Raw genomic sequence first — 54493 nt, forward strand, 5'->3', positions numbered from 1 at the left:
GGTGCGCTCGCCCGGCGCCGCCTGGAGCTGGTCGCTCATCTCGGCCTCCAGGACCTGCTGGACCGCCTCGCGCACCAGCGTGCGCATCAGTTCCTCGTCTGTCCCCAAAAGCGCTCGCAGTGACGTGCGATCCGCAGTAGCCTGGCTCTTGTGAGTGGTCATGGTCTCGCCCTCCTTGAGGGGTTCAGGTGGTCGCTAACCAACCCGAATACCATGGCCGCTCACCTCCTGCCAGCTTCTGCACACAACTCAGCACACTACTCCACAGCGTTCCCCCAGACCCCGTCATCCCGGCCGCAGCGTCCCCCCACACGCCGTCATCACGGCCGCAGCAAAGCGGAGCGCCGGGATCTCCCGTCCCTGCCACCGACGCCGTGCAGGCCCCGGAGATCCCGGATAACCGCTACGCGGTTTCCGGGATGACGAACAGGGAGGTGCGCGGTGGAAACATCCTTGTAGGAGCCTGCTTGCAGGCGAAGCCCCTGCCAGAGTCGGGCACGGGCAGGAGCATTCGCCTGCAAGCAGGCTCCCACAGGGGTCAAGGGGTCACATCAGGACATCCGGATTCCCCACCGCTGCACTCCCCCACACTCCGCCATCCCGGCCGTAGCGAAGCGAAGAGCCGGGATCTCCCACCCCCGCCACCGACGCCGCGCCAGCCCCCGGCAGATCCCGGCAGATCCCGGCAGATCCCGGATAACCGCTGCGCGGTCTCCGGGATGACGACAGAGGGGGTGCGCGGTGGAAACATCCTTGTGGGAGCCTGCTTGCAGGCGAAGCTCCTGCCAGAGCCGGACGCGGGCAGGGGCATTCGCCTGCGAGCAGGCTCCTACAGGGGACGGAACAGGGCATCCAGATTCCCGGCCTCATACCCCCACACACCGTCATCCCGGCCGTGCAGGCGTACGGGCAGGCATGAAAAAAGGGGCTGCCTGTGGCAGCCCCTTCGAACGTCGGACCTCTTCGGGCTTACAGGCGGTCGAGCAAGGCCTCGGCGTCGGCCCGTTGCGGGAAGGCGTCGTGCGCGTCCAGCAGTTGCCGCAGGCGGTCGGCGGCGGCGTCGCGTGCGCCCTGTTCGCTTTCCGCCCAGGCCAGGTGGTACTGGATGCCCGGATCCTCCGGAGCCAGCTCGTGCGCGCGACCCAGGATATCCGCGGCCTCGGCCGGCTCGCCCGCGTGGATCAGCACCACGGCCAGCGTGTCCAGCACCGGGGGCGCCTCCGGAGCGAGTTCGGCGGCCCGGCGCGCGTGTCCGAGCGCCTCTTCGGTCTCGCGTTCACGCAGGGTCCAGGCCAGGTTGTTGAGGGCAATCACGTCGTCCGCATCCTGCTCGACGATGCGGCGGTACGAGGCCACCGCGCCCGGCTCGTCGCCGGCCCCCATCTGCTGCGCCGCATAGATGTGCCGGGTCGCCAGGTCCTGCGGGTGCTCGTCGAGCCAGCCTTCCAGCGTGGCCTGGCCGGCCTCGAACTCGCCGGATTCCCGTTGCGCGCGGGCCAGTTCATGGACCCAGTCCCGGCGCTGGCCACCCGGGTCCGCCAGCGCGGCCCGGTAGTGCCGCACGGCGGCCGCGGGATCATCCCGCTGCAGGGCCGCACGTCCCAGCAGGGCCTGGACCTCGCTGCGATCCTCGAAGCGTTCTTCCAGCCGCTGCAGATGCGGCCGGGCGTCCTCCGTGCGCTCCTGGTTGACCAGCCCTCGAGCCAGCAGCACGCGGGCCCGGTAATGTTCCGGCTGGCGTTCCAGCAGCTCGCGCAGCGTGGCCTCGGTGGCGGCCTCGTCACCGGCCTGCGCATGCGCGCGGGCCAGGGCAAGCCGAAGGTTCACATTGTCCGGCGCCTGCCCGACGGCCGCCTCTAGACTGGCGACCGCGGCATCGGGACGATTAAGCGTCTGCTGGACATCGGCCAGCGCATACAGCAGGTCGGGATTGTCCGGATGATGTTCACTCGCGGCCTCGAGCGTCTCCAGTGCCTGCTCGGGGCGGCCGCCCTGGAGCTGGATCTGGGCCAGCGCGAGATGCGGTGGCAGCATCTCGGGCTGTGACTCGATCGCCACCCGAAACCAGCGGGCGGCGCCCTGCTGGTCCCCGTCCTGGAGACTCAGGTTGGCCAGGCGCTGCGCGGAGCGGGCATGCCCGGGGTGGCGATCCTGAATCGCTTCCAGGACCTCCCGTGCCGCGCCACGGTTGCCGGCCTGCAATTCCAGGCTGGCAAGGTTCATCGCCACGGAGATATCGTCCGGGTCCCGTTCGACCCCTTCGCGGAACGCGGCGCGCGCCTCGTCGGTCCGGCCCAGTCCCATCAGGGCGGCGCCCTGGAGACTCAGCGGGCCGGCGGCCTCCGGCTGCAGCTCCTGCAGGCGCTGGGCGCGTTCCAGCGCCTCGTCATAGCGACCCGCCTGCAACAGGTAGAGCACCATGGTGGTATCGACCTGTTGCGCCGTAACCTCGCCGCCACCGGCGGCACGCATCACGTCCAGGCCTTCCTCGGTCTCGCCACCCCGGAGCAGCGCCACCGCCAGGAGTTCCTGCAGGCCCTGAGAGCCGGGGCTCGCGGCCACGGCATCGCGCAAGGCTTCGATCCCGGCTTCGGAGTCGCCGGCCACCAGCAGCAGGCGCCCGCGCAGCTCCGCCATGTCGGCGGGATCGCCGGTGTAGTCGCGGCTGACCCGGTCCACGAACCGCAGCGCATCCTCCACCCGATCCTGTTCCAGATAGATCGCCGTCAGGGTACGGATGCCCTGCAGCGATCCCGGGCTCTCCTGCACATGCCGGTTCAGGTTGTGCTCGGCCTGCTCCAGATTGCCCAGGCTGCGATGCGCCAGGCCAAGCCCCAGTAATGCGGGGCTGTAGGTGCGATTGCCGGCCACGGCCCGTTCGAAACTCGCGCGCGCGTCGCTGTAGCGTTCCTCCTGCATCAGGAGCATCCCGTCCAGGTAATGCACGCCGGGATGCGACGAGCCACCCTGCATCAGGCCGTCGACGTCCGCCCGCGCCCCTTCATAATCGCCGGCATTCAGGCGCACCATCGCGCGCGCCATGTAGTCACGTCCGGAAGCCGGGCGCACCTCGATGGCCCGGGTGAAGGCCTCTTCCGCGCCCTCGGAATCGCCGGTGATACGGCGGTACTCGCCCAGCAGGCTCCAGGCATGCGCCAGCTCGGGGTCCTGATCGAGCGCCTGTTCGAGGGAGGCCATCGCCCGCTCGGCATCACCCTCGGCCATCGCCAGATGGGCATGCGCCAGGGCCTGCAGCGGCGCCTGTTCGGCCGCATCGACCTGTGCCAGCTCGGCCTCCGCGGCGTCGCGCTCGCCCACGGCGGCAAAGGCGACCGCCCGCAGCGCGTGCAGCCGTGGCCGCTCCTCGGCGGCGAGATCCTCCGGCACCGACTGCGCCCGGATCCGCGCGAAGCGGTCGGTCGCGAACCACGCCTCGGCCAGCGGCAGCGCCACCTGCGCCTCCGGGATACCGAGCGACTGCGCCCGTTCCAGCTGGCGGCGGGCCTCCTCCGGGTTGTCCAGCTGCAGATACACCACGCCGAGACTGCGGCGCGTGGCCGGGGCATCGGTGTTCAGTTGCAGGGCGTTGCGATACTCGATGCGGGCGCCCCGGTAGTCCCCCTGTTCCTGCAGGGCCTGGGCACGGTCGAGGTAGTCCTGTTCGCTGGCCGTCCCGATCTGGTCACAGCCCGCCAGGCCCACGCCGGTGGCCAGGACCACCGCCAGTGCCAGCGGCTTCAGGCGTCCCGGCAGTATCCCATTGTGACGGGGCCGGGCCGGGCCGGATGCTTGTTTCGTGTATCGGGTAGTCACCATGGTGTGCCTCATCTGAGCCCGTACTTGTCGAGCAGGCCGTAGAGCGTTGGACGGGTAATGCCGAGGGTATCGGCCGCCTGGGCGATGTTGCCGTTGCAGCGGCCCATCGCCTTGATCACGGACTGGTATTCGGCCCGGTCGCGGGCCTCGCGCAGACGCTCCGGCGGCGCTTCCTGGTCGTGGTCCTCGAGCCCGAGGTCCTCCGCGGTCACCAGGTTGCCGTCGGCCATGATCACGGCGCGCCGGATCAGGTTTTCCATCTCGCGCACATTGCCGGGCCAGGGGTGGCCCTCGATCGCGCGCAGCGCGTCGGCGGTAAAGCCGCGGCGCGGCTTGCCCTGCTCGCGCGCGAAGCGCTCCAGCAGGGCGTGGGCCAGCAGGGTCGCATCCCCCTGGCGTTCGCGCACCGGCGGGATGTCGATACTGATCTCGCTGATGCGATAGAACAGGTCTTCGCGGAAGTCGCCCGCCCGGATCAGGGCCTGGAGGTCCTGATTGGTGGCGCCGATGATGCGGACATCCACCGGGATCTCGTTGCGCCCGCCGAGGCGCTCGACCGTGCGCTCCTGCAGGAAGCGCAGCAGCTTGGCCTGCAGGCTCTGCGGCAGGTCGCCGATCTCGTCCAGGAACAGCGTGCCCTTGTCGGCATGCTCGATCTTGCCGATGGTCTGGCGCGTCGCGCCGGTGAAGGCACCTTTCTCGTAGCCGAACAGCTCGCTCTCCAGGAGGTTCTCCGGGATCGCGGCGCAGTTGATCGCGACGAAGCGCTCCTTCGCGCGGTTGCTGAGGTCGTGGACGGCGCGCGCCAGGACCTCTTTGCCGGTCCCGCTGTCGCCCAGCAGCAGGACGGTCGCGTCGGAGGGCGCCACGCGCTCCACCATGCGGCAGACCTGCAGCATTTGCGGATCCGAGGTGATGATCCCGGACAGCGAAGAGGTGCTGCCGCGGGCCAGCCGGCGGTTCTCCTCCTCGAGTTCGTACAGCCGGGCGGCACGGTCCACGATCAGGCGCAGGAGCTCGGCATCCACGGGCTTGATGTAGAAATCGTAGGCCCCCAGGGCGACGGCCTTCAGCGCGTTCTCGCGATCGTCATTGCCGGTGACCACGATCACCTTGACCCCGGGGTTGAACGCCAGGATCTCCTCCAGCAGCGCGAGGCCCTCGGTGGCGTTGGCCGGGTCGGGGGGCAGGCCGAGGTCCAGGGTGACCAGCTCGGGCTCGTGCCGGCGCATATGCGCCATCGCGCTCGCGCGATCCTGGGCCTGCAGGATCTCGTAGCCGTCCAGGCACCAGCGCAACTGGCTTTGCAGGCCGGCGTCATCCTCGACAATCAGCAGCTTGAGCATCGACTCCATTACTTTGCACCCGGCCCCGGGAGGACGTGATGGTGAACGGCACGAAGACGCCTCATGTGCCGTACCGTGGCAGACGCAGCGTAAAGGCGGTCCCCTCGCCAACGCGGCTGGATACATCGATCCGCCCACCCATCCGGACCACCAGGTCCCGGGCCTCGTACAGGCCAATGCCCATGCCGGCGTTTCCCTTGGTGGTCTGGAAGGGGCGGAAGAGCCGCCGCCGGACGAAGTCCTCGTCCATGCCCGCCCCGTTGTCCTCGATTTCGATGATGGCCCATTGATCCCGGGTTTTCAGGGTCATGGTTATATCGCCGTTATCCGGCGTGGCCTCCTGTGCATTCCGCACCAGGTGCAGCAGCACATTCCGCAGTGCGTCGCGGTTTCCGAGAACTCCGGCGCTGTCCTCCACCGTGACCCGGGGCACCGGCCGGACCTCGCGGCTATCGTGCGCAACCTCCTCCAGCAGGGCGTCCACCTCGATCGCCTGGCGCGGGCTGTCGGCCCCCGGCTGGGCCTTGCGCAACTGGGCCAGGGTGCGCTCCAGGCGCTCGCGGGCATTGCCCACGGTGCGGAAGGCATCCGCCACGAACTCGGGATTGTCGCGGTGGCGCTCGGCGTTGGCGCTGATCAGGGACAACTGGGCCGAGACGTTCTTGAGGTCGTGGACCAGGAACGCCGCCAGCCGGTGGAAGGTCTCGAACTGGCGCGCCTCCAGCAGCGCCTCGTCGGTCTGTACCAGCGCCACGTACACCGCGAGCTGGCGGCCCGCGGTCTTCAGCAGATCGCGCTCCTCCCAGTCGATGCGATGCCGCGCCCGCGGCTGGGCCAGCACGACAAAGCCCTCCAGGCCATCGCTTTTCAGCAGCGGCACCACGGCCCAGTGGCGCGGGTTGTCCACCAGCCAGGCCGGCAGCTCCAGCCCGTGATAGAACGTCGGATCGCGGCGAAACTCGTCGATGTCGATCACCCAGCCGGAGCGCATCAGGAATGCCACCAGGGGATCGTCCGGTTCCAGCGCCGGGTACTCCGGCTCGCCCAGGTTCAGCACGCCGTCGAGGGCAAAGCGGCCGTCGTCGCGATGGACCCAGAGCAGGCCACCGGGGCTCTCGACCAGCTCGCCGATGGCCTGGATCGCCCGCTGCCGGAACGGGGTCTCGTCATCGGTCTGCGCGAGGGTTCCGGTAAAGCGCAGCCATTCCTGGCGGTAGTCGTAGCGGTAGTTGAAGAAGTGCTTGGCCAGCCATACCCGCAGCTGGGCGCGGACGCTGCCGGAGAAGAGCACCACCGCCAGCAGCAGCACCGCCCCGAACAGGAGGGTCACCTGCAGCAGGGCACCCAGGTCGCCCCCGTGGTGGCGCAGGTAGTAGCCCGCGCCGCCGACCGCCAGCAGGTACAGCCCGGCCCCGATCAGCGACGCGGTGTGAAACAGCAGGTGGCGCGAAACCGTGGGCCCCTCGCGCTGCGGCAGGCGCCGGCTCACCGAAATTGCCAGTAGCGGGACCACCAGCGCATTCACGAACCCGCGGGCCTGCCAGGACGGGCTGTCGATGGTCTGGAACAGCACCAGGTCCGCGAACAGGAACAGGTCGAAGGCGAACAGGCCGCCCAGACCCAGGCACAGGAACTTGATCTCCCAGCGGTTCTGCGGCGGCGTGTTGCGGTAGACCTGTTCCACCAGCACCAGCCCGGCGATCGCCATCAGCAGCGTGGCCAGCCCCGGCCAGATCGCGCCCAGCAGCTGCGGCCACAGCATCGGCACCAGGATGAACAGCAGAAAGGCCGCGACGCCACTGGCCCACCAGCGCAGGGCGCGCGGATCGACCCCCGGGCGGCTTCCGCTGCCCGCGAGCAATGCCAGCAGGAGCGCGAACCAGCCGGCATTGCGGGCCACCTCCATCACGCCGCCGGAGATCGCCGCGCTGGTCCCGTAGTGCCAGGCGAGAAAACCGAGGTAGCCCGCCCAGCCCACCGACAGCAACGCGGCCAGGACCACCCACAGGCCCGAGGGCCGGTTGCGCCAGCGCACCAGGGTCACCACCGCCAGCACCAGGAACGCCAGTGCCGCTGTCAGGTAGCCGATCGCGGCCAGGGGAACACTGGTCATTACGGGATCAGCGCGCGCCGCGGCCGAACAGGACGACCTTGACCGTCTCGATCAGGATCAGGACATCCAGGAACAGGGTGTGATTCTTCACGTAGTACAGGTCGTACTGCAGCTTCTGCCGCGCGTCCTCGACCGAGGCCCCGTAGGGGTAGCGCACCTGCGCCCAGCCGGTAATGCCGGGGCGGATCGAGTGGCGCGCCGGGAAATAGGGGATCTGCTCGGTCAGTTGCTCGACGAACACGGGCCGCTCCGGGCGCGGCCCGACGAACGACATGCTGCCCTGAAACACGTTGATCACCTGCGGCAGCTCGTCGATACGCAGCTTGCGGATGATGCGCCCCACACGGGTCACGCGGTCGTCGTCGCGCACCGCCCAGCGCGCCACGCCATCGACTTCGGCGTCTTCGCGCATGCTGCGGAACTTGCAGACCTCGAATGGCACATTCCCCAGCCCCACGCGCGTCTGCCAGTAGAACACCGGGCCGCGGCTTTCCAGCTTGATGGCCAGGGCGGTGACCAGCATCACCGGCAGGGTGGCCAGCAGCAGCGTCGAACTGGCCAGCACGTCGAAGGTCCGCTTGATGGCGTTGCGGGACCAGTGCTGGCGGAACCCCTCGCCGAAGATCAGCCAGCTGGCGTTCAGCGAGTCCAGTTGCACCCGCTGCTGTTCGCGCTCGAAGAAACTGGACACATCGGTGACAGCCACCCCGTTCAGCTTGCACTCGAGCAGCTGCCGGACGGGCAGGTTGCCCCGTCGGTCGCGGATGGCGACCACGATCTCGTGGGCCCGAAACTCGCGCGCCATCTCCAGCAGGCTCGCATCGCAGCCCAGCTGTAACTGGCGCGCCGGATCCTGCGGGCAGTCCTTCTCGCCCTCGGTGGCGATGTAGCCCAGCACCCGGAACGGCAGGTCGTCCGGGGCCTTGTCCGGGTGGACCGTCTCGATCGCGCGGGCCCGGCTGCCGGTACCCAGCACCAGGATGCGGCGCTTGAAGGCGTCGGCGTCGGAGAAATTGCACCAGAGGGTGCGCTCGGCAACCAGCCCGGTCAGCAACAGCAGCACCCCGCCGCCGACCGCCGTTGGCGAAAACAGTGCCGCCGGCACCAGGGCCCCATACAGGAGCAGCAGCCCGCCCACGAACAGCAGCGCCGGCACCAGGCGCAACAGGGAGCGCAGCGTGCTGCGGGTGGCCAGATAGTCCGACTCGTACAGGCCCGCCAGGGTGAGCACCAGCAGGACGACCAGCGTCGCCGCCACCAGCTCCGGGTCCAGCAGGCTGAGGGCCTCCGGCTGGAAGGGCGGCAGGCTCAGCACCAGATACAGGCACAGATACGCCACCAGCAGTTCCGCGGTCGCGAGCATCAGCACGCGGCGGCGTATGTAGTGGCCGAAGATGCGCACGACTAGCCCTCTCGCCGAGGCGCTTGCGCAGCGGGGTTGTGCGTCCTTGTCAGGGGGTCCATGTCTACCGTCCCCGATCCCGCAGCGTGGCGGCGACGGTTCCCCGGCGGCGCCTCAGCGCCGCGCGCCCGGAACCCGCCCGTCGCGCCCCGGGCTCGTCAGAAGCGTCGTTCCGGAATGATCAGCGTGTCGCCGGGCAGCATGTCCACGTTGGCCGAGATGTCGCCGCCGTTCACCAGGTCGTCCAGGCGCACCCGGTACTGCTTGCGCTCGCCGTCCTCGTTGCGCACGATCACCGCGCGATTGCCGGCCGCGAAGTCGGTGATACCGCCCACCGCGATCATCACGTCCATCACGCTCATCTCCTCGCGGTACTGCAGCGCCTGCGGCTCCGCAGCCTGCCCGATCACCCGGATCTGGCGGCTGTAGGGCCCGGCGAAGCCGGTCACCATCACCGTGACGATCGGATCGCGCAGGAACCGGGAGAGCTCCTCCTCCATCGCCCGCGCCAGTTCGGTGGGCGTCTGGCCGCTGGCCTGGACATCCTCGACCAGCGGGGTGGTGATCTGCCCGTCCGGGCGTACGGATACGCCGGTGGAGAGATCCGGATTGCCACGCACAGACACCTGCAGGGAGTCCCCGGGACCGATGATGTACTGCTCGATCACCGTGCGCTCGATGGAGGTCGGGGCATCCGGAAAATCGGTCGTGGCGCAGCCACCCAGGATCAGGGCCGGCAGCAGGAAGGCGAACCCGAACTTCGGCCCGACCTTTGAAGCATGGATCAGGGACATCGCGACTCCCCCTTGGACATTTCTGGCGGTTGTTTGGAGGCTTCACCCGACCGGGAACCGGGCCCGCACCGCACCCCGAAGGCCGCGATACCTGGCTACGCTTACCGGGAATACCGGATTCCACAAGCAACTTGATGTTAGGCCCCGGTTGTGAACAGAGTCCACGTAAGGCCTTCATTCCCGGCGGCTCCTGACTAACGTTCGCGTTACGGCGCCGCCGGGCCGTCCTGCTACCGCCAACAAGGATGCCCCGTGGATTTTCTGTCGCTGCGTTTTCTGGCCGACTGGCTGCTGCTCCCGCCCAGCGGGCCACTGCTGCTGGCCCTGGCGGGCCTGCTGCTGATGCGCACCCTCGCGGGCAAGGCGCTGCTGATCACCGGGCTCCTGCTGACCTACGCCTTCAGCCTCCCGCCCGTCAGCCACGCCCTGATGGCCCCGTTGCAGGCGCCGTGGTCACCCCCCGACGCGGCGGCGCTGGAACGCGCCGAGGCGATCGTCGTGCTGGGCGCCGGCTACCGCAGCGGTGCCGTCGAGTTCTCCGGCGAGACGGTGAACGACCTGGCCCTGGTGCGCCTGCGCTATGCCGCGGCCCTGCACCGGCGCACCGGCCTGCCGGTGGTCGCCACCGGCGGCGGCCCGGACGATCGGGAACCGGAGGCCCGCTGGATGGCCGAGGTGCTGGAGGAGTTCGGGGTATCGCCGGTGTGGCAGGAACCTCAGGCGCGCGACACGCAGGGCAATGCCCGCCACTCGGCCGCGCTGCTGCAGGAACACGGCCTGCAACGCGTGCTGCTGGTCACCCATGCCCACCACCTGCCGCGCGCCACGGCCGCGTTCGAACGCGCCGGGCTGGAGCCCATCCCGGCGCCAACCGGGGCGTTCGTCGCGCATGACACGCGGCTGTCGTTAGGCGCCTTCAAACCCCAGGCTAACGCCATGCGCACGAGCTGGCTCGCCATGCACGAGTACCTCGGTATTCTGTGGTATCGCTGGCAATACGGCCGTCACCCGGCACCACCCGACCCCTGACGCGCCCCGCCAGCCCCAACCCACAGCGACCGGGGGCGATGGATGAAACTGCTGGTAACGGGCGGGGCCGGCTATATCGGCAGCCATGTCCTGCAGCACCTGCGCAGGGCGGGGCACACGGTCACCGTGTACGACAACCTCAGCACCGGCCACGCCTGGGCTGTGGGGGATGCCGAGCTGGTGGTCGGCGACCTGGCCGATACCGAAGGCCTGCGCGACACCCTCGCGCGCGGCTTCGACGGCGTGCTCCACTTCGCCGCGCATATCGTCGTGCCCGAGTCGGTCGCCGATCCGCTCAAGTACTACGGCAACAACACCCGCAACACCCTCAACCTGCTACAGGCCTGTGCCGACACCGGCGTGCGCCATTTCGTGTTTTCCTCCACCGCCGCGGTCTACGGCATCCCCGACACCGTCTCGGTTGCGGAAGACGCACCGCTGCAGCCGATCAACCCCTACGGCGCCTCCAAGATGATGTCCGAGCGCATGCTGATGGACCTGGGCGCCGCCTCGGACCTGCGCTACGTCAGCCTGCGCTACTTCAACGTGGCCGGCGCCGCCCCCGACGGCCACCTGGGGCAGGCCACGCCCGACGCCACCCACCTGATCAAGGTCGCCTGCCAGGCCGCCACCGGCCAGCGCGACGGCATCACCGTATTCGGCACCGACTACGACACCCGCGACGGCACCTGCGAACGCGACTACATCCACGTGGAAGACCTGGCCGCCGCCCACCTCCGCGCCCTGGAACACCTCGACGGCGGCGGCGACTCTCAGGTGCTCAACTGCGGCTACGGCCACGCCTACAGCGTGCTCGAGGTGATCGACGCCGTGAAACGCGCCAGCGGCGTGGACTTCCCCGTCACCCTGGGCCCGCGCCGCGAAGGCGACCCGCCCGCCCTGATGGCCGACGCCCGCCGCATCCGCCAGACCCTCGCCTGGGAACCGCAATACGCCGACCTCGACCAGATCGTCCGCCACGCCCTCGCCTGGGAACAGAAGACCGCGCTGCAGACCGCCTGACCCGCGTTTCCCCAGCCGCGTTACAAGACCGTGCGGCGTGCGAGGTGCAGGAGCCGGGTGGGCAGTTCGTACTCCAGCTCCCAGACAATGCTCATCGGTTTGCTGCCTTCGTGGCGCTGGTAACGCACCGGGCCGCAGAAGGTGAATGGCTCACTGAGACCCGTCGCATCACGCTTGGCCCGCCGAATGAACAGCATGGGGGTGTAGCCACGCGCCTCGTGGTGGATGTAACGCTGCCCGGTCTCCGAGGTGGGTGAGGTGCCGGACTGTGACTGCCAGTGGAACCGCCGCTCGTTGAGGGCGTAGTCCTCGTACATGGTGGTGGGGGAGAACTCCTGCTCGGATTTCTCCAGGGTGACGAACAACGCATCGACCCGCCGCTCCGGTACGTGCCGCACACCCTCCTGCTGGGTGATCGGCTTCTCCAGGCTGCCAAGTCCCAGCGCCAGAAGGATCTGCTCGCGGGTGTAGGACGCGTGCAGTTCCAGCGGCCCCGTCTGCTCTGGGAAGGTGATGCCGCTGGCGGGGACGATACACTCGTGTCGCCAGGCGGCGACTTCCTGGATGTCCCGGTACAGGGGGCGCTGTTCGCGGACGAAGGCATCCACGGCGGATAGGTCCCCGTCCCCCGGCCGCGTCTTGCCCCATAGCGTGCTGTGGACGAGGGCCAGCCGGAGCCGATCCTGTTCGGCAAGCTGCTCCACGTTCGCGGCCGGCCGCGCCAGATGGGTCTGCAGGGTTTCCAACAACTGGTGATCGTCACACCGCGCCAAGCGCTGCAGCCCGCGTTTGAGGCCACTGGCATAGGGCGCTAGCGCTTCGGTCGATTCGCCTCCGCATTCCGCGCGCAGCCGGGAGGGCAGGTCCTTGCGCAGCAGGTCTTCCGCATCATCCATATGCAGGCAGTCGAGCATCTTGGGCAGGCTGGCGGAGTCGATGTCCTCCCGGAAACAGTCCTTCAGCTCGCGCACGATCTGCGGTCGCTGGCGGTTGATCTGCGCACGGATGTTGTCGAGAACGTGCTGGGTGGCCAAGCGGTCGAGGTGGATCAGGCAGCCGCTGGGTAACCAGGGGAAGCCTTCCTGAATCTGGTGATCCACCCGCTTCTCCGGCCGCGCGCTCAGGGCCCGGAACCGCGCGGCATAACGAAAACGCCGGTGCTGCGGTGCGACGAAATCGAGCACGGTCAGGTGCGGCTTACCTTCGTGCAAGCGCAGGCCGCGGCCCATCTGCTGTAGGTAGACCGTCAGGCTCTCGGTCGGGCGCAGCAGCAAAACGGTGTCCACCTCCGGCAGGTCGACGCCTTCGTTGTAGAGGTCCACCGTAAAGATGAAGCGGATGCGCCCCTCGCGCAGGTCGCGCTGTACCGACTGCCGCTCGTGATCCGAGCTCTCGCCAGTCAGCACCGCGCTGGGCACCTGCTTGGCCGAGAAATGCTCGGCCATGAATCGGGCATGGTCGCAGCTGATGCAGAAACCCAAGCCCCTGACCGAGCTGAGATCCGTGGCGTGTTCATGGGCCTGCTGCAGGACCCAATCGGCTCGCGCCCGGTTGCCGGTGAACACCCCTTCCAGTTCTTCGGCGTCATAGCCCCCGCGCTTCCAGCTCACCCGGCTCAGATCCACGGACTCATGGTCGGCCACACCGAAGTAATGGAACGGGACCAGCAGGCGCCGCTCAATCGCATCCGGCAAGCGGATCTCATGGGTGTAGCGTTGGCCGAAGTGCTTGCGGATATCGTCGGCATCCGTGCGCTCTGGCGTCGCGGTCAGGCCCAGCAGGCACTTGGGCCGCACATGCTCGAGGATGCGCTGGTAGCTGCCGGCAGTACTGTGGTGCGCCTCATCCAGCACCACGTAATCGAAATGCGCCGAGTCTAGGCGATCGAGGTCCCGTGAATTCCAACTCGCCACCGTGCAGAACAGATGGCGGTCCTGACTCGGACGCGCCCCGCCCACCAGCACATCGCCAAACTCGCGGTCCTGCAACACTTGCCGAAAGCTCGCCATCGCCTGGCGCAGGATCTCCTCGCGGTGGGCGATGAACAGCAGCGACGGGCGCCCCTTGTCCGCCTGCTCGCGCGCAAAGCGCCGATAGTCGAAGGCGGCGATCATGGTCTTGCCGGTCCCGGTGGCCGCGATCACTAGATGGCGGTCGATCCCCGAACGGCGTTCGCGCTGGATGTCCTCCAGGATCTCCTGCTGAAAGGCATACGGCCGCAGGTCGAAGAACGCGGTGGCGTCTTTCGGCGCCCCAGGCCCCGAGCTGGATTCCGACTCCAGTGCCTGTTGCAGGCGGGGAAGTTCATCCTTGGTGAGCGGTTCGAACTCCGCCGGGTCTGCCCAATGCGCCTCGAACGAGGTCTGGATCTGGCGCCACATGTGCGGCAGCTCGTATTCACTGACCTTGGCCGTCCACTCCAGGCCCTCATCCATCGCCACCCGCGAGACATTCGCCGAGCCGATGTAGGCACTGCCAAACCCCGTGTTCCGATGGAACAGGTAGGCCTTCGCGTGCAGGCGCGTGCGGTGCGTGTCGTAGGAGACCCGAATCTCGGTGTTCGGCAGGCCCAGCAGAAACTCGATCGCCTTGAGATCCGTAGCCCCGAGGTACGAGGTCGTCGTGATCCGTAGCCTGGGAGAGCCATCCGCCGTCGGGGTCTCGGTAAAGCGCTTCAGCGTCTCGCGCAAGGCGCGAATCCCACTCCACTTGATGAAGGACACCAGCCAGTCGGCCCGCTCCGCACTGGCCAGCTCCTTCTCGATCTGCGTGACCAGGCTGGGCGTACGATCCGAACCGGTGAGCAGGCTGGACAGGGCCAGCGGAACATCCGGCCGTGGCGTCTCCTGCTGCCCAACCTGATCAGCCGACGGGGAACGCACCTCCAGCAACTGCCGGAACGGCGGCTGCGGAAGGTCCTCCTCGATCCCGGATAGCGGATGCCCCGCTGCCCCCAGCGCATCTGCCAGCCCCTGCACGGCCCGCGTCCAGTCCTCGTGTCCCTTTTCCCGCAGCTCACCCGCGCGCTCCGCGAGCCGCTGGGCCAGCTCGGCGACCAGGCTCAACGCCAGATCGTCGCCCTCCAAGCCCGGGCTCCAACGGGCGTGCTCCTCCAGCCCCAAGGCCTTCAGCGCTTGCCGTACCCGCGGCGTATCCAGCCGTTCATGCAGACCGACCCATTGGCCACTGGACAGGGATTTGGCAGCGCTATCTCGGCTCATTCGGAACGTGCGGCAATAAAGGCTTCGAGCAATGGGATGTCCGCAGGCGCAAGCTCGAGCCTTTGAGCCTCCAATGGCGACACCCAGCACCACCGATCGTGCACGGTCAGCACTGGGCTCTCGTCTTCCGTCCAGGCTCGCAGCGCCACCAACTCAAGGCGCCCATTACCCGGAATCGGCGTGCGCCCGATCTCTTCCCCCACCCGGAGCCCCATCGCCAGCTCTTCACGGAACTCGCGGCACAACGCCGCCTCCAGGCTCTCGCCCGGCTCCGCCTTGCCACCGGGGAATTCCCAATACCCGCCCAGAGCCTGATCGGCCCCACGGCGCGCCAGAAAGATCCGCCCCTGTGCGTCCTCCAGAATGCCGCAGACCACCACCGCCTGATTCGCTTCTATGAGCGTTTCCAACACGGCTCTCCATTTCGCCTGGTCGGATCGTACCAGGGAACGCCGCCACGGCTCCCGCCGGAAGCTCGTTTCTCGGGCCACGCGTGGTACCTACTTCCGTCACGCGACACTGCGATAACGGTGATATATCGATTCTGTATAGCAAGGCGCTCTGTCCCGCCCGCGCCGCCGCTCTCCACATCTCGACCCGAATCAGTCCAGCCGGCAAGCCTTCAACGTCGGCCCCTCCGTCTCCCCTATGTTGGGCCAGCGATCCGATCTAAGCCTTTGCAAAATCGACGAAAAGTGCTCGTCCCGCAGGGTTCGGCGCCCTGCTGCTCGACGCGACGCACACTACCATGATAAAAGTATGGTTTACCTGTGGTGGTGTGCCACCGAGAGGAGAACGCCGGGATGATATGCAGAATCTGTATATCACCGATATGACAGATTCTGTCTAATCTACTGTTGGGCGCGTCAGACGAGGGTGCATCAGTGGGGAGTGTTGAGATGCCTGCTACCATGGATTGCGGCGTGATAATCAGAGATAAGAAAGAACTTATTGCACTGCTACGGGAGAACAAGAAGTCCCACTACACATACATCCTCCGATTTCCAGACGGAACTCCGTTCTATGTTGGCATAGGTCAAGGTGCGCGGATGTTCGCTCACGTGGAAGAAGCGCAAGATCCGAGCCGAGAAAGCCTGAAAGCCGAGACGATTCGATCCATTTGGAGGGGAGGTGGCGAGGTGCTGCACACAGTGGATCGGCTGTACGACCGGGAGCCATGGGACCGGGAGGCCGAGTTGATCCTTTCGTTAGGGCAGCAGAAGCATGGTACCGGGCCGTTGACCAATGCTCAGGACTACGCACCCTCCCATAGCGTCGATGGAGTCGAGGTGCGTAAGTACCGCGATGTGCAGGGAGACGACGCCAACCGGATTCCAGATAATTTCAAGCTTGTGGATGTAAGTTTGATGGCAGGCCCGCGCGAACCTCGCACGCGCACGTCCGTCTTCGGAAAAATCTACACGGTACTGGAAGAGAACCCTGGAGTGACGGGCCGAGAGCTTGTACATCTCCTTCAGCGGGTCGATTTCTCCGCTAACAAAAGTGCCTACACCCAATCTGGCGCCGTATGTGCTGCGTGGGTGTGCGGGTACATCGAGGGAGGATTCTTTCGAAGTGACCGGCAGCACATACAGCGCTGGATAGGCGGCGATGACTAGAGACAACGTCGATAAGCTCAGGGCCGCGGTGCTAGCTGAACCAGAGCTACTGGATAAGCCGGGCAAGGTCCTTTATAGCACTGGCAGTACACTGCGTCCCCACGACATCTACTTCCTGGGTACGAAACCGGGCGGCACACTCCCTAGTACTATTCGTCAGTCGCTGGAAGATTTGGACAACGGCCGCAACGAGTACCTCGACTACTCGTGGGAGGGGCGTCCGCCGGGGCAACAGAAACTGCAAAAGCAGGTGCGGCGTTTCCTCGAAGGGCTTGGGTTCGACGTGCGGTCCGTGCCAGCAAGCAATATCGTCCTTACGCGAGAGCGTTCTATAGGTACGCATCCTGACCTAGATGGTGATGCAGCTCGGTGCTGGCCGATCCACAAGACCATTATCAGCCTCGTGCGCCCGCGGGCGATTGTTGCGTTCGGAAGTGGAGAGCGGCAGTCTCCGTTCGCGTACCTGCGGGATTTCCTAAAGCCTGAGAACGTTGAGACCATCGATGCCCAGCAGGGGACGTTCTCGTGTCATCGCTTTCAAGCAGAACTTGATGGCCGCCCACTCAGCGTCGTGGCAGTACCTCACCTAACCCGGTATTCCCCTTATACGAAGCCGGAGATCATGAGATGGGTCAGTGATTGGATTGAGCGAGCTGATTAGTGGCGACACTCGTCGGCGAATCGAGGTGGCCCAAGAGCCCAACAAGGCGCTGCAGCCGACGGCTTCGCCGCGGCTGAGCTTGGGCGTTGTGCATAAAAAGGAAAGATATATGGGTGTACTAGGAAATCAGCCAGAAAGAAGCAATTACCGAATCACTTCAGAAGAGCTTGGGCATTTTCTAGAAGATGCAGCGGCGCTTGCAAAAAAGCACAAGGTCACTGTTGAAGCAGTTATCAGCGCAAAGCATGCTCTTGAGCTAGAGCGACAAAACAATATTGCCGTTCAAGGTGGTGATTACACAGATGAGCAGGCGGGCGGCATCGGTGACATTCTTTCGAGAATTGCCTCCGCGTTAGAAGAACGAGCATAACCAGTCGCTCCAGCCGACGTCAGGCCGCGTAGCGGCCTTCCTCGCGAGCCACCGGGGTCAGACCTTGCCTTTTGCCCCGCGATAGGCGTGCCTGAAGTATTCCAGCATGCTGTTGATGAGCGGCCGCACAGCCCCTTCCCCAACGCCACCGGGGTAACCTTTGACCGCTGCAAGGACGGGGTCTAGCGTCCAGGGTAAGGGGCAGGGAACGGCCCGGCGGAATCCGTTGCAACCTCGCGGAATCGCGAAGGAGGCACACCATGCGCAGCGTAGACAACATGCCGGTGCTCGACTGGCAGGATGGCAAGAACGCCATGCGGGCGAAGTTCCAGGTGATGCACGAGGAGCCGGTGGTGCTGAAGATGCCGGCCGACATGGACTGGTCGGTGAACGAGGGCGAGTTCGGCTGCACGCTGGACGAGAACGGCGTGCCACACGACTGCGAAGGCGGCAGTCTTCTGCATCGGCTTGCGGAGCTCAATGACATGCCCGCGCTGGAAGATATCGCGAAGGCCTGTGCCTACTCCAGCTCGCGCGTGGATATCGACGCTTCGGGCTCCCGCATCATCGTGCACGACTGATCGGGCCTGGGCCTCCGGGCCTGCCGGCGGCGACCCTGCAATGTGGAGCGGTGGGCGATGTCGGTGATCCACCACGAGATGGAGATCGACGCTGCTCCGGAGGCGGTGTTCGATCTGATGGCCCGGGTGGAGGCGTTCGCCGCCTACAGCGAGGCTATCGAGTCCATCACCTGCGTCGGGCCCGAGCGCTACCGCTGGTGTGTGCGGGTGGCCGGGGTTCCGCTAACCTTCGACGTGGAAGTGCTGGTCGCCGTCCCGCCGCGCCTGCTCGGCTGGCGCGCGCTGGCCGGGTTGTCCTGCGAGGGCTGCTACCGGCTGACGCCGAGCGCGCGCGGTACGCATCTGGAACTGGCCGTGCGCTGCGGCGACGAGAATCCCCTGACCGATGGCCTGCTCGGCCTGGCGGCCCACCCGCTGCTGGATGCGCTGGGGGCGGAGGTGGTGCGCAACGCATGGCCGCGCCTCCACGGGGCGTGATCCCTACGCCTGCGCGTGGAACTCGCGGTATTCATCGAGGAAGGCGAGGCGGGTAGTTTCGGTGACGCGATCGATGAACAGGGTACCGTCGAGGTGGCCCGAGGCAGCAGGCTCGCGCCCCGCGCGGTGAACACGGGGTCCACCAGCGTCAGGCGAGTGGCTGTCAGGTAACCGGTATTTCACTCGGCGACGCGATAGCACAACCTGCACAGTTGGTTGTACATGTGGGCCGGCCGGCCTATACTTGTACAAGTCAAGGTACAGGAGGCGCCATGAAGATTGTTTCATTCACCGAGGCTCGCAACGGTCTCAAGGCCGTACTGGATGGGGTGGTCAACGATGCCGACACCACGGTGATTACGCGCCGTGATTCGGAGGATGCAGTGGTCATGTCACTTGATCACTACAACAGCCTGATGGAAACGGTGCATCTTTTGCGTTCCCCTGCCAATGCAGAGCACCTCAACAGGTCCATTACGCAATACAAGGCAGGAAAGGCGACCGAGCGTGCGTTGGTAGGTGGGGATGAGTAGTCGGTTGCTTTGCTGGACCGACGAAGCATGGACTGACTACCTCTACTGGCAACGTCAGGACAAGAAGACCCTGAAGCGGATCAACAAGTTGATAGAAGACGTGAGGCGGTCTCCATTTGAAGGCATTGGCAAGCCGGAAGCCCTCAAGGAGAACCTGGCGGGTTTCTGGTCGCGTCGGATTGATGACACCAATCGACTTGTGTATGCGGTGGAGGATTCGTCTATCACGATCATCTCCTGCCGATATCACTATTAAGTGCGAGGTCGACTACCGACGCATCCTGTATCGGCGATCGACGGTACCGTCCTAGTAGCCGGAGGAAGTCGGGCCCATTCGGATGGCCAGCAGGGGCGGGCTTACGTGGGCTTTGACGAGGGTGCCGCGTGGAACTCGCGGTATTCGTCGAGGAAGGCGAGGCGGGTGGTGTCGGTGACGCGATCGATGAACAGGGTACCGTCGAGGTGGTCGAGCTCGTGCTGGAACACGGTGGCAAGGAAGCCTTCCGGTTCCAGGTGGCGGGGCGTGCCGTCGGGCTCGTGGTAGTCCACGGCGATGTGGCGCGGCCGGGCGACTTCGCCGCGCAGGCCCGGTACCGAGAGGCAGCCTTCCCAGTAGCACTGAGGGGTTGCGTCCAGCACGGTGACCACCGGATTCACGAGGACCAGGCGGCCGGTCGGCACGGCACCGGGGTAGCGGGTATTGCCCGGCTGGATCTCGATCACGGCTACGCGTAGCGGCACGCCGATCTGGGCGGCAGCCAGGCCGAGGCCTTCGCTGGCGTGCATGGTATCGACGAGGTCGTCCACCAGGGCGTGCAGCCCAGGGCTGTCAAAGTCCGAGTCGGGTACCGGGTCGCAGACGCGACGCAGGTCGGGATGCCCCATGCGCAGAATACGGCGAATGCTCATGGAAACGATGGTGCCACGGCGCCGCATCTTCCGCTGCTGCGGGAGATGCGCGATGGAATCGCGTGTTAGCTGGCAGGCGTCCAGCCATGCCCGGCATGCCAGGTTTCCCGAAACACCGCACGTTGTTTGACCGCGCGCAGCGGACGCGACAGGAACGCTCGCAGATCCGTTACTACATCGGAAAGCGGGAGGTGTGCCAGGGTGTTTTTCTTCAGAAATGCGTGCCACTGGATCTGCTTCGATCGGTCCTGTGCGAAGTCGTCGCTAAGGCCGAACGGGGTACCTTCCGGCAGCGGTGTCATGCGGCGTTCGAATGTCGCGTGAATGGCCTGGTACAGAATTTCGCCTTCGAAATCGGCATAACGCGACAAGACCCAGAGATCGAAGTAATCCTTCATACGACTGTTGGCGATGCCGAGCGACACCAGTGCCTCCAGCTTTTCGGCGACAACGGTCGCGCGGGGATAGGCGCGAAGCCGGGGGGCAGGCATGGCCGGCAATATCACCGGGAACTCGACGGCGTCGGGGCCTGGTGTCACGGCATCGCCAAAACCCACGTCGATCTGCGTGTGGCAGCGCGCACCGTCCAGCAGCCCTATCAACGTGATCCGCACACCGGAGTAGCTGGCCTCCTTGCGAATCGCCTCCGCCCGTACCGAGTCGGCCTGAAAATGGATTCCATCGTCCTGCTCCACCGAACAGACATCCCGAAACACAGCCTCAAGATGTGGCAGCTCGGCTGACCCAAAGCCCAGGAGGTCGGCATCACGCGTCGGTCGGTGCGGGATGTCGAACCACAGATCGAACAGCAAGGCGCCCTTGAGAAGGAACTGGTCTGCATGGGAGGAGGTGCTCAGGCGATACAGGAACCGTTCAAGGGCATAGCGGGTTAGGGAAACCCTGATCCATGTACACGCTCGCGTTGGTGTCCCAGGTTTTCCGAGACAAGGCGCGGTGCGCAGCCGGTAGTGGCTCTACCCGCAAGCGGCGTAATGCAGGATCGGGGAACCTGGGGTGCCAACCCCGAGGGGCTCGGCCGCTTTTGCGCGGGAACGGCGTTGCGGCTCCCTTGTGCAGAATGACTGCACGGCAGTCGCCGCGCCTTGTTCGCACGCAAAAGCGACTCGAGCGCGAGCGTGTACATGGACCAGGGTTTCCCTGGTACGAGGTTGTAGTCCTGCTTGTGGTTTCGGGCGTTTTCGAGCAGTCGGGCACGCACCGAGGCAGCGGGGTTTTTGGGACTCACGTCAGGCTCTCCAGATAAGGGCGCATGACATTGCCGACCCGGCACAGCCTGGCAAACTGCCAGAGTTCGTCCATGCGCACCCGCTTCTCACTCCAGGCCTCGCGCAGGGCCTCCAGAGCGACATCCAGGCCAATCTTGTTGCGGTACTTGAAACAGTCCGCGACCGTCCTGGCAATACCGGTAACGCGTACCGGAACCCCTTCGATCAAGTGTTCCTCGACGCCTTCGGCAAGAAGAGGATCGGAAAAGCGGACAATACGCAGGGCCGGGTAGTCGATCCGGGGAGCGCGGGCCTTGTTGGGGATGGCAAGCCAGACCTCGAATGGCGACTGGGTGGTGAGATTATGGAAACGCAATGCCGAGAGCAGGCACACCACCGCTCGCGGATGCTTGCGCGCGGTCTCGGCCAGCGCGGTGTGTTCCGAGACAGGACGGTCCGGCAGCGCATAGAGGCCGCGCGCAACCCGCGCGAGCATGCCCTGACGGACGAGACGCGTCAGCGCAACTCTTGGCAGGCCCAGTGGTTCCAGGTCGCGCGACCGGATCAGTCCGCGTTTGCGCGCGAGATCGAGGATGGCTTCTGCGCTATTGCCCATGCCGGCATGCTGTTCCGTTATGCCGGTAGAAGTCAATCACTACCGACAAAAAGAAACACCCTGATTGTCCACGACCGCGAGCGACGGATACGGTGCGGCGTCGCAGATACGACGCAGATCACGGTATCCACGGGCAGGATACGGCGGACGCTCATGGGAAGGATGGTGCCACGAAGCCGAGGCTGACGTTGGTACGGGGATACCTGCCGGAGAGGAACGCTGAAACAGGACGTTGCCCAGATGGGGTTATCGGCTGTGCGATGAGGAAGACACCCATCTTTCTGGCTGCCGCCTAGCCGTACTCGGCGCCCGCGTCAGGAGTCCGACCTTGATATACCATATTCAGTATGCATACTCTATTTGGTATGTGGGAGATCTTTGAACACAAGAGGGTAGAAAAGAGCCTGGCGGCCGCCCCTCCAGAAGTTCAGAAGCGGTACGAGAAGTGGAAGGACATCGTCACCATCTCCGGTCCGCAGGGGTTGCGGCATATTCGGGGCTTCAACGACGAAGCCTTGTCCGGCAAGTGGAAAGGCTTCCGATCGTCTCGACTGAATATCCAGTACCGCGTCATTTACCGGGTGGAGAAAGACAAGGTGCTCGTTGAAGTCGAGAAGGTAACTCCCACGATTACGGGAGGGCGTGACATGAGTGATTATCGCAACGCAAACAAGAGGGTCGAGGTTTCGGTTGGCGAATCGGTCCGGATCCTGCGTGAGCTTCAGGAAATGAGCCAGAACGATCTGGCGAATGCCTCCGGGATCCCCCAGTCGACCATTTCGGCCATCGAGAATGACCGTGTACGTCTCGGTGTTGATCGCGCCAAGGTCCTGGCAAGGGCATTGCGCTGCCACCCCGCCGTACTCGTATTCCCGGGCTGGGATGTCGAGCATGAATCGGCCGCATAGCCATCAAGCCATTCGGGAACACGCAAAGTCAGCAGGGCACCAGGTCGCAGACGCGACGCAGCTCGGGCGGCCCATACGCAGACACGGCCAACGCTTATTGATGGGGAGGATGGTGCTACGGGAAAGATAATGGTGGCCGGGGACGGAATCGAACCGCCGACACGGGGATTTTCAATCCCCTGCTCTACCAACTGAGCTACCCGGCCATACTGCGGGGGGATTCGTCCTGCGGACGAAGGGCGGTATTAAAGCGGCCCGGCGCCGCCACGTCAAGCATGCCGGGCCGGTCGCCGCGGAAAAGCCCGGATATCAGGAGGCGTTCGGGTCGACGAAGCCTTCCGGCTTCTCGGAGCCTTCGCCGAACAGGAACTTTTCCATTTCCTCTTCCAGGAACTTGCGCGCCTTGGGATCGACCGGGGTCAGGCGGTATTCGTTGATCAGCATGGTCTGGTGGCTTAGCCAGGCCTGCCAGGCCTCCTTGGACACGTTCAGGTAGATCTTCTTGCCCATCTCGCCGGGATAGGGCGGGAAGTCCAGGCCTTCGGCCTCTTGCCCGAGTTTTACGCAGTTAACGGTTCGTGCCATTGCCGGGATCCTTATCGTCGTGCAGATAACGCTGGATGGGGGCCGGGATGCCGACCGCCCGTGATGTGCCGGGTTTATACCAAATCACCCTGTCGCCTTCCATGATCCCACACGCGCCAGCCGGGAGGTCGAAGAGGCGGATGCGCAGATCCAGGCGGTAGTGGCTGAAGCTGTGCTGCAGACCGTGATCGGTGGCGGCCGGCGCGGCGCCGGGCCACTGGGCCAGCACCCAGTCCTCCAGGGCCTCGGGGGTTTCGGCCTCGGGCAGGCTGTAGAGCCCGCCCCAGATGCCGTCCTGCCCGCGCTGCACCAGGGCGATGCCCTCTGGCGCGCGCAGGCAGGCGGCCCAGCGGGTGCGGGTGGGCAGGTCGCGGCGTGGCCGGGGCGAGGGCAGCGTAGCGGTCAGGCCCTGCTGCGCGGCACCACAGTCCTGATGGACGGGGCAGGCGTCGCAGTCGGGCCGGCTGCGGGTACAGAGCAGGGCGCCCAGGTCCATGATGGCCTGGGTGTAGTCGGCACAGCGCGTAGTCGGGGTGCGCGCCTCGGCCTCGGCCCACAGCTCGCGCTGGACGGCCGGGCTGCCGGGCCAGCCGTGGATCGCCGCGTGGCGCGCGAGCACGCGCTTGGCATTGCCGTCCAGGATGGCCTCGGGGGCATCATGCGCCTGGGCGATGATCGCGGCGGCGGTCGAGCGGCCGATCCCGGGCAATGCCTCCAGACCCTCGCGGCGAGCGGGGAAGACACCCCCGTGCTCCTCGACCACCACCTGCGCGGCCCGGTGCAGGTTGCGCGCGCGGGCGTAGTAGCCAAGCCCCGACCACTGGTGCAGCACGGCATCCTGCGGCGCCGCCGCGAGGCTCTGCACGTCGGGGAAGCGCTCCATGAAACGGAGGAAGTAGGGGACGACGGTCTCCACCCGGGTCTGCTGCAGCATGATCTCGGAGACCCACACCCGATACGGCGTGCGCGGGTGCTGCCACGGCAGATCCTGGCGGCCGTGGCAGTCGAACCAGGCCAGCAGTCGCTCGGCGAAGGCGTTCATGGATGGGCCGGGCATGGCGGCGCCCGCCCGGGAGGCGGGCACCGGCGGTGATCAGCGGCTGCGGAAGCGGTCCAGGAGCCGGTCGGACTCCCGTTCGATGCGCTCGCGGGCGCGCTCTTCTTCCTCGTCCAGGCGTTCGCGGACGCGTTCCTCTTCCTCGCGCACCCGCTCGCGGGCCTCATCCTCGTAGCGACCACGCAGGGCGTCCTCCAGGTCGAGACGGAAGCTCGGGTCGGTGAAGGTCCCGCTGATGCGGATGGGCAGGGTCACGCCGCGCAGGTCATCCAGTTCACGCCCGCCCTGGCCTTCCAGCGTGCCCACCACTGTCGTGTTCACGCGGTAGTCGAGGCTGTCGTCGTTCAGGTCGGCCTGGCCTTCGCCGCGCACCCGCAGCAGGGGCGAGCTGGCGGCGAGGTCGTCATTGCGGACCACGCCGTCGCGGATGGTGAAGCTGCCGGCGAGTTCGCTGAAGTCGGTCTGGTTGGGCTCGTCCTCTTCCAGCTGTTCGCCGCGCAGGCGCGCCTCGGCGCGGCGGATGATCTGGGCCACGTTGATACCGCGCACCGCACCGTCCTCGAAGCGCATGTTGCCGGAGCCGTTCAGGGCCCCTTTCAGCTCGCTCAGCAGCTCGCCACGGGTGCGGATGTCCAGCTCCAGGTTGCCGGTACCCATCAACCGCGCGTCGTCGCCCTGAAAGTCCTCCAGCAGGGCGCCAATATCCAGGCCCTGCAGGTCGGCGGCCAGTTCGTAGCGCGGGGCGTCGTGACGGGCGTCCAGGCGCAGGCGGCTGGTCAGCTCGCCGTCGTAGGCGGCGGCGTTCAGCGGCTCGATGTTCCAGTCGCCCGCCTCGCCCCGGATCTGCAGTTCGATGTTGCGCAGGACCATGCCCATCACGTCCAGGCGGTCCAGCGCAGCGCGGCCGTCCACGTCGACGCTGCGCAGCGCCTCCAGCGGCAGCTCGATGGCGAGGTCCTCGTCGGCATCGCGTTCGCCGTTGCCGTTGTCGGTACGCGCCTCTTCCACCTCCGGCGGCAGGTAGCGGTCGAGGTTCAGGCGTTCGCCGGAGACATCGAAGGTGATCTTCGGGCGCTCACCGCGGCCATCCCAGCCGGCGGATCCGCTCAGCATGGTGTCGTCCACGGTCACCAGGAACGGGGACATCTCCAGGGCCTGGAAGCTGCCGCTGGCCGAGAAATCGAACGCGACGCGCGCCAGCGCGTCGGGGTCGTTGGTCTGCGGCGCCTCCAGGCCCAGGTCGGTCAGCACGTCCTTCAGGTTGACGGTGTTGGTACGCATCTCGGTGCGCACCTGCGGCACTTCGCCATCCAGATCGGACAGCTCGGCGAACCCGGTCAGACGCAGATCGGAAACCCCCAGCGTCAGGCGTTCGAAGCGCAGGGTCATGGCGTCGGCCATCTCCAGCCCCACGTCGCTCTCCAGCGTCATGCCGACGGCGCGCGGCAGGCCACCGCCATCCAGGCCCAGGGTCGCGTTCAGACGGCGCACGGAATAGCGCTCATTGAGCAGGTCGACGTTCATCAACCCGCCCAGATCAAGGGCTAGCTCCACCGGTTCGGCCAGGTCGCCGCCCTCGGCACGCACGACCGCCTCCAGATCAAGGCGCGTCTCGATACCCGGGCGGAAGCGCCCGACCTGCAGCTCGAACGGCTCCAGGGTCGCCTGCATGCCGGACTCGCGGTCATCCCAGTGCACGCGGGCGTTGGTCAGGGAGATCCCGGCCACGTCGATGCGCTGCAGGGCCAGACGGGTCTCGGTCTCGGTGCGCTCGTCGTCATCCGCGCCCACGGCCTCGTCGCGGGCGGCGCCGGCGTGATCCAGCAGGTCGTCCCAGTTGTTGCGGCCCTGTTCGTCGCGCGCCAGGTTCAGGCGCACGCCGTCGGCCTCCACGCGCTGGACCTCCAGCTCGCGGCGCAGCAGCGGCATCACCGCGACCGCGACATCCACCACGTCGACCTCGGCGAACGGCTCGTCGCCGAAGCCCTCGGCGTTGCCGAAGCGCACCTCTTCCAGGCGCAGCCCGAGGCTGGGGAACAGGGTCAGACCGATCGGCCCGGACAGGGTCAGTTCACGGCCGGTGGCCTCCTGCACCTCGGCCTCGATGCGCTCCTTGTAGTCATTGGCATCGAAGGTGACCAGCAGGTATGCGGCCACGATGATGGCCAGCAGGATCAGGATGGCAATCAGGCCCAGCAGGCGCTTGATCCATTTCATTCGGAATCTCCTTTCGGTTCGGCCCGCCAGGTGCCACTGCGGCCCCCGCGTTTCTCCAGCAGGCGAACACCATCAATTTGCATGCCGCGATCCACGGCCTTGCACATGTCATAGACCGTCAGCAGCGCGGTGGACACGGCGGTCAGCGCCTCCATCTCCACGCCGGTCTGCGCGTGCACCTCGCAGGTGGCCTGTACGCGCACGGCGGTATCTTCCGTCTCCAGCTCCAGGGCCACCCGGGTCAGGCCGATCGGGTGGCACAGCGGGATCAGGTCGCCGGTCTTCTTGGCCCCCATGATGCCAGCCACCCGGGCAATGCCGAGGACGTCCCCTTTCGCATGGCGGCCTTCGCGGATGCGCTGCAGGGTATCCGGCTGCATGTGGATGCGCCCCTCGGCGATCGCCACGCGGTGGGTGACGGACTTTTCGCCGACATCGACCATGTGCGCATGACCTTCGGCATCGAAGTGAGTGAATTCGTTCATGATGGCTATAATGCTTGACTCGCAGCCATGTTTACAGGGGCCGGAATGACCGTACACGTTCACTATTTCGCGCGTCTGCGCGAGGAGCTGGGCCGCCCGAACGAAGAGGCGGAACTCCCCGCCGGCGGCATGACCGTTGGCGGGCTGTGGCAGCACCTCCACCAGGAGGCCCCGCCGGAGCGCCTGATGGCCGCGGTCAATCAGGAACAGGCCAGCCTGGAGACGCCGGTACGCGACGGGGACGAGGTCGCCTATTTTCCGCCGGTAACCGGGGGCTAGGGTGGCGGTCGAGATCCACACCGACGACTTCGACCCCTGGGAGATCGTCCGGCAGGCCGAGACGGCCATCCCCGCGAACGCGCGTGGCGCCGCCAGCGTGTTCGTCGGCCGCATGCGCGATTTCAACGAGGACGAGGACGTGACCGGGCTGTTCCTGGAGCACTACCCGGGGATGACCGAGCGCGAGCTGGAACGCATCGTCGCCGAAGCCGAGGCGCGCTGGCCGCTGCTGGGCTGCCATGTGGCCCACCGCGTGGGCGACGTGCGCCCCGGCGACGCCCTGGTGCTGGTGGCGACCTGGTCGGCCCACCGCGTGGCCGCCCGCGACGCCTGCAGCGACATCCTGGAACGCCTGAAGCACGAGGCCCCGTTCTGGAAGCGCGAGACCCTCACCGACGGCACCCAGCGCTGGGTGGAGAAAAACACCCCGGGCTTCTGAACGCCCCCCTGTAGGAGCCTGCTTGCAGGCGAAGCCCCTGCCCGTGTCCGACTCTGGCAGGGGCTTCGCCTGCAAGCAGGCTCCTACAGGGGGCGGGCCAGGGCCTCGGGATTCCCGCCCGCAACGTCCCTACATCCTCGTCAACCCGGCCGCAGCGAAGCGGAGAACCGGGGTGACGAGACATGGGGGTTGCGCGATGGAAGCATTCTTGTGGGAGCGGGCTTGCCCGCGAAGCCCCCGCCCGCGTCCGGCTTTGGCAGGAGCATTCGCGGGCAAGCCCGCTCCCACAAAAGCCCTCGCCGGTAGTGATCACACCTACCTCAGGGTGAGGTAGAGGGTCTGGTTGCCGCGGCGCAGCTGCAGTTCCAGGGTCTGGTGGGCGGCCAGTTGCTGCGGCAGGTCGGCCAGGCGCTCGATGCGCTGGCGGTTGATCGCCAGCAGCACGTCGCCGGGGCGCAGCCCGGCACGCGCCCCGGCGGTGCCGGGCTCCACCGCGATGACCGCCACGCGGCTGCGACCGTCGTTTCCTGTGGTCTCGGACAGGCGTACGCCGTCGAGCCGCGGGTGGATGGCCGCCCCCTCGATGCGCCGCTCTTCCGGGCGATCCAGTCGCGCGACGATCTGCTGTTCCGTCCCGTCGCGCAGGATGTCCAGATCCACCTCGGACCCGGCGCGCAGCAGGCCCAGGCGGTTGCGCAGGTCGCTCGCGCTGCGCACCGTCTGGCCGTCCACCCGCAGGACGATGTCGCCGTGGGCCAGGCCGGCGCGCTCGGCGGCCGAGCCGCGCACCACGCGGGTGATCACGGCGCCCTGCGAGAGGTCCAGACCGAAGGCCTGGGCCAGCGCCGGGGTGAGGTCCTGCATCTCCACGCCCAGCGCGCCGCGCTCGACCCGACCTTCGGCCAGCAGGTGCTCCTGGATCTGGCTGGCCATGTTGGCGGGGATCGCGAAGCCGATGCCGATGTTGCCGCCGCCCCGCGCGAGGATGGCGGTGTTGATGCCGACCAGTTCGCCGCGCAGGTTGACCAGCGCCCCGCCGGAGTTGCCCGGGTTGATTGAGGCATCGGTCTGGATGAAGTCCTCGAAGCCGGCGCCACCCAGGCCGCTGCGGCCCAGGGCGCTGACGATGCCGCTGGTTACGGTCTGACCGAGGCCGAAGGGGTTCCCGATGGCGACCACGAAGTCGCCCACGCGCAGGGCGTCGGAGTCGGCCAGCGGGATCGCCTGCAGGTCCTCCGCGTCGATGCGGATCACGGCGACATCGGTGGCCGGGTCGGTGCCTACCACCTCGGCCTCGTACTGGCGGCCATCAAAGAGCGTGACCAGGATGGTGTCGGCGCGGGCGATCACGTGGCTGTTGGTCAGGATGGTGCCGGCCCCGGCATCCACGATGACCCCGGAGCCCAGGCCCTGGCGCTCGCGTTCACGCGAACGCTCGGGGACATCGAAGAAACGGCGGAAGAAAGGATCGTCGAACAGCGGGCTGACCGACTCCACCACGCGGGCGCGGGTGGCGATATTGACCACGCCGGGGATGGTCCGCTCGAGCATCGGTGCCAGCGATGGCAGCGGCTGGCCGTCCACCGCGGCCGGTAGCTGGGCGGTGGCCGGTGCGGCCCCGAACAGGGTCAGGGCCAGGATCAGGAGGGGAACAAGCCGACGCATGGGCGCTCCTCGAACGGGGTTCCGGTTATCAGGGCGCCAGGTTGGCGCGCGGGGCGAAGGACGACTTCTCGGCCATCTTGCGGTACCAGTCGCCGGCCTCTTCCTCCGGCGGCACCTGCACCATCAGCTTCAGGTAGAGATCCCCCGGCGGCTTGCCCGGCAGGCCCTTGCCCTTCAGGCGCATCTGCTTGCCCGACTGCGAGCCGGCCGGAACCTTCAGATTGACCCAGCCATGCGGCGTGGGGACCTCGATGGTCGCGCCCAGCGCGGCCTCCCAGGGCGTGATCGGGATCTCGCGGTAGAGATTGCGGCCGTCCAGGGTGTAGCGGCTGTCCGGCTTGACCCGGATCTCCAGCAGCAGGTCGCCGGCGCCGCCACTGCCGACCCCCGGGTCGCCCTGGCCGCGCACGCGCAGGCGCGAGCCGTCCCGGGCCCCGGCGGGGATGCGCACGCGCTGGACCCGGCCCTCGGCATCGTTGACCGACACCTCGGTGCCCTTGAGCGCCTGGTCCAGAGTGATCTCCACCCGGCCCTCGCGGTCGGCCCCGCGCATGTTGAAGCCGGCCCCGCCCGAACGGCGGCGACCACCGCCCATGCCGCCGCCACCAAAGATGGAGTCGAAGAAGTCCGAGAAGCCGCCGAAGTCGGCCGCGGCTCCGGCGCCCCCGCGGGCCCCGCCGTGCTGGGTCCAGCCGTCCCAGCCGGGCGGCGGGCGGAAGTCCTGACCCTGGCGCCAGTTGGAACCGAGCTGGTCGTAGGCCTTGCGCTTTTCCGGATCGCCCAGGGCCTCGTAGGCCTCGTTGACCTCCTTGATGCGGGTCTCGGCGTCCGGGTCCTTGCTGACATCCGGATGGTACTTGCGCGCCAGCTTGCGGTAGGCCTTCTTGATCTCGTCCTGGCTGGCGTCGCGGCTCACACCGAGGATCTTGTAGTAGTCCTTGTATTCCATTGCGTTCCTCGAACGATTGCGTCCTCGGGTGACACCCGGATCCCGCCTGCGGTCATGGCGATCATGATAGCCGGGATGCGGCTGTCACCCAGGGAGACACGAAACCGCGCCTCCTCGGGGCCTAAAAAACCGGGCGCCACCACGGGAACCCCCGGGGCAGCGCCCATGTTGCGCCCGGTCAGGGATATCCTGCCGGGCCGGTGGGGCCGGATCAGCTCTCGATCTGGATCCGGCGCGGCTGCACGCGGGCCTGCTTCGGAATGCGCACCTCCAGCACGCCGTTCTCGCTGCGCGCGGAGATGTTCTCGGCGTCGGCTGTATCCGGCAGCGAGAAGCGGCGGAAGAAGGTGCCACGCACGCGTTCGATGCGCTTGTAGCCGTTCTTCTCCTCTTCGCTGTCGTGCTTGCGCTCGCCGCGCAGGGTCAGCACGCCGTTCTCCATGTGTAGCTCGATATCCTTCGGGTCCACCCCGGGGATATCGGCATGCAGCACGTAGGCATCGGTCTCTTCGCGGATATCCACCGCGGGGGCCCAGTCGGAGGTCGCGGCGGAGTCCTCGGTGCCGGGCATGTCCGGCATGCGACCGAGTTCGCGCGACAGTTGGCCGAGCAGGCTGAACGGTTCGTAACGGGTCATGGTCATGGCGTTCCCTCCTTGTGCGGGTGTCATCTGACTCACCCATAGACGTAGGGACACATCCCGCGTTTTCAAGGGCCTGGGGGCAAACCCGTTACGCGAGACGGCGAAACTCGCGCAGCTTGTAATCGTCGTCGGTGACCAGCTCGAACACGCCGTGCACCCCGCGCTGATCCAGGTGGCTGCGCAGCAGCCGGGCGGGGAATTGCACGCTCTCGCCGCTGTCGGCCTGGGCGAAGACCACTGCGGCGCGACCCGTGTAGTAGTCCTCCATTTCCTGGCGCGAGATGGCCAGACGCAGGCGAAACCGGCGCATGGGCTATTCCAGGTTCTGCACCTGCTCGCGCAGCTGCTCGATCAGGACCTTCATCTCCACGGTGGCGCGGGTGATCTCCAGGTCATGCGACTTCGACGAGATGGTGTTGGCCTCGCGGTTGAACTCCTGCATCAGGAAGTCGAGCCGCCGCCCGCTGGGGCCGCCCTGATCCAGGACCTCGTGCACGGCCGCCACATGGCCGTCGATGCGGTCCAGCTCCTCGGCAATGTCCATGCGCTGGGCCAGCAGGGCGACTTCCTGCTCCAGACGCTTCGGATCCAGATTCAGGTCCAGCTCGTGAATCCGGGCGAGGATGCGGCCGCGTTGCTCGTCCAGCATCGGCTGGCGCCGCGCGCGAATCGCCCGGGCGTGCTCGGCGAGTGCGTCCAGGCGCGAGCGCATGCCGTCGGCCAGGGCCGCGCCCTCGGTCGTGCGCATCGTGACCAGGGCCTCCAGCGCGTCGTCGAAGCCCGCCAGCAGGGGCTGCGCGAGGCTCTCGCCGACATCGGTGTTGCCCTGGAGCACACCCGGCCAGCGCAGGACGTCCAGCGGCGAGACAGGCGCCGGGTTCGGCATCATGCGCTCGATGGAGGCGCAGGCCCCGATCAGCGCCCGGACGCGCTCGTGATCGAAGGCCTCCGGGGCGTTGTCGGCCTGGCCTCGGTCGCGCAGGACCGCATCCACCTTGCCGCGCGCCAGGCGGGCCTTCAGGCGGCTGCGCACCTCGGCCTCCAGCGAACGCAGGTGATCGGGAAGATGGATACGCAGCTCGAGATAGCGGTGGTTGACGCTCTTCAGCTCCCAGTCGAACACGCCCGCGTCCAGGCTCATCGCGTGCCGGGAAAATCCGGTCATACTAGTGATCATGCGTCCCTCCATGGTGATCCCTGCTGCGTGTGGCGGTGGCGGCCCGTATACTGCGCCCCACTCAAATCTAGCAAGGATCACAGCATGCGACCCAGTGGCCGAACAGCCGACGCAATGCGCCCCGTGCGTTTTACCCGCCATTTCACCCGCCACGCGGAGGGTTCCGTACTGGTGGAGTTCGGGGACACCCGGGTGCTGTGCAACGCCACGGTGGAGTCGCGCGTGCCGCCGTGGCTGAAGAACAAGGGCCGCGGCTGGGTCACCGCCGAATACAGCATGCTGCCACGCTCGACCCATGACCGCATGGTGCGCGAGGCCGCGCGCGGCAAGCTGGGTGGCCGCACCATGGAGATCCAGCGCCTGATCGGCCGCTCGCTGCGCGCGGTGGTGGACCTGGAGGCCATGGGCGAGCGCCAGATCATCGTCGACTGCGACGTGATCCAGGCCGATGGTGGTACCCGCACCGCCTCCATCAGCGGGGCCTACGTCGCCCTGTACGACGCCATCCGCAAGGCGCGTGAACAGGGGCTGATCCGCAAGGATCCGCTGCACGGCCAGGTCGCCGCGATCTCGGTGGGCATCTGCGGCGGTGAACCGGTACTCGACCTCGACTACGATGAGGACTCGCAGGCCGAGACCGACCTGAACCTGGTGATGAACGAGGCCGGGGGCGTGATCGAGATCCAGGGCACAGCCGAGGGCCACGCCTTCCGCCGCGACGAGCTGGACCAGATGCTGGACCTGGGCGAGAAGGGCATCCAGGAGATCTGCGAGGCCCAGCGCGCCGTGCTGGCCGAGGGCTGATCATGGGCGAGCCGCGCCGTGTCGTCCTGGCCACCGGCAACCCCGGCAAGCTGCGCGAGATCCGCGCCCTGCTGGAACCGCTGGGGCTGGCGGTCGAGGCACAGTCCGAGCACGCCGTGCCCGAGGCCGACGAGACCGGCCTGACGTTCGTGGAGAACGCGATCCTCAAGGCGCGTAACGCCGCCCGCCACACCGGGCTTCCGGCGATTGCCGACGACTCCGGGCTGGAGGTCGATGCCCTGCACGGCCAGCCGGGGATCTACTCCGCGCGCTATGCCGGCCCCGATGGCGACGACGCGGCCAATAACGCCAAGCTGCTGGAGGCACTGGCCGGCGTACCGCCGGAACAGCGCGGCGCACGGTTCCGCGCGGTCGTGGTGTACCTGGAGCATGCCGAGGATCCGGCGCCGATCATCGCCCAGGGGGTGTGGCCCGGGCGCATCGCGGAACAGGCCAGCGGCGCCGAGGGCTTTGGCTACGACCCCCTGTTCTTCGTGCCCCAGGAGGGCTGCACCTCGGCCGAGCTGCCCCCGGAGACCAAGAACCGCCTGAGCCATCGCGGTCAGGCCCTGCAAGAACTCGGGGGCGCCCTGCGCGAGCGCATGGGCAACCCGCCGGCCTGACAACCCACGCCGTCCGGCACCGGGGCCACCCGGAGAGATCGCCACGGCGCTGCGCGCCTCGTGATGACGGGGACTTCCCGTCGTTGCGAGGCTCCACAGGGGCCGTGGCAACCTCCCGACGACACCCCGGCGCATGTTCGGACCCGCGTCGGGGCCAGGCCGGGGAGATCGCCACGCGCCTGCGGCGCTCGCGATGACTGTGCTTCCTGTCCCCGTCATCGCGAGGCGCGCAGCGCTGTGGCGGTCGGCAGGGGACCACCGGCGCGCAAGGCCGCAATGGCGGGACTGGGTCCTTTCGACGCCACCCGCCCCCTCGCCTATGCTTCGCACATGACTGCCGCGTTGAACCATCCGCCGCCCCTGGCGCTGTACGTGCACCTGCCCTGGTGCGTGCGCAAGTGCCCGTACTGCGACTTCAACTCGCACGAGCCGCGCGGCGAGCCGCCCTTCGATGACTACGTGGGCGCGCTGCTGCGCGACCTGGAAGGCCAGCTACCGGATATCTGGGGCCGGCGGCTGGAGAGCGTCTTCATTGGCGGCGGCACCCCCAGCCTGTTCCCGCCGGAGGCGCTGGATGCTCTGCTTTCCGGCCTGCGCGCCCGGCTGCCGCTGCGACCGGACTGCGAGGTGACGCTGGAGGCCAACCCCGGGACCGCCGACCGCGCCTACTTCCGCGGCTACCGCGAGGCGGGGGTCAACCGGCTGTCGCTGGGCATCCAGAGCTTCGACGACGCGATGCTCGCGCGCCTGGGGCGCATTCACGGTGCGGCGGAGGCCCTGAGCGCGGTGGAGCATGCCCGTGCCGCCGGCTTCGAGGCGATCAACCTGGACCTGATGTTCGGTCTGCCGGGGCAGTCGGTCGCGGCCGGGATCGCGGATCTGCAGGCGGCGATCGAGCAGGACCCGGGACATATCTCCTGGTATCAGCTGACCCTGGAACCGAACACCCTGTTCGCGGCACGCCCACCCGAGCTGCCGGAGGATGCGACGATCGAGGAATTGTTTGCCCGTGGCCAGTCCCATCTGGCGGCGGCTGGCTATACTCGATACGAGGTATCCGCCTATGCACGTCCGGGGCAGGAATGTCGGCACAACCGCAACTACTGGACCTTCGGCGATTATCTCGGCATCGGGGCCGGGGCCCACGGCAAGCTGTCGCAGGTCCATCAGGGCGCGATCCTGCGCCGCATGAAGCCGCGCCAGCCCGAGGCCTGGCTGGCCGAGCCGCAGGCGCACAAGGATCAGGCCGTGGACACGGCGGAGCGGCCTTTCGAGTTCCTGCTGAACGCGCTGCGGCTGGTGGAGGGCGTGCCGGCCGCGAGCTTCGAGGCGCGCTGCGGCCTGCCACTGGCGATGCTGGAACCCGCACTTTCGGAACTGCGCGCGGACGGGCTGCTGGTCGCGGATCCGGAACGGCTGCAGGCCACGGAACGGGGCCTGGCGTTTCTCAACAACGTGCTGGAACGTTTTCTTCCGGAAGGGACACCGCAGGACTCGGTTGCCACGCCGATCGCCTGGCCCGCGCGCCGGGAGGAGGGTCGATGATGCGTCCCGTCGAGTTTGTCGGTTTTGCCTGCCCCTGGTGCGGCGAGCCCGGCGAGACCACGGTGGACATGGTCAGCAACGACCGCGAGTGGATCGAGGACTGCGCGGTGTGCTGTGCCCCGATCGTGTTCCGCCGCGAGGATGCCGGCGACGAGGAGATCCCGCGCATCGAGGCCCGACGGGAGGGCGAGTGAGCGAAGCGCCGCCCTATACCCCGATTGCCTGCGAGCGCTACTCCGAGCTGGAGCTGGCGATCGTGCGCGGGCAGTTTCTGCGCACGCACTGGCGGCGCGGCGAGATGGACCGGATCGCGATCGTGCGCCCGCTGGACCTGCGCACCCGGCGCGGTGCCGAATACCTGATCCTGCGCGACACCGCGGGCCGCCGGCAGTGGTGGCGCCTGGACCGCCTGATCAGCTTCGAACCCGTCTCGGGCTGAACACCAAAAGGCAACCTACAGGAAGGCATAAAGACGGGAAGAACGGATCAAAATGGGCCTGTAACAGCCTCCGACGATGGGCCGACCCATGAGGCCTCGGCCCTGCCCGGATACCCCTGAAACCTTCTGTTCTTCGAACCTTCCTGTAAACCGCCCTTGCCTTTCGAGGCAGAGGCGGCCACGGCGGGGCGCAGCGTGGGAAACACTGATTAATGTGCCCGCTCGCGTTGGCACCCCAGGTTTTCCGAGACAAGGCGCGGTGCGTAGCCGGTAGTGGTTCTACCGGCAAGGGCCGCAACGCAGGATCGGGGAACCTGGGGTGCCAACCCCACAAATCATTGAAAGCAGGGGCTCGGCCGCCCGTTGTTATCAAAAACGGGCGCGCGCACGGCGTTGCGGCTCCCTTGTGCAGAGTGACTGCACGGCAGTCACCGCGCCTTGTTCGCACGCACAAGCGACTCGAGCGCGAGCGGGCACATTAATCAGTGTTTCCCTAGCTGCGCTTCATCTGGTCGAAGAATTCGGAATTGGTCTTGGACGACTGCATGCGGCCGAGCAGGAATTCCATGGCCTCGATGTCGTCCATGCCGTGCAGGAACTTGCGCAGGATCCAGAGCTTTTGCAGCTCGTCCGGGGCGGTCAGCAGTTCCTCGCGGCGGGTGCCGGAGCGGTTCACGTTGATCGCCGGGTAGATGCGCTTCTCGGCGATGCGGCGTTCCAGGTGCACCTCCATGTTGCCGGTGCCCTTGAACTCCTCGTAGATCACTTCGTCCATCTTGGAGCCGGTATCCACCAGCGCGGTGGCGAGGATGGTCAGGCTGCCGCCCTCTTCCACGTTGCGCGCGGCGCCGAAGAAGCGCTTCGGGCGATGCAGGGCGTTGGCGTCCACGCCGCCGGTCAGCACCTTGCCGGAGCTCGGCGCCACGGTGTTGTAGGCGCGCGCCAGGCGGGTGATGGAGTCCAGCAGGATGACGACGTCGCGCTTGTGCTCGACCAGCCGCTTGGCCTTCTCGATCACCATCTCGGCGACCTGCACATGGCGCTGGGCCGGCTCATCGAAGGTGGAGGAGACGACCTCGCCCTGGACCATGCGGTCCATCTCGGTGACCTCCTCCGGGCGCTCGTCGATCAGCAGCACGATCAGGTAGCACTCGGGGTAGTTCGCGGCGATGCTCTGCGCGATGTTCTGCAGCATCAGCGTCTTGCCCGCCTTGGGCGGGGAGACGATCAGGCCGCGCTGGCCCTTGCCGAACGGCGCGACGATGTCGATCACGCGGGCGGTGATGTCCTCGGTGGAACCGTTGCCGCGCTCCATGCGCATGCGCTCGTTGGCATGCAGCGGGGTGAGGTTCTCGAACAGCACCTTGTGCTTGGCGTTCTCCGGCGGCTCGAAGTTGATCTCCGAGACCTTCAGCAGCGCGAAGTAGCGCTCGTTGTCCTTGGGCGGGCGGATCTTGCCGGAGATGGTGTCCCCGGTGCGCAGGCCGAAGCGGCGGATCTGGCTGGGCGAGACGTAGACGTCGTCCGGGCCGGCCTGGTAGGAGCTGTCGGCGCTGCGGAGGAACCCGAAGCCGTCCGACAGGATCTCGAGGACGCCGTCGCCGTAGATGGCCTCGCCGCTCTTGGCGTGGGCCTTGAGCAGGGCAAAGATGATCTCCTGCTTGCGCGCGCGGGACATGTTCTCGATGCCCTTTTCTTCGGCGAAGGCCACGAGATCGGCAGCGGACATCCGCTTCAATTCGGTCAGATTCATGCGTGGGGTGCTGTATTCAACGTGGATGATCGGCGACCGGGGGTGGCCGCACGGATTGACTGGAAGGAGGCAGGGAATGGCCTGGCGGCCACTCGAACTCGTTCGATGGTAAGCGAGGCGGCGGCGCGGGGCAAGCCCGGCAAAGCCACGCGCCTGCTGGGCCTGGCGGCGGACCGCCAGGCGCGGATATTACAGGTGCTGGTCCAGGAACGCGGTCAGCTGCGACTTGGACAGGGCACCGACCTTGGTGGCCTCGACATCGCCGCCCTTGAACAGCATGAGCGTCGGGATCCCGCGGATGCCAAACTTCGGCGGCGTGGACGGGTTCTCGTCGATGTTCAGCTTGGCGACCTTGACCTTGCCGGCGTATTCTTCGGCGATTTCGTCCAGAATGGGCGCGATCATCTTGCAGGGACCGCACCACTCGGCCCAGTAGTCCACCAGGACGGGCTGGTCGGCCTTCAGGACGTCCTCGTCGAAACCGGCGTCCGATGTGTAAACAATTTTGTCGCTCACTCCGAGCCCTCATGACTTGGGTTGGGGGAACAGCCCGCACCGCCGGCTGCTCGGCCTTACTATCGACGATCAGCGCCGGACAGTTCAAGTAACAGGCAGCACCCGAGGAACCCGATGACCGAAACCGCCCAGGACACGCCCCGCTTCGACCAGCTCGATCTGCCCGAACCCGTCCAGGCGGGCATCCGCGCCACCGGTTTCGAGACCTGCACCCCGATCCAGGCGCAGACATTGCCGATCGCCCTGGCCGGGCGCGACGTCGCCGGCCAGGCGCAGACCGGGACCGGCAAGACCGCGGCCTTCCTGATCGCGACCTTCAACCGGCTGCTGCGCCAGGCGCCCTCGCCGAACCGCCGCCCCACGGACGTGCGCGCCCTGATCCTGGCGCCGACCCGCGAACTGGCCATCCAGATCCACAAGGATGCCGAGTCGCTGGGCGCGGAGACGGGGCTGAAGCTGGCCCTGGCCTACGGCGGCACCGGCTATGACACGCAGCGCGAGCAGCTCGAGGCCGGGGCGGACATCCTGATCGGGACACCGGGGCGCATCATCGACTACTTCAAGCAGAAGGTCTTCGGCCTCAAGTACACCGAAGTGGTGGTGCTGGACGAGGCCGACCGCATGTTCGATCTCGGCTTTATCAAGGATGTGCGCTTCCTGATGCGCCGCTGCGCACCCCCCGGCGAGCGCCTGTCCATGCTGTTCTCGGCCACGCTGTCCTACCGCGTGATGGAGCTGGCCTTCGAGCACATGAACAACCCGGAGAAGGTCCAGGTCGAGGCCGAGACCCTGACCGCGGACCGCGTGCGCCAGGTGATCTACTACCCGGCCAACGACGAGAAGATCCCGCTGCTGCTGGGGCTCGCGCGTGACCTGGAGCCCGAGCGCGCGATCGTGTTCGTGAACACCAAGCATGGCGCCGAGAAGGTCTGCGACTGGCTGAACGCGAACGAGCAGAAGGCAGCCCTGCTGTCGGGGGACGTGCCGCAGCGCAAGCGCCAGACCCTGCTGGAACAGTTCGCCTCCGGGGAGTACCGCTTTCTGGTGGCCACCGATGTCGCCGCGCGCGGGCTGCACATCCCCGCGGTCAGTCACGTCTTCAACTTTGACCTGCCGCAGTCCGGCGAGGATTACGTGCACCGCATCGGGCGCACGGCCCGCGCCGGCGCCGAGGGCGACGCGATCAGCTTCGGCTGCGAGGACTCGGCCTTCTACCTGCCGGACATCGAGAGCTATCTGGGCGAGCGCATCCCCACCGCGAGCGTCGACCCCGAGCGGCTGTTCCAGGATGCCGTGAAACCGAAGCCGCGTCCGCGCAAGCCGCGCGACGATCGGCGCGGAGGTGGCCGGGGTGGCCCGCGCTCCGGCGGCGGTCGCCCGCAGCGCGGCGGCCGAAACTGACGCAGACGCGCCGCACCGGGCGCAGGGGAAAATGGTGCCGGCGAGAGGAGTCGAACCTCCGACCTATCGATTACGAATCGATTGCTCTACCAACTGAGCTACACCGGCGAAGCGCGACATGATAGCGGGGGCCGGGATCGACCACAATCCGGCGGGGCCGGACGACCGGATTCAGGAGCGCCGGCTGCCCACACGAATGACGACATCCACACCCTGCAGTTCCTTGCCTTCCGGCAGCGGGGGCAGGTCGGAGATGTCGATCCGCGCCGGGTCCACGTCTTCCAGTTCCCCGGTATCGGTATGGAACAGGTGGTGGTGCGGATTCAGGTTGGAGTCGTAGAACAGCTTCGCGGGGTCGATCAGGACCTCGCGTACCAGGCCCTTCTCGGCGAACAGGTTCAGGGTGTTGTAGACCGTGGCCTTGGAGACCCGCGAGGAATGCCGCACCAACTGCGCGAGGATCTGCTCGGCGCTGAGGTGCTGATGGCGGGCGAACATCACGCGGGCAATCTCGACGCGCTGCTCGGTCGGGGAAATCGCATGTTCGCGCAGGAGCTCGCGCGCCGCTTCGACCGACAGCAGATCCGGATTGTGGGAGTCGATGTTCATGATTCCGAAGATATAACAGGGCTCTGGAGCAAGTCCATATCCCGCCCCTGAGACAGGTCAAGGCGATCGATACGGCCGGGAAGCCTGATAGAATACGAAAAGATGGAGCGGGTGATGGGAATCGAACCCACATTAAGAGCTTGGGAAGCTCCCGTTCTACCATTGAACTACACCCGCTTGAGCCGGCGATTGTAGGCCTTGTCGGCCTCCGGCTCAACGGCCCTGAACGCCGGACGAAGAACCATGCAGATCCAGCTGAACGGCGAACCCTTCGAGCTCCCCGACGATCGCGAGGCCACGCTGGCCACGCTGATCGAGGCACGCGGCCTCGGTGGCCGGCGCCTGGCAGTGGAGGTCAACGAGGAGCTGGTGCCGCGCAGCGAACACGCCGCGCACCCGCTGTATCCCGGCGATCGCGTGGAGATCGTGCAGGCGATTGGGGGCGGATGAGTCCGAGCCCCCGTCCGTAACTACTTTCAACGAAGGAATTACCATGACCGAACCGGCCGCCGCGTCTGCCGACGATCTCTTCCGCGTGGGCTCGCGCGAGTTCACCTCCCGCCTGCTGGTGGGCACCGGCAAGTATCGCGACCTGGACCAGACCCGCGATGCCATCGAGGCCAGCGGCGCGGAGATCGTGACCGTCGCCATCCGCCGCACCAACATCGGCCAGAATCCGGACGAACCCAACCTGCTGGACGTGATCTCGCCGGAGCGCTACACGCTGCTACCGAACACGGCCGGCTGCTTTACCGCCGAGGACGCGGTCCGCACCTGCCGCCTGGCACGCGAGCTGCTGGACGGGCACAACCTGGTGAAACTGGAGGTGCTGGGCGACGAGAAGACCCTGTACCCGGACGTCTTCGAGACCGTAAAGGCCGCCGAGACCCTGGTCGCCGAGGGCTTCGACGTCATGGTCTACACCACCGACGACCCGCTGCTGGCGAAGCGCCTGGAAGAGATCGGCTGCCTGGCGATCATGCCGCTGGCCGCGCCGATCGGCTCCGGACTGGGCATCCAGAACCGCTACAACATCCGCGAGATCGTCGAAAACGCCACGGTCCCCGTGCTGGTGGATGCCGGCGTCGGTACCGCATCGGATGCCGCCATCGCGATGGAGCTGGGCTGTGACGGCGTCCTGATGAACACCGCCATCGCCGCCGCCGACAACCCGGTGATGATGGCCTCGGCCATGCGCCACGCGATCATCGGCGGGCGCCAGGCCTTCCTTGCCGGGCGCATGGCGCCACGCCGCTACGCCTCGGCCTCCTCGCCGCAGACCGGCCTGTTCTTCAGCTGAACATGGTCGAAACGATCGATTCCGCTTCCGCCGACAGGCCGTTCTACCGGCGCATACGCAGTTTCGTGCGCCGCGAGGGCCGGCTGACGCCGGGCCAGCAGCGCGCGCTGGACGAACTGCTGCCGCGCTTCGGCCTGCAGCTCCCGGAGCCCGCCGCGCCGCTGGATCTGGCAGAGGTGTTCGGGCGCACGGCACCGGTCACGCTGGAGATCGGCTTCGGCGACGGCGAGAGCCTGGCCGAGCAGGCGGAACAGCAGCCGGAACGTGACTTCATCGGCACCGAGGTGCACCGGCCCGGGGTCGGGCATCTGCTGCGCGAGGTGGAACAGCGCGGGCTGACCAATGTGCGCGTCAGCGACGCCGATGCGGTGGAACTGCTGGAGCACTATCTGGCGCCGGGCAGCCTGGACTGCGTACAGGTGTTCTTCCCCGACCCCTGGCACAAGAAGCGCCACCACAAGCGGCGCCTGATCCAGCCGGCCTTCGTGCGCCATCTGGCGACGCGTATCCGGCCGGGCGGGCGGCTGCACCTGGCCACCGACTGGGCCGAGTACGCCGAGCACATGATCGCGGTGATGCAGGAATGCGCGCCGTGGTTCGCGCCAGACGGCCCGGTTCCGGCCCCGGGTCGGCCACCGGAACGCCCGGTGACGAAGTTCGAGCGCCGCGGGGTCGGCCGCGGCCATCAGGTCGCCGATCTGCTCTACCGGCGGACGAACGAACCCGCCTGAGGCCTCAGGGAAACACTGATTTCAGGGTTTCCCTGAGGCGTTCTTGACCACCAGCACCGGGCACTCGGCCCCGCCGATCACGCGCTCGGAGACACTACCCATCAGCAGGCGCTTGAGGCCGGTGCGGCCATGGCTGCCGAGCACGATCAGGTCGCGCTGGTCGCGCCGGGCGATCTCCACCAGCGCGAGCTCCGGCCGGCCTTCCTCGGTGGTGGCATCCGCCTTCCGGCCCTGCTCGCGCGCCTCGCCCTGCAGGCGCTGAACCGCCTCCACGCCCTCCTGGCGGCGCTCGTCGCTCTGGCCCGGTACCGCCACCGTGGCGATCGTCAGGGGCAGGTCGCAGTAACCCGCCAGCTCGATCGCGGCCCGTACCGCCTGGTCGCCCAGGTCGGAGCCGTCGGTCCCGACCAGCAGCCCGCGGTGCGGGGCCTCGGCACCGCGCGGGACGACCATCACGTTGCAGGGCGCCAGACCGATTACCTTGCGCGTGGCGTCGCCCACCATCAGGCGTGACAGATCGCCCCGGTCACGCCGGCCGATCACGATCAGGCCGGCCTTGTACTCCTCGGCAATGGCGACGATCTCCTGATGCCGGTCGACCCCGTGGCGCAGGATCATCGAGGCGTCGATGCCCGCCTCGCGGGCGCGCTTCTCCAGCGCATCCAGATCGGCCTGGCCGGCCACGCTCGCCTCGTGGCTGCGCGGCGGCGACAGGGCGTCGTGCTGGGTGTCCGTGGGAATGATGCGGGCGACCACCAGGCGCGCGCCGCAGCGCTGCGCCAGGTCCAGCGCCACATTCTCGGCGGCTACGCTGAATTCGGAACCATCCGTCGCCAGGACAATGGTCTCGAAACGGCACAGCGGGGCATCGGATTCGGACATGCGGGGTCTCCACCTGGACTTTTTGCTCAGCATAACCGACATGCCGGCAAACGCCAGCACGGCGAGTGCCATGGCGCAGCCATCCACGGCGCGTTTTTTGCGTCCGTGCCCGCGGGATGAAATAATCCCGCGCTTTCAAGGGAAAGGCGGAACCCGTTTCCTCCGACCCGCCTCGGCGCCCGCGCCCGGCGCGCGTCCCCTTCGGCTTCCGGCCACGCGCCGTCCGGCGCGGGTCTTCAGGACACGACTGGAACATGGAAAACCTTACGCTGACCACCGAGATGATCGTGGTGCTCGCGCTGCTCGCGTTCACGATCTTCCTGTTTGTATCCGAAATCATCCGGGTGGACCTCGCGGCCATTTCGGTGATGGTGCTGCTGGGCCTGCTGACGCTGGTGCCGGGCCTCGGGATGCTGGTCGGCCAGGAGGAACTGTTCAGCGGCTTTGCCTCCAACGCGGTGATCTCGATCATCGCGGTGATGATCATCGGCGCCGGCCTGGACAAGACCGGCGTCATGCACAAGGTCGCGGCGTTCATCATGCGGGTGGGCGGCACCACGGAGAAGAGCATCATCCCGACGGTCTCCGGCACGGTCGGCGTGATCTCCAGCTTCATGCAGAACATCGGCGCCGCCGCGCTGTTCATGCCGGTGATGAGCCGCATCTCCAACCGCCTGAACATCCCGCTGTCGCGCCTCCTGATGCCGATGGGCTTCGCGGCGATCGTGGGCGGCACCATCACCCTGGTCGGCTCCAGCCCGCTGATCCTGCTGAACGACCTGCTGCCCTCCGACATGGAACCGTTCCAGCTGTTCGACGTGACCCCGATCGGCCTGGCCCTGCTGGCCACGGCGATCATCTATTTCGTGCTGCTGGGGCGTTTCGTCCTGCCCTCGGTCAAGACCAAGTCGGCGCAGCGCGAGAACGCGCAGGACTACTTCCAGCGCGTGTACGGCCTGTCCTACGAGATCCACGAGCTGTTCGTCCCGGAGAACGACCCGATGGTCGGGCGCACGGTGGCCGAGATCGAACGCGAGACCGGCATCGCGATCGTCGGGACCTACGTCCGCGACGAGCTGCGCATGGCGCCGTGGACCGGCTACGAGATCCAGGCCAACTCGCATCTGGCGGTGCTGGCCAGCCCCGCGCGGATGGAAAAGCTGTGCGAGGGCACGCGCAAGCGCCCCTCGACGAATCTGGACGTGTTCGCCAACGCCCTGGACAGCGGCCGTTCCGGGGTCGCCGAGGTGGCGATCGCGCCGGGCTCGAACCTGGCGGGCAAGACCGTGACCGAGCTGGCCATGCGCCAGACCTACGGGCTGTCGGTGATGCGCATCCAGCGCGGCAACGAGACCTATGGCGAGGGCCTGCGCGACATCCCGCTGGAACCGGGCGACATCCTGGTGGTGCACTGCACCTGGGAATCCCTGGCGCGCCTGGAACAGGATCGCGACTTCGTGGTGATCACCTCGGACTACCCGCACGAGGAACTGCGCCCCTCCAAGGTGCCGCATGCCCTGTTCTTCCTGGCGTTGACCGTGGGCCTGATCGTGTTCACCGACCTGATGCTGTCGGTGGCCCTGCTGACCGGCGCGCTGGGCATGATCCTGACCGGCGTGATCAGCCTCGACAGTGCCTATCGCGCGGTAAGCTGGAAGACGGTGTTCCTGCTCGCCTCGCTGATCCCGCTGGGGATGGCGGTGGAGAACACCGGTACCGCGGCATGGATCGCGCAGAACACGCTCGACATGCTGGGGACCGTGCCGCCCTGGGTGCTGCAGGCGACGATCTTCGCGCTGGCCACGTTCTTCACTCTGGTCATGTCCAACGTCGGCGCGACCGTGCTGCTGGTGCCGCTGGCGATCAACTTCGCGATCGCCGCGCAGGCCGCGGGCATGGACGCCGACCCGCGCGTGTTCGCGCTGACCGTCGCGATCGCGACCTCGAATTCCTTCCTGATCCCGACCCACCAGGTGAACGCCCTGATCATGGGCCCCGGCGGCTACCGGGTGAAGGACTATATGAAGGCCGGCGGCATCATGACCATCCTGTTCGCCGTGGTCGCCATGTTCATGCTCAATCTGATTTTCTAGGCTTTCTTTCAACGACCTTTGTGCAACCCGTTTGCAAGGAGAAATCCCATGTCCCAGAAGCATCCCGTGATTGCGGTGACCGGTTCCTCGGGTGCCGGCACCTCCACCGTAAAGCGCTCCTTCGAGTCGATCTTCCGTCGCGAGCAGATCAACCCGGTCGTGATCGAGGGCGACAGCTTCCATCGCTATGACCGCAAGGCGATGAAGGAGGCCATGCAGAAGGCTGCGGACGAGGGCAATCACCACTTCTCGCACTTCGGCCCGGAGGCCAACCTGTTCGATCGCATCGAGGGCCTGTTCAAGACCTACGGCGAGACCGGCCAGGGCGAGAAGCGCTACTACCTGCATTCCGACGAGGAAGCCGCGCAGCACAACGAGCGCCTCGGCACCAACCTGGGCCCGGGCGAGTTCACCCCCTGGGAAGAGATCCAGCCGGGCACCGACCTGATGTTCTACGAGGGCCTGCACGGCCTGGTGGTCGACGGTGACGTGAACGCCGCGCAGCACGTGGATCTGGGCATCGGCGTAGTGCCGATCGTGAACCTCGAGTGGATCCAGAAGATCTTCCGCGACAACGCCGAGCGCGGCTATTCCGCCGAGGCCATCGTGGACACGATCCTGCGGCGCATGCCGGATTACGTGAACTACATCACCCCGCAGTTCGGCTACACCGACATCAACTTCCAGCGCGTGCCGACCGTGGACACCTCCAACCCGTTCATCGCCCGTGCGGTCCCGACCCCGGACGAGTCCATGGTCGTGATCAGCTTCAAGGACCCGACGAAGTTCGGCATCGACTTCCCCTACCTGCTGAACATGATCCCGGACTCCTTCATGTCCAACCCCAAGACCCTGGTGGTCCCGGGCGGCAAGATGAGCTTCGCGATGGAGGTCATCCTCGGCCCGATCATCCACGACATGCTGTCGCGTCGCGGCTGATTTGCCGGGAGGCGCCCGCCCGGCGTCTCCCCGGCTCCCGGGAAGTTCCCCAGCCCCGCTCCGGCGGGGCTTTTTTCGTTTCGGGCCCGCCATTCCGCTAGGATTCAGGCTTTAACGGACAGGACGGAGTAGGCGTGTTCGGACTCTTCGGGCCGCGGCCGGCCCAGCAGATGGAGCGCTTTCGCGGCCGCTACACCGGTCGCTCGCTGATCGTTCACCAGGGCTTCACCGGCGACTGGCTGGAGGAGCTCCTGAAGCAGCCGGGCGGCGGCGGGCACTTCCGCATCGACAGCCGCCCGCTGCCACGGCGGCGGCCGAGCCCCGTGGAGTGGCTGGTGCAGACCCATATCCTGCCACTGGAGCTGCCGCAGCCCCTGTTTCTCGATGTGCGCGAGGACGCCATCCTCGTGCGCCACCTGCAGCGCGGGGAACACGCGGTGCATCCCTCGGAGATCGCCTGGTTCCTGGAAGAACTGGACACCCGCCACCACGCCCGTCTGGTCTTCACCGAAGACGGCGGCCTGAACGCGCACCCCGGCCTGCCGGTCGACGACAACGAGGCCCTCAGCATGCTGGAGCAACTCGGTTTATGACCAATGCCTTTCGCAGTGCCACCGCCCGCGGCGAGGAACCCCGGGCCCTGGCCGACGCCCTGATCGCCGAGCTGGGCGAACAGCCGCCGCGCACCGGGGATCAGGTGCGGGTCGGTTTCATCTACCTGTCCGACGCGCTCAGCCGCCACGCCCGCACCCTGCTGAAACACCTGCGCGAGGGGCTGGGGGTGGATCACTTCGTCGGCGGCATGGCCATGGCCGTGATCGGCCCGCACGACGAGCTCTACGAACAGACCGGCGCGACCCTGATGATCGGCGCGTTTCCGGCCGCCAGCGTCCGCGTGATCTATCACCCGGTGCGCGGCTTCGACGAGCTCGTGAAGGAACTCGACGGGTTCCTCGACCCGCAGACCCCGGGCCGGCTGATCCTCAACGCCGACCCGCGCATGGAAGGGCTGGAGGGCATCCTGACCGAGATCGGCGAGCGCACCGCCTGGTTCGCGACCGGCGGCGTCAACTCCGGGGACGACGGCGTGGTGCAGATCGCCGACGGCGTCGCCGCCTCCGGCATCACCGGGCTGGCGCTGCGCGACGATGTCCCGATCGCCGCGCGCCACAGCCAGGGCTGCACGCCTCTCCCGGGCCAGCACGAGCTGACCGAGACCTGGCGCAATATCATCGTGCGCCTGGACGGCCAGCAGGCCCTGCCGGCGTTCAAGGGCATCATCGGCGATGTGCTGTCGCGCGACCTGGAGCGGGCACTGGGCTACATCCTGGTAGGCTTCCCGATCCCGGGGTCGGACACCGGCGACTACCGCGTGCGTAACATCATCGGGATCGACCTGGACCAGCAGGTGCTGGCCGTCGGCGAGATGCTCGAGCCGGGCTCGCAGATCCTGTTCGTGCGCCGCGACGGCCAGGCGGCCATCGAGGACCTCGAGCGCATGCTGGAGCAGATCCGCGCCCAGGCGCCCAACGGGATTCGCGGCGCGATCTATGTCTCCTGCGTGGGGCGCGGGCGCCACCAGTTCGCCCAGGAAGGCACGGAACTGGGCATCGTGCAGAAACACCTGGGCGACGTGCCCCTGGTCGGCTTCTTCGCCAACGGCGAGATCTTCGCCAACCGCCTGTACGGCTATACCGGGGTCCTGACCCTGTTCACCTGAACCGCCAAGGGGACCGCATGCAATACCGCAAACTGGGACGCACCGATATCGAGGTCAGCCTGATCGGCCTGGGCACGATGACCTGGGGCGAGCAGAACACCGAGGCCGAGGCCCACGAACAGCTGGACTACGCACTCGACCAGGGCGTGAACCTGATCGATGCCGCCGAGATGTACCCGGTCCCGCCGCGCGCGGAGACCCAGGGCCTGACCGAGACCTATATCGGCAGCTGGCTGGCGAAGCGCGGCAACCGCGACCGCGTGGTGCTGGCCAGCAAGGTCGCCGGCCCCGGCATGATCGACTACCTGCGCGGCGGCCCGCAGCTGAACCGCGAACACATCGAGCAGGCCCTGAACGACAGCCTTCAGCGCCTGCAGACCGACTACCTGGACCTGTACCAGGTCCACTGGCCGGCGCGCGCCACCAACTTCTTCGGCCAGCTCGGCTACGTCCACAAACCGGACGCAAGCGCAACCCCGATCGAGGAGACCGCGGCGGCGCTGAAGGCACTGGTTGAGAGCGGCCGCGTGCGCACCATCGGCATCTCCAACGAGACCCCGTGGGGGTTCATGGAGTGGATCCGCGCCCATGACCGCGGCCTGTCCGAGCGCATCGTCTCCATCCAGAACCCCTACAATCTGCTCAACCGCAGCTTCGAGGCGGGGCTGGCGGAGATGGCCATCCGCGAGGATGCCGGCCTGCTGGCCTATTCGCCGCTGGCCTTCGGCATGCTCTCCGGCAAGTACCTCGACGGGGCGAAGCCCGCGGGGGCGCGCCTGACGCTGTTCGAGCGCTTCCAGCGCTACAGCAACGAATCCGGCCTGGCCGCCACCGCAGAGTACGCGCGTCTGGCGCGCGAACACGGCCTGACCCCGTCGCAGCTGGCGCTGGCCTTCGTCAACCAGCAGCCCTTCGTGACCAGCAACCTGATCGGGGCGACCACCATGGAGCAGCTGCGCGAGAACATCGCGACGGTGGACATCACCCTGTCTGACGCCGTGCTGGAGGCCATCGAGGCCATCCACGCCCGCTATACCTACCCCTGTCCGTAGGCCACCCCCCATGAACCTGATCGATACGCATGTCCACCTGGACCTGGACGCGTTCGATCCGGATCGCCCGGCCGTGCTGGACCGCGCCCGCGCCGCCGGGGTTCAGGAGCTGGTCCTGCCCGGCGTTACGCGGGCACGCTGGCCGGACCTGGAGGCCCTGTACCGCCAGCACGCGGGCCTGCATGTCGCCTACGGCCTGCACCCGATCTTCCTGCAGGACCATGCGGACGCGGACCTCGACGCGCTGGAGGCCTGGCTGGACACGCACCCCGAGACCATTGCGGTCGGCGAGATCGGGCTGGACGGCTATCAGGAGGGTCTCGACTGGGACCGCCAGTGGCGGTTCTACACGCGGCAACTGGCCATCGCCCGCGAACGCGACCTGCCGGTGATCATCCACAGCCGGCGCGCGCTGGACGCGGTGCTGAAGGGCCTGCGCCAGCAACCAGGCCTGACCGGCATCCTGCATGCGTTCATCGGAAGCCCGCAGCAGGCCCGCCAGGCGGCCGACCTGGGCTTCTGCCTGGGCATCGGCGGCCCGGTGACCTTCGAGCGGGCGAAGAAGCTGCACCGTGTGGTGCGCGACGCGGCGCTGGAGGCCCTGGTGGTGGAGACCGATGCGCCCGATCAGCCCCTGGCCGGACATCAGGGTGAGCGCAACGAACCGGCGATGACGGCCGAGGTCAATCGCCGGCTCGCGGCCCTGCGGGACATGGATCCCGAAGAGATGGCTATAATCACGTCACAAAACGCACGCCGGGTCCTCCGGCTTCCGACCGGTCCCGACGCATGAGTCCCGCCGCCCCCCACAATCCCTACACCGAACGGACCGACCTGCTGCTGGGGCACGAGGTTGCGGCCGGCCTGCGGGACCGGCATGTGTTCATCGCCGGTCTCGGCGGGGTCGGCAGCTACGCCGCCGAGGCCATCGCCCGCGCCGGCGTCGGTCGCATGACCCTGGCGGATCACGACGTGGTGGGCGCCTCCAACCTGAATCGCCAGCTGGTCGCGCTGCGCTCCACCGTGGACCGACCCAAGACCGAGATCATGGCGAACCGCATCCACGACATCGATCCCGACATCGAGCTCACGATCCGCCACGACTTCCTCCAGCCCGATACCGTCGGCGACCTGGTCCCGGAGGATGCCGACTTCGTGCTCGACGCGATCGACTCCATCGTCTGCAAGGCCGCGCTGGTCGCGACGGCCCAGGCGCGCGGGCAGGGCGTGATCTCGAGCATGGGGGCCGGCGGGCGCATCGACCCCACCGCCGTGCGCGTGGGGCCGCTGGCGGGGACGCGCGTGTGCCCGCTCGCGCGCCAGATGCGCAAGCGCCTGCGGCGCCTGGGCGCGCATCTCGACTACCCCGTGGTGTTCTCCATCGAACAGCCGCGCAAGGGCACCGAACACCGCCCGGTGGGGGACGGCGGCCGGCCGCGTTCGGTCAACGGCACGATCTCCTACCTGCCCGCGATCTTCGGCCTGACCGCCGCCGGCCACGTAATCCAGAGCCTGATCGCCCGCGCCTGACCGCCATACACGGCTCGCTCCGTGACCCCTGCAGCCACAGGTTCCGTCCTGCCCTGTGGGAGCTCAGCCCCCTGAGCGATACGGCGCGGCCCGACCTCATCGGCCAGAGGGCTGGCCTCCTACAGGCCAAGACAACCCAACCCCTACGAAGATGCTATTCGTCGAATACCGCCTCGATGCGGGCCTGGATGTGCTGGTCGGCGTCCGGGCCGTACTGCGTGGTGGCGGGGTCGAAGCGATCGCAGAAGGCGTAGGCAAACTTCAGGTCCTTCACGCCCAGGGCGCCGAACAGGCGCGCCTCGAAGGAATGGTCCTCCGGATTCTGGGTCAGCGTGGGCCAGCCATCCGCCCCGGGTGCCAGCGCCGGGCCAAAGAACACGACTCCCGGCAGGTTCTTCAGGCGCAGGGCACAGGTGCCCTCGGTCACCCCGGCCATCGGCAGGAAATCGATGGTGCGCGAAAGGCGCTGCTTGCGGTTGAAGGCGATATCGACCTCGCCGCCGGCCGCGCGGATCGCCGGGGCCTCCGCCTCGAACGCCAGGGTCTCGAGGCCAGCCGCCCGCCAGGCCTCCAGGTCTTGTGCCCCATGGCGGCTGGGCAGGAACAGGTAGGCGGGCCTGGTGATGGCCCGGATCGCCGCCAGCAGGGGTTCCGAATACGCCGGCGCGTTGACCAGGATCCCGCCCAGTTCGAGGTCGTCGATCAGCCAGACCGCCGGCGAACCATCCCCGATGCGGTAAATGGTCCGGTCACGCAGTTCGACCAGCGGCGCGCTGATCACGGGTTCATTCGCCATGTGCGGGCTCCGATGACGGACGGGCGGGACGCGGCTCGATCCCGGCCATGGTGGTCTCGATCCATTCTTCGGCCTCGGCCAGCACCTCCACCGGCTTGCGCCCGGCGGTCTCGATCGGCGGGCCGATCACCACCTCGATGGTGCCGGGGTAGCGGCGGATGCCCTTCTTCGGCCAGAAGCTGCCACTGTTGAGCGCCACCGGCAGCACCGGGTAGCCGGTACGCGCGGCCAGCATCGCGCCGCCCTGACGGTAGCGCCCGTGTTCGCCCGGGGCCACGCGCGTGCCCTCGGGGAACACGATCACCCAGCGGCCCTCGTCGAGGCGCTGCCGGCCTTCGGTGACCAGATTCTCCAGCGCCTGGCGCCCGCCTTCGCGGTCGATTGGCACCGGATCGATCATCGCCAGCGTCCAGCCGAAGACCGGGATGCGCATCAGCTCGCGCTTGAGCACCCAGGTCTGCATCGGGAAGATCGCGACGAAGGCGACGGTCTCCCAGGCCGACTGATGCTTGGACAGCACCACATGCGGACGCGACGCATCGATGTGTTCGGCGCCGCGCACCCGGTAGTCCACGCCACAGGTCACCCGCAGCCACCAGACATTGAAGCGCCCCCACTGCGTCAGCACCCGGTAGCGGATGCGGCGCGAGAACGGCCAGATCAGCGGTGGCACCAGCACGCCGAAGACCAGCATCGAGCTGATGAACCCGAGCTGGAACAGCAGACCGCGGATCAGGGGCAGCATGCGGCGGCGCTATCCCGTGGCCAGGCGGCCGATGTCGGCCACGGTCTCGAACGCGCGGCGCAGTTCACGCAGCAGGGCCAGGCGGTTGCGCCGCTCGGCGGCATCTTCGGCCATCACCATCACCTGGTCGAAAAAGGTATCGACGCGATCGCGCAGGCCCGCCAGCTCGCCCAGGGCGTGCAGGTAGTCACCATCGGCCACCGCCTGCTCGACGCCGGGACGCACCGCCTGCAGGCCCTGGTAAAGCTGACGCTCCTCGTCCAGCGCCAGGGCCTCCGGGTCGAGGTCGGCCTCGGCCTCCTCGCCGGCCTTGCGCAACAGGTTGTGGATGCGCTTGTTCGCCGCAGCCAGGGCCTCGGCCTCCGGGCGCTCGCGGAACAAGCTGACCGCGCGCACGCGGCGGACGAAGTCCAGCGGGGTATCGGGCGCGACCGCGGCCACTGCCTCGATGGTCTCGTGCGCCTGGCCCTGCTCCAGCAGGTAGCCGCGCAGGCGCTCCAGGATGTACTCGCGGACCGGCTCCACCGCCTGGTCGGCCTCCGGCACCCGTTCGCGGATCGGCTCGGCCGCGGCCTGCAGCAGCGGGGTCAGGGCCAGCGGCAGTTCGCGCTCGACCAGGATGCGCACCAGTCCCAGCGCGGCGCGGCGCAGGGCGAACGGGTCCTTGGTACCGGTGGGCTGCTTGCCGATCGCGAAGATCCCGACCAGCGTGTCCAGGCGGTCCGCCAGCGCCAGGGCCTGGGCCAGCGGGACATCCGGCAGCTCGGAGCCGGACTGGCGCGGCCAGTAGTGCTGTTCGATTGCAGCCGCGACAGACTCATCCTCGCGGTCGTGCAGGGCGTAGTAGCGGCCCATCGTGCCCTGCAGTTCGGTGAACTCGAAGACCATCTGGGTCACCAGATCACACTTGGCCAGGCGCGCGGCGCGCGCGGCCAGCCCGGCATCCAGCCCCATCAGGCCGGCCAGGCGCTGCATCAGGGCCTCCAGCCGCACGGACTTGTCGCGCAGCGTGCCCAGGCGCTTCTCGAACACCACGGAGTCCAGCGCATCCAGCCGTTCCTCCAGACGCTTCTTGCGGTCCTGCTGCCAGAAGAACTCGGCATCGGCGAAGCGCGGGCGCAGCACGCGCTCGTTACCGTCGCGCACCGCGTGCGGGTCGCGCGACTCGATATTGCTGATCACGATGAAGTGCGGCTGCATGCGCCCGGCCTCGTCGACCACCGGGAAGTATTTCTGGTTGTCCTGCATGGTGGAGATCAACGCCTCCTGCGGGACATCCAGGAAACGCGGGTCGAAGCCGCCGGTCAGGGCCACCGGCCACTCTACCAGTGCGGTCACCTCGTCCAGCAAGTCGGCATCCACCAGTGCGCGCCCGCCCAGGGCCTTGGCCTGTTCGTGCACCTGGGCCAGGATGTTCTCGCGCCGCGCCTCGAACGACGGCTCGACAAAGCCGGGGCTGCGCAGCCGCTCGGCGTAGTCGTTGCCGCGCTTCAGCTCCAGCGCGCCGGGCTGGTGGAAGCGGTGACCATGCGTGGCCCGCCCGGCGGTCTGTTCCAGCACCGTCATCTCCAGCACCTCGGTCCCGTGCAGGACCACCAGCCAGTGCGCGGGGCGCACGAACTCGGTGCGGCTGCTGCCCCAGCGCATGCGCTTGGGCGTGGGCAGGGCTTCGAGCGCGGCCTCCAGCATCTCCGGCAGCAGCTCGCCGAGGGCGCGCCCCGGCTGCATCTGGCGGAAGACCAGGTACTCGCCCTTGTCGGTGGTCTCGCGCTCCAGGCGCTCGACCTCCACGCCACAGGAGCGGGCAAAGCCCAGCACCGCCTTGGTCGGCTCGCCGGCGTCATCGAAGGCGGCGGCCACAGCCGGGCCGCGACGCTCCTGCAACTGGTCCGGCTGCTGCCCCGGGACGTCCGGGAACAGCACCGCCAGCCGGCGCGGGGTGGCGAAGGTCTCGGGCACGCCCGGCTCCAGCCCGGCCTCGCTCAGCCGGTTGGCCAGACCCTCGGCCAGGGCATCACGCAGGCGCGGCAGGGCGGCGGGGGGCAACTCTTCGGTGCCCAGTTCGATCAGGAGTTCGCGGGCTTCAGCCATGTCGGGTCCGTGTCGGGTCCATCACGACCGCGCGCAAGGGCGCGCGATCCGGGAAATAGGGTTCAGGCGGCGTCGGGCTTGTTGGTGTCGTCATCGGCGCACAGCGGGAAGCCCAGGGCCTCGCGCGACTCGTAATACTTCTGCGCGACGTTTCGCGACAGCTCGCGTACGCGCAGGATGTAGCGCTGGCGCTCGGTGACCGAGATCGCGCCGCGGGCATCCAGCAGGTTGAAACTGTGCGAGGCGCGCAGCATCTGTTCGTAGGCCGGCAGCGGCAGGCCCAGCTCGATCATGCGGTCGCTCTCGTTCGCATGCTGATCGAAGGCGGCGAACAGGGAGTCGCGGTCGGCATGCTCGAAGTTGTAGGTGGACTGCTCCACCTCGTTCTGGTGGTAGACGTCACCGTAGGTCACCGGGCGGCCGTCCGGGCCGACGGTCCAGACCAGGTCGAACACACTCTCCACCCCCTGCAGGTACATCGCCAGGCGCTCCAGCCCGTAGGTGATCTCGCCGGAGACCGGGTGGCAGTCCAGCCCGCCCACCTGCTGGAAGTAGGTGAACTGGGTGACCTCCATGCCGTTCAGCCAGACCTCCCAGCCCAGGCCCCAGGCGCCGAGGGTCGGGGATTCCCAGTTGTCCTCGACGAAGCGGATGTCGTGGGTCAGCGGATCGAAACCCAGCGCCTCCAGCGAACCGAGATAGAGGTCCTGGATGTCCGGCGGCGACGGCTTCAGCAGCACCTGGAACTGGTAGTAGTGCTGCAGGCGGTTGGGGTTGTCGCCAT

Annotated in this window: 55 protein-coding genes, 3 tRNA genes and 2 pseudogenes (1 of these 60 cut by a window edge); 29 read left to right on the top strand and 31 right to left on the bottom strand. The window is 67.4% G+C overall.

The window, feature by feature from the left end; genetic code table 11:
• Positions 1-969: 969 nt before the first annotated feature.
• The 5 genes from prsT to F614_RS0111150 all read right to left on the bottom strand — a co-directional run bounded on the left by prsT (position 970) and on the right by F614_RS0111150 (position 9471).
• Entirely contained in the window at positions 970-3816 is a 2847-nt protein-coding gene (gene prsT, locus F614_RS0111130; protein ID WP_231378050.1) for an XrtA/PEP-CTERM system TPR-repeat protein PrsT, read from the bottom strand.
• Between the two features lie 8 nt (positions 3817-3824).
• Positions 3825-5162, bottom strand: coding sequence for a PEP-CTERM-box response regulator transcription factor (gene prsR / locus F614_RS0111135; RefSeq protein ID WP_018876712.1), 1338 nt, complete (start codon positions 5160-5162; stop codon positions 3825-3827).
• A 61-nt stretch (positions 5163-5223) separates the two neighbouring features.
• Positions 5224-7275: an XrtA/PEP-CTERM system histidine kinase PrsK gene (gene prsK / locus F614_RS0111140; RefSeq protein ID WP_019558911.1), complete on the bottom strand. Its 2052-nt coding sequence runs from the start codon at positions 7273-7275 to the stop codon at positions 5224-5226.
• Positions 7276-7282: 7 nt separating this feature from the next.
• Positions 7283-8677, bottom strand: coding sequence for a TIGR03013 family XrtA/PEP-CTERM system glycosyltransferase (locus F614_RS0111145; protein WP_018881929.1), 1395 nt, complete (start codon positions 8675-8677; stop codon positions 7283-7285).
• Between the two features lie 158 nt (positions 8678-8835).
• Positions 8836-9471 (bottom strand): XrtA/PEP-CTERM system exopolysaccharide export protein, encoded by a 636-nt coding sequence (locus F614_RS0111150; RefSeq protein WP_018866590.1) that lies wholly within the window; start codon positions 9469-9471, stop codon positions 8836-8838.
• Positions 9472-9723: 252 nt separating this feature from the next.
• On the opposite strand from F614_RS0111150, the gene F614_RS0111155 reads away from it, so the two are divergent.
• Positions 9724-10500 (top strand): YdcF family protein, encoded by a 777-nt coding sequence (locus F614_RS0111155; RefSeq protein ID WP_018880991.1) that lies wholly within the window; start codon positions 9724-9726, stop codon positions 10498-10500.
• A gap of 42 nt (positions 10501-10542) precedes the next feature.
• Positions 10543-11523: a UDP-glucose 4-epimerase GalE gene (gene galE / locus F614_RS0111160; protein WP_018866588.1), complete on the top strand. Its 981-nt coding sequence runs from the start codon at positions 10543-10545 to the stop codon at positions 11521-11523.
• A 20-nt stretch (positions 11524-11543) separates the two neighbouring features.
• On the opposite strand, the gene F614_RS0111165 is transcribed toward galE, so the two are convergent.
• Complete coding sequence (locus tag F614_RS0111165; protein WP_026329854.1) at positions 11544-14744, bottom strand: DUF3427 domain-containing protein; 3201 nt, start codon at positions 14742-14744, stop codon at positions 11544-11546.
• Complete coding sequence (locus tag F614_RS0111170; protein WP_018866586.1) at positions 14741-15154, bottom strand: (deoxy)nucleoside triphosphate pyrophosphohydrolase; 414 nt, start codon at positions 15152-15154, stop codon at positions 14741-14743. Before F614_RS0111170 ends, F614_RS0111165 begins: the two co-directional genes overlap by 4 nt.
• Before the next feature lie 489 nt (positions 15155-15643).
• Between F614_RS0111170 and F614_RS14920 the strand changes: the two genes are divergently transcribed.
• The 5 genes from F614_RS14920 to F614_RS0111190 all read left to right on the top strand — a co-directional run bounded on the left by F614_RS14920 (position 15644) and on the right by F614_RS0111190 (position 18452).
• Positions 15644-16363, top strand: coding sequence for a GIY-YIG nuclease family protein (locus F614_RS14920; protein WP_196799345.1), 720 nt, complete (start codon positions 15644-15646; stop codon positions 16361-16363).
• Complete coding sequence (locus F614_RS0111180; RefSeq protein WP_018866584.1) at positions 16356-17024, top strand: hypothetical protein; 669 nt, start codon at positions 16356-16358, stop codon at positions 17022-17024. Before F614_RS14920 ends, F614_RS0111180 begins: the two co-directional genes overlap by 8 nt.
• Positions 17008-17394, top strand: coding sequence for a hypothetical protein (locus F614_RS14865; RefSeq protein ID WP_155985244.1), 387 nt, complete (start codon positions 17008-17010; stop codon positions 17392-17394). Before F614_RS0111180 ends, F614_RS14865 begins: the two co-directional genes overlap by 17 nt.
• A gap of 260 nt (positions 17395-17654) precedes the next feature.
• Positions 17655-17975 carry a hypothetical protein gene (locus F614_RS0111185; RefSeq protein WP_018866583.1) on the top strand — a complete coding sequence of 107 codons (321 nt, stop codon included), beginning with the start codon at positions 17655-17657 and terminating at the stop codon, positions 17973-17975.
• A gap of 57 nt (positions 17976-18032) precedes the next feature.
• Positions 18033-18452 carry an SRPBCC family protein gene (locus F614_RS0111190; RefSeq protein WP_018866582.1) on the top strand — a complete coding sequence of 140 codons (420 nt, stop codon included), beginning with the start codon at positions 18033-18035 and terminating at the stop codon, positions 18450-18452.
• Between the two features lie 3 nt (positions 18453-18455).
• Here F614_RS0111190 and F614_RS14590 read toward each other — a convergent pair.
• Positions 18456-18548: pseudogene (locus F614_RS14590) on the bottom strand (peptide deformylase); the annotation flags it as partial.
• A 176-nt stretch (positions 18549-18724) separates the two neighbouring features.
• Here F614_RS14590 and F614_RS0111200 point away from each other — a divergent pair.
• Entirely contained in the window at positions 18725-18985 is a 261-nt protein-coding gene (locus F614_RS0111200; RefSeq protein ID WP_018866580.1) for a type II toxin-antitoxin system Phd/YefM family antitoxin, read from the top strand.
• Positions 18978-19241 carry a Txe/YoeB family addiction module toxin gene (locus tag F614_RS0111205; protein ID WP_018866579.1) on the top strand — a complete coding sequence of 88 codons (264 nt, stop codon included), beginning with the start codon at positions 18978-18980 and terminating at the stop codon, positions 19239-19241. Before F614_RS0111200 ends, F614_RS0111205 begins: the two co-directional genes overlap by 8 nt.
• 101 nt (positions 19242-19342) lie before the next feature.
• Here the strand turns inward: F614_RS0111205 and def are convergent, their stop codons facing one another.
• The 3 genes from def to F614_RS0111220 form a co-directional block, all read right to left on the bottom strand.
• The gene (def, locus tag F614_RS0111210; RefSeq protein WP_026279224.1) at positions 19343-19894 is read right to left on the bottom strand and encodes a peptide deformylase; all 552 of its coding nucleotides are present in this window, start codon (positions 19892-19894) and stop codon (positions 19343-19345) included.
• 65 nt (positions 19895-19959) lie between these two features.
• Positions 19960-20856, bottom strand: coding sequence for a nucleotidyl transferase AbiEii/AbiGii toxin family protein (locus F614_RS0111215; RefSeq protein ID WP_196799347.1), 897 nt, complete (start codon positions 20854-20856; stop codon positions 19960-19962).
• A gap of 280 nt (positions 20857-21136) precedes the next feature.
• Entirely contained in the window at positions 21137-21736 is a 600-nt protein-coding gene (locus F614_RS0111220; RefSeq protein ID WP_018866576.1) for a type IV toxin-antitoxin system AbiEi family antitoxin domain-containing protein, read from the bottom strand.
• 365 nt (positions 21737-22101) lie between these two features.
• On the opposite strand from F614_RS0111220, the pseudogene F614_RS15005 reads away from it, so the two are divergent.
• A pseudogene (locus F614_RS15005) lies at positions 22102-22382 on the top strand (type II toxin-antitoxin system YafQ family toxin).
• 1 nt (position 22383) lies between these two features.
• Positions 22384-22644, top strand: a complete 261-nt coding sequence (locus F614_RS15010; protein WP_026280491.1) for a helix-turn-helix domain-containing protein — start codon at positions 22384-22386, stop codon at positions 22642-22644.
• A gap of 130 nt (positions 22645-22774) precedes the next feature.
• On the opposite strand, the gene F614_RS0111235 is transcribed toward F614_RS15010, so the two are convergent.
• The 5 genes from F614_RS0111235 to moaC form a co-directional block, all read right to left on the bottom strand.
• Positions 22775-22850, bottom strand: a tRNA-Phe gene (locus tag F614_RS0111235).
• A gap of 103 nt (positions 22851-22953) precedes the next feature.
• Positions 22954-23229: an oxidative damage protection protein gene (locus tag F614_RS0111240; protein ID WP_018866575.1), complete on the bottom strand. Its 276-nt coding sequence runs from the start codon at positions 23227-23229 to the stop codon at positions 22954-22956.
• A complete protein-coding gene (gene mutY, locus F614_RS0111245; RefSeq protein ID WP_019558915.1) occupies positions 23213-24271 on the bottom strand; it encodes an A/G-specific adenine glycosylase in 1059 nt (352 codons plus the stop codon). The genes F614_RS0111240 and mutY overlap by 17 nt, the downstream gene beginning before the upstream one ends.
• Positions 24272-24322: 51 nt before the next feature.
• Positions 24323-26503 (bottom strand): AsmA family protein, encoded by a 2181-nt coding sequence (locus tag F614_RS0111250; RefSeq protein WP_019558916.1) that lies wholly within the window; start codon positions 26501-26503, stop codon positions 24323-24325.
• Positions 26500-26988, bottom strand: coding sequence for a cyclic pyranopterin monophosphate synthase MoaC (gene moaC, locus F614_RS0111255; protein ID WP_017940559.1), 489 nt, complete (start codon positions 26986-26988; stop codon positions 26500-26502). The genes F614_RS0111250 and moaC overlap by 4 nt, the downstream gene beginning before the upstream one ends.
• A 45-nt stretch (positions 26989-27033) precedes the next feature.
• Here moaC and moaD point away from each other — a divergent pair, with 45 nt between their 5' ends.
• Both moaD and F614_RS0111265 read left to right on the top strand, forming a co-directional pair.
• On the top strand, positions 27034-27267 hold the full coding sequence (gene moaD / locus F614_RS0111260) for a molybdopterin converting factor subunit 1 (protein ID WP_018866572.1): 234 nt from the start codon (positions 27034-27036) through the stop codon (positions 27265-27267).
• A 1-nt stretch (position 27268) separates the two neighbouring features.
• Complete coding sequence (locus F614_RS0111265) at positions 27269-27706, top strand: molybdenum cofactor biosynthesis protein MoaE (protein WP_018866571.1); 438 nt, start codon at positions 27269-27271, stop codon at positions 27704-27706.
• Positions 27707-28021: 315 nt separating this feature from the next.
• On the opposite strand, the gene F614_RS0111270 is transcribed toward F614_RS0111265, so the two are convergent.
• The 5 genes from F614_RS0111270 to F614_RS0111290 form a co-directional block, all read right to left on the bottom strand.
• On the bottom strand, positions 28022-29371 hold the full coding sequence (locus tag F614_RS0111270) for a DegQ family serine endoprotease (protein ID WP_018876740.1): 1350 nt from the start codon (positions 29369-29371) through the stop codon (positions 28022-28024).
• A 28-nt stretch (positions 29372-29399) separates the two neighbouring features.
• The gene (locus F614_RS0111275; RefSeq protein WP_019558917.1) at positions 29400-30320 is read right to left on the bottom strand and encodes a DnaJ C-terminal domain-containing protein; all 921 of its coding nucleotides are present in this window, start codon (positions 30318-30320) and stop codon (positions 29400-29402) included.
• Positions 30321-30531: 211 nt separating this feature from the next.
• On the bottom strand, positions 30532-30963 hold the full coding sequence (locus tag F614_RS0111280; protein WP_018867691.1) for an Hsp20/alpha crystallin family protein: 432 nt from the start codon (positions 30961-30963) through the stop codon (positions 30532-30534).
• Between the two features lie 88 nt (positions 30964-31051).
• The gene (locus F614_RS0111285) at positions 31052-31273 is read right to left on the bottom strand and encodes a DUF2835 family protein (protein ID WP_018867690.1); all 222 of its coding nucleotides are present in this window, start codon (positions 31271-31273) and stop codon (positions 31052-31054) included.
• A gap of 3 nt (positions 31274-31276) precedes the next feature.
• Positions 31277-32140 (bottom strand): YicC/YloC family endoribonuclease, encoded by an 864-nt coding sequence (locus F614_RS0111290; RefSeq protein ID WP_026329855.1) that lies wholly within the window; start codon positions 32138-32140, stop codon positions 31277-31279.
• Between the two features lie 84 nt (positions 32141-32224).
• On the opposite strand from F614_RS0111290, the gene rph reads away from it, so the two are divergent.
• The 5 genes from rph (at position 32225) to F614_RS0111315 (ending at position 35551) form a co-directional block, all read left to right on the top strand.
• Positions 32225-32944: a ribonuclease PH gene (gene rph / locus F614_RS0111295; RefSeq protein ID WP_026280346.1), complete on the top strand. Its 720-nt coding sequence runs from the start codon at positions 32225-32227 to the stop codon at positions 32942-32944.
• Positions 32945-32946: 2 nt separating this feature from the next.
• Entirely contained in the window at positions 32947-33567 is a 621-nt protein-coding gene (gene rdgB / locus F614_RS0111300; RefSeq protein WP_018867687.1) for an RdgB/HAM1 family non-canonical purine NTP pyrophosphatase, read from the top strand.
• A 276-nt stretch (positions 33568-33843) separates the two neighbouring features.
• Entirely contained in the window at positions 33844-35112 is a 1269-nt protein-coding gene (gene hemW, locus F614_RS0111305) for a radical SAM family heme chaperone HemW (RefSeq protein ID WP_026329856.1), read from the top strand.
• A complete protein-coding gene (locus F614_RS0111310) occupies positions 35112-35306 on the top strand; it encodes a CPXCG motif-containing cysteine-rich protein (RefSeq protein ID WP_026279307.1) in 195 nt (64 codons plus the stop codon). The genes hemW and F614_RS0111310 overlap by 1 nt, the downstream gene beginning before the upstream one ends.
• Positions 35303-35551: a transcriptional antiterminator, Rof gene (locus F614_RS0111315; RefSeq protein ID WP_018867684.1), complete on the top strand. Its 249-nt coding sequence runs from the start codon at positions 35303-35305 to the stop codon at positions 35549-35551. The genes F614_RS0111310 and F614_RS0111315 overlap by 4 nt, the downstream gene beginning before the upstream one ends.
• Positions 35552-36044: 493 nt before the next feature.
• On the opposite strand, the gene rho is transcribed toward F614_RS0111315, so the two are convergent.
• Together rho and trxA are read right to left on the bottom strand one after the other, a co-directional pair.
• The gene (gene rho, locus F614_RS0111320) at positions 36045-37304 is read right to left on the bottom strand and encodes a transcription termination factor Rho (RefSeq protein ID WP_018867683.1); all 1260 of its coding nucleotides are present in this window, start codon (positions 37302-37304) and stop codon (positions 36045-36047) included.
• Between the two features lie 189 nt (positions 37305-37493).
• Positions 37494-37820, bottom strand: a complete 327-nt coding sequence (trxA, locus tag F614_RS0111325) for a thioredoxin TrxA (protein ID WP_018867682.1) — start codon at positions 37818-37820, stop codon at positions 37494-37496.
• 114 nt (positions 37821-37934) lie between these two features.
• Between trxA and F614_RS0111330 the strand changes: the two genes are divergently transcribed.
• Positions 37935-39221 (top strand): DEAD/DEAH box helicase, encoded by a 1287-nt coding sequence (locus tag F614_RS0111330; RefSeq protein ID WP_018880972.1) that lies wholly within the window; start codon positions 37935-37937, stop codon positions 39219-39221.
• Between the two features lie 32 nt (positions 39222-39253).
• Here F614_RS0111330 and F614_RS0111335 read toward each other — a convergent pair.
• The 3 genes from F614_RS0111335 to F614_RS0111345 form a co-directional block, all read right to left on the bottom strand.
• Positions 39254-39329: transfer RNA gene (locus F614_RS0111335), tRNA-Thr, on the bottom strand.
• Positions 39330-39392: 63 nt separating this feature from the next.
• Positions 39393-39830: a Fur family transcriptional regulator gene (locus F614_RS0111340; RefSeq protein WP_018876747.1), complete on the bottom strand. Its 438-nt coding sequence runs from the start codon at positions 39828-39830 to the stop codon at positions 39393-39395.
• Between the two features lie 103 nt (positions 39831-39933).
• Positions 39934-40007, bottom strand: a tRNA-Gly gene (locus F614_RS0111345).
• Positions 40008-40073: 66 nt separating this feature from the next.
• Here F614_RS0111345 and thiS point away from each other — a divergent pair.
• From thiS to trmB, 3 genes are read left to right on the top strand one after another with little or no spacing between them, the layout of a single operon-like run.
• Entirely contained in the window at positions 40074-40280 is a 207-nt protein-coding gene (gene thiS / locus F614_RS0111350; protein WP_018867679.1) for a sulfur carrier protein ThiS, read from the top strand.
• 43 nt (positions 40281-40323) lie between these two features.
• Positions 40324-41130, top strand: a complete 807-nt coding sequence (locus F614_RS0111355; protein ID WP_018867678.1) for a thiazole synthase — start codon at positions 40324-40326, stop codon at positions 41128-41130.
• 2 nt (positions 41131-41132) lie between these two features.
• Positions 41133-41861, top strand: coding sequence for a tRNA (guanosine(46)-N7)-methyltransferase TrmB (gene trmB, locus F614_RS0111360; RefSeq protein WP_019558920.1), 729 nt, complete (start codon positions 41133-41135; stop codon positions 41859-41861).
• Between the two features lie 21 nt (positions 41862-41882).
• Here the strand turns inward: trmB and F614_RS0111365 are convergent, their stop codons facing one another.
• On the bottom strand, positions 41883-42743 hold the full coding sequence (locus tag F614_RS0111365) for a universal stress protein (RefSeq protein ID WP_018867676.1): 861 nt from the start codon (positions 42741-42743) through the stop codon (positions 41883-41885).
• Between the two features lie 254 nt (positions 42744-42997).
• On the opposite strand from F614_RS0111365, the gene F614_RS0111370 reads away from it, so the two are divergent.
• The 7 genes from F614_RS0111370 (at position 42998) to F614_RS0111400 (ending at position 50077) form a co-directional block, all read left to right on the top strand.
• On the top strand, positions 42998-44836 hold the full coding sequence (locus F614_RS0111370; protein ID WP_018876749.1) for an SLC13 family permease: 1839 nt from the start codon (positions 42998-43000) through the stop codon (positions 44834-44836).
• Positions 44837-44884: 48 nt separating this feature from the next.
• A complete protein-coding gene (locus tag F614_RS0111375; RefSeq protein WP_019558921.1) occupies positions 44885-45775 on the top strand; it encodes a phosphoribulokinase in 891 nt (296 codons plus the stop codon).
• Between the two features lie 134 nt (positions 45776-45909).
• Positions 45910-46368, top strand: a complete 459-nt coding sequence (locus F614_RS0111380) for a hypothetical protein (RefSeq protein ID WP_018878799.1) — start codon at positions 45910-45912, stop codon at positions 46366-46368.
• Complete coding sequence (locus F614_RS0111385) at positions 46365-47495, top strand: FIST C-terminal domain-containing protein (RefSeq protein ID WP_018878798.1); 1131 nt, start codon at positions 46365-46367, stop codon at positions 47493-47495. The genes F614_RS0111380 and F614_RS0111385 overlap by 4 nt, the downstream gene beginning before the upstream one ends.
• Positions 47496-47512: 17 nt before the next feature.
• Complete coding sequence (locus F614_RS0111390) at positions 47513-48547, top strand: NADP(H)-dependent aldo-keto reductase (RefSeq protein WP_019558922.1); 1035 nt, start codon at positions 47513-47515, stop codon at positions 48545-48547.
• Positions 48548-48557: 10 nt separating this feature from the next.
• A complete protein-coding gene (locus tag F614_RS0111395; protein ID WP_018867670.1) occupies positions 48558-49340 on the top strand; it encodes a TatD family hydrolase in 783 nt (260 codons plus the stop codon).
• Complete coding sequence (locus F614_RS0111400; protein WP_018880968.1) at positions 49337-50077, top strand: ThiF family adenylyltransferase; 741 nt, start codon at positions 49337-49339, stop codon at positions 50075-50077. Before F614_RS0111395 ends, F614_RS0111400 begins: the two co-directional genes overlap by 4 nt.
• A 154-nt stretch (positions 50078-50231) precedes the next feature.
• Here the strand turns inward: F614_RS0111400 and F614_RS0111405 are convergent, their stop codons facing one another.
• The 4 genes from F614_RS0111405 to glyQ form a co-directional block, all read right to left on the bottom strand.
• Complete coding sequence (locus tag F614_RS0111405) at positions 50232-50873, bottom strand: hypothetical protein (protein ID WP_018867668.1); 642 nt, start codon at positions 50871-50873, stop codon at positions 50232-50234.
• The gene (locus F614_RS0111410) at positions 50863-51618 is read right to left on the bottom strand and encodes a 1-acyl-sn-glycerol-3-phosphate acyltransferase (RefSeq protein WP_018867667.1); all 756 of its coding nucleotides are present in this window, start codon (positions 51616-51618) and stop codon (positions 50863-50865) included. The genes F614_RS0111405 and F614_RS0111410 overlap by 11 nt, the downstream gene beginning before the upstream one ends.
• Positions 51619-51627: 9 nt before the next feature.
• Entirely contained in the window at positions 51628-53709 is a 2082-nt protein-coding gene (gene glyS, locus F614_RS0111415; protein WP_018878269.1) for a glycine--tRNA ligase subunit beta, read from the bottom strand.
• 62 nt (positions 53710-53771) lie between these two features.
• A protein-coding gene (gene glyQ, locus F614_RS0111420) for a glycine--tRNA ligase subunit alpha (protein ID WP_019558923.1) crosses the window boundary here: on the bottom strand, positions 53772-54493 show its 3' portion. The gene runs 223 nt beyond the window's last position; only the last 722 of its 945 coding nucleotides appear in the window; its start codon lies beyond the right edge, outside the window; its stop codon occupies positions 53772-53774.

Source organism: Thioalkalivibrio sp. ALE12 (genome assembly GCF_000381105.1).
Classification (GTDB): domain Bacteria; phylum Pseudomonadota; class Gammaproteobacteria; order Ectothiorhodospirales; family Ectothiorhodospiraceae; genus Thioalkalivibrio.

What these genes read in the sequence shown, in the direction of transcription:
- prsT (WP_231378050.1), bottom strand. Translation starts at nt 3,816, where the DNA reads ATGGTGACTACCCGATACACGAAACAAGCATCCGGCCCGGCCCGGCCC.
- prsR (WP_018876712.1), bottom strand. Translation starts at nt 5,162, where the DNA reads ATGCTCAAGCTGCTGATTGTCGAGGATGACGCCGGCCTGCAAAGCCAG.
- prsK (WP_019558911.1), bottom strand. Translation starts at nt 7,275, where the DNA reads ATGACCAGTGTTCCCCTGGCCGCGATCGGCTACCTGACAGCGGCACTG.
- F614_RS0111150 (WP_018866590.1), bottom strand. Translation starts at nt 9,471, where the DNA reads ATGTCCCTGATCCATGCTTCAAAGGTCGGGCCGAAGTTCGGGTTCGCC.
- galE (WP_018866588.1), top strand. Translation starts at nt 10,543, where the DNA reads ATGAAACTGCTGGTAACGGGCGGGGCCGGCTATATCGGCAGCCATGTC.
- F614_RS0111165 (WP_026329854.1), bottom strand. Translation starts at nt 14,744, where the DNA reads ATGAGCCGAGATAGCGCTGCCAAATCCCTGTCCAGTGGCCAATGGGTC.
- F614_RS14920 (WP_196799345.1), top strand. Translation starts at nt 15,644, where the DNA reads ATGCCTGCTACCATGGATTGCGGCGTGATAATCAGAGATAAGAAAGAA.
- F614_RS0111180 (WP_018866584.1), top strand. Translation starts at nt 16,356, where the DNA reads ATGACTAGAGACAACGTCGATAAGCTCAGGGCCGCGGTGCTAGCTGAA.
- F614_RS0111185 (WP_018866583.1), top strand. Translation starts at nt 17,655, where the DNA reads ATGCGCAGCGTAGACAACATGCCGGTGCTCGACTGGCAGGATGGCAAG.
- F614_RS0111190 (WP_018866582.1), top strand. Translation starts at nt 18,033, where the DNA reads ATGTCGGTGATCCACCACGAGATGGAGATCGACGCTGCTCCGGAGGCG.
- F614_RS0111200 (WP_018866580.1), top strand. Translation starts at nt 18,725, where the DNA reads ATGAAGATTGTTTCATTCACCGAGGCTCGCAACGGTCTCAAGGCCGTA.
- F614_RS0111205 (WP_018866579.1), top strand. Translation starts at nt 18,978, where the DNA reads ATGAGTAGTCGGTTGCTTTGCTGGACCGACGAAGCATGGACTGACTAC.
- def (WP_026279224.1), bottom strand. Translation starts at nt 19,894, where the DNA reads ATGAGCATTCGCCGTATTCTGCGCATGGGGCATCCCGACCTGCGTCGC.
- F614_RS0111220 (WP_018866576.1), bottom strand. Translation starts at nt 21,736, where the DNA reads ATGGGCAATAGCGCAGAAGCCATCCTCGATCTCGCGCGCAAACGCGGA.
- F614_RS15010 (WP_026280491.1), top strand. Translation starts at nt 22,384, where the DNA reads ATGAGTGATTATCGCAACGCAAACAAGAGGGTCGAGGTTTCGGTTGGC.
- F614_RS0111240 (WP_018866575.1), bottom strand. Translation starts at nt 23,229, where the DNA reads ATGGCACGAACCGTTAACTGCGTAAAACTCGGGCAAGAGGCCGAAGGC.
- mutY (WP_019558915.1), bottom strand. Translation starts at nt 24,271, where the DNA reads ATGAACGCCTTCGCCGAGCGACTGCTGGCCTGGTTCGACTGCCACGGC.
- F614_RS0111250 (WP_019558916.1), bottom strand. Translation starts at nt 26,503, where the DNA reads ATGAAATGGATCAAGCGCCTGCTGGGCCTGATTGCCATCCTGATCCTG.
- moaC (WP_017940559.1), bottom strand. Translation starts at nt 26,988, where the DNA reads ATGAACGAATTCACTCACTTCGATGCCGAAGGTCATGCGCACATGGTC.
- moaD (WP_018866572.1), top strand. Translation starts at nt 27,034, where the DNA reads ATGACCGTACACGTTCACTATTTCGCGCGTCTGCGCGAGGAGCTGGGC.
- F614_RS0111270 (WP_018876740.1), bottom strand. Translation starts at nt 29,371, where the DNA reads ATGCGTCGGCTTGTTCCCCTCCTGATCCTGGCCCTGACCCTGTTCGGG.
- F614_RS0111275 (WP_019558917.1), bottom strand. Translation starts at nt 30,320, where the DNA reads ATGGAATACAAGGACTACTACAAGATCCTCGGTGTGAGCCGCGACGCC.
- F614_RS0111280 (WP_018867691.1), bottom strand. Translation starts at nt 30,963, where the DNA reads ATGACCATGACCCGTTACGAACCGTTCAGCCTGCTCGGCCAACTGTCG.
- F614_RS0111285 (WP_018867690.1), bottom strand. Translation starts at nt 31,273, where the DNA reads ATGCGCCGGTTTCGCCTGCGTCTGGCCATCTCGCGCCAGGAAATGGAG.
- F614_RS0111290 (WP_026329855.1), bottom strand. Translation starts at nt 32,140, where the DNA reads ATGATCACTAGTATGACCGGATTTTCCCGGCACGCGATGAGCCTGGAC.
- rph (WP_026280346.1), top strand. Translation starts at nt 32,225, where the DNA reads ATGCGACCCAGTGGCCGAACAGCCGACGCAATGCGCCCCGTGCGTTTT.
- rdgB (WP_018867687.1), top strand. Translation starts at nt 32,947, where the DNA reads ATGGGCGAGCCGCGCCGTGTCGTCCTGGCCACCGGCAACCCCGGCAAG.
- hemW (WP_026329856.1), top strand. Translation starts at nt 33,844, where the DNA reads ATGGCGGGACTGGGTCCTTTCGACGCCACCCGCCCCCTCGCCTATGCT.
- F614_RS0111310 (WP_026279307.1), top strand. Translation starts at nt 35,112, where the DNA reads ATGCGTCCCGTCGAGTTTGTCGGTTTTGCCTGCCCCTGGTGCGGCGAG.
- rho (WP_018867683.1), bottom strand. Translation starts at nt 37,304, where the DNA reads ATGAATCTGACCGAATTGAAGCGGATGTCCGCTGCCGATCTCGTGGCC.
- F614_RS0111330 (WP_018880972.1), top strand. Translation starts at nt 37,935, where the DNA reads ATGACCGAAACCGCCCAGGACACGCCCCGCTTCGACCAGCTCGATCTG.
- F614_RS0111340 (WP_018876747.1), bottom strand. Translation starts at nt 39,830, where the DNA reads ATGAACATCGACTCCCACAATCCGGATCTGCTGTCGGTCGAAGCGGCG.
- thiS (WP_018867679.1), top strand. Translation starts at nt 40,074, where the DNA reads ATGCAGATCCAGCTGAACGGCGAACCCTTCGAGCTCCCCGACGATCGC.
- F614_RS0111355 (WP_018867678.1), top strand. Translation starts at nt 40,324, where the DNA reads ATGACCGAACCGGCCGCCGCGTCTGCCGACGATCTCTTCCGCGTGGGC.
- trmB (WP_019558920.1), top strand. Translation starts at nt 41,133, where the DNA reads ATGGTCGAAACGATCGATTCCGCTTCCGCCGACAGGCCGTTCTACCGG.
- F614_RS0111365 (WP_018867676.1), bottom strand. Translation starts at nt 42,743, where the DNA reads ATGTCCGAATCCGATGCCCCGCTGTGCCGTTTCGAGACCATTGTCCTG.
- F614_RS0111370 (WP_018876749.1), top strand. Translation starts at nt 42,998, where the DNA reads ATGGAAAACCTTACGCTGACCACCGAGATGATCGTGGTGCTCGCGCTG.
- F614_RS0111375 (WP_019558921.1), top strand. Translation starts at nt 44,885, where the DNA reads ATGTCCCAGAAGCATCCCGTGATTGCGGTGACCGGTTCCTCGGGTGCC.
- F614_RS0111385 (WP_018878798.1), top strand. Translation starts at nt 46,365, where the DNA reads ATGACCAATGCCTTTCGCAGTGCCACCGCCCGCGGCGAGGAACCCCGG.
- F614_RS0111390 (WP_019558922.1), top strand. Translation starts at nt 47,513, where the DNA reads ATGCAATACCGCAAACTGGGACGCACCGATATCGAGGTCAGCCTGATC.
- F614_RS0111395 (WP_018867670.1), top strand. Translation starts at nt 48,558, where the DNA reads ATGAACCTGATCGATACGCATGTCCACCTGGACCTGGACGCGTTCGAT.
- F614_RS0111400 (WP_018880968.1), top strand. Translation starts at nt 49,337, where the DNA reads ATGAGTCCCGCCGCCCCCCACAATCCCTACACCGAACGGACCGACCTG.
- F614_RS0111405 (WP_018867668.1), bottom strand. Translation starts at nt 50,873, where the DNA reads ATGGCGAATGAACCCGTGATCAGCGCGCCGCTGGTCGAACTGCGTGAC.
- F614_RS0111410 (WP_018867667.1), bottom strand. Translation starts at nt 51,618, where the DNA reads ATGCTGCCCCTGATCCGCGGTCTGCTGTTCCAGCTCGGGTTCATCAGC.
- glyS (WP_018878269.1), bottom strand. Translation starts at nt 53,709, where the DNA reads ATGGCTGAAGCCCGCGAACTCCTGATCGAACTGGGCACCGAAGAGTTG.